The following is a 57,671-nucleotide window of genomic DNA, read 5'->3' as shown; positions in this document are numbered from 1 at the left end:
GACGTGGGGAACCAAAGCCGCTGCTGGGTGAATGACAGCGGCAGCCGCGACGGATGCGTCAAAGCGTCAATTGGCGCGACGCACAGCGCGGCGTCTGTCGTATGGATGTGGATTGTTCGAGTAAGTTTCATGCAGACCTTCCTCGGCTGGGGACTGCGAGACCGCTATGGTCGTAACAGTTGCTTCGCCGTGTTCCATGCAAACGGCGTGCCACGAGAGGTTGTGCGAGCAAGAGGCGCGAAACCATGTGTTTCGCGCCGTTACGGCGGAATACTTGCGCTCAGTGTGTCGGGTTCCGAACATGGACGTCTTCAACGGAACAGTGTCAATCGGCGCCGAACTTTGATCCCACGTTGGAGTGCGCCCCTGAGGGTGGACAGATTCAGGCTGCTGATTTGCCAGTCTGCCGGATGTGTTGATCCTCGAACTGCTGCGGGCTCAGATATCCGAGCTTCGAATGGAGCCTGCGTTTATTGTAGACCTCCTCGATAAGCGGGGAAGGTGCTCGGCGATGTCGTCGAAGGTCTCGAAAGCCATCGGGTAGACTGCCTCGAGCTTCAGCGTTTTCATGAAGCTCTCCGCCTTTGCGTTGTCGTATGGGTTCCCTCTGCGGCCCATCGAGCCGATCAGGCAGCGCATCCCGTAGACCTGTGCTGCGTATTGAGAGCCTCGATCGGAAAGATGAACGCAGCCTGGTGTCAATGCCGCTCGAATTTTCCCCAAAAGTGCCGAAGTAAAATTCCCCAGTTTCGCCGCTCAGGCTGTTGCGGAAGGGTGTCCATTTTTCGGCGGCCGGCCGCGCGGTCGTGATGGTGCGTTGAGCGTCGGCGGCGTGATGGAGGCTTTTGATCGCAGGTGTCGGGCATGAGCTCGGCGTGTTGTCGGAGCCGATAGCTCGATCCTTCGATCTGGACGACGACCGCATATGATGAAGCAGGCGATCGAGAAGTGCGGTTGCGATGACAGGATCGCCGAAGACCTCGCCCCATTCGGCGAAGCCGCGGTTTGAGGTGAGAATCATGGCGCCCTTCTCATAGCGGGCGTTGACGAGTTGGAAGAACAGATTGCCGCCACCGTGGATGACGGGCAAGTAGCCGATCTCGTCGACAACGAGCAGAGCAGGCCGGCAGAAGAAGCGGATGCGTTCCTGCAGGCGGCCTTCGCGTTCGGCCCTTGCCAGTGCGGCGATGAGTTCGGCGAGCGTGCAGAAATAGACGCTCTTTCCAGCCTTCACAGCCTCGACGGCAAGTGCGATGGCCAGAAGGCTCTTGCCTGTGCCGGGTGGGCCGAGGAAGTGGACGACCTCGCAGCGGGCGACGAAGCCGAGTTGGGCGAGCGTGAAGATTCGATCTCGGTCGAGCGAGGGCTGGAAGAGAAGTCGAAGCCGGCGAGCGTCTTGGTCGTGGCCAGACGCCCCATGCGCAGTGCCGTCTTGATCCGGCTGTTCTCGCGGAGGGTCAACTCTTCCGAAAGGAGGATGTCCATGGCTTCGAGGACGGCGATCTCGCCTTGCTCGAGCCGGCGCACGATATGATCGAGCGCTTCGAGCGCTCGTGGCATCTTCAGGCCGACGAGATCGTGGCGGATCCGGTCGATTGTGGATGGCGTGGTATCGAGCGCATTCGTCATGGACGCTGCTCCTTCGCCATCACCCGGGCGACGGCATCGTAGAAGGCCAACGGGCGCTGAGCGACCCTGTCGCCTGAGCCATGAAGGATGACCTCGTCGTTCCTCAGTATTTGTCGGCGCTTGTGGACGTGGATGTTGCGATGCCCGGGCTCGACATGACGCTGGTGCCGACCTTCTAGAATGGGATGGATGGCAATCAGTGCGCCGTCCTCGAAGATGCGTACCTCTTCGGCCAGAGTGTGCACCTCGACGACACGGCGCCTGGTGGCGTCGGGCACGCTATAGAAATTGCCGCCAACGCTAACCATGCCCTCCCGGCTGATGCGTCGCTCGAGCTTCAGGACCGATCGGAACGGAGCCAACGACAGCGGCCGGAGCGCTGCCCGCTCCTCGGCAAAAGCTTCGTTGACGACACGCCGTGTGGTTGCGTGAACTCTCGGGTTTGCGACCGTGTCCAGCCAGTGACGCAACTGCGCATTCAAGTCTTCGAGGTTGCGAAAGGACCGGGCCAGGAAGAAGTCCTCGCGAATGTAGCGGAACGGTCGCTCGACCTTGCCTTTTGTTTTGGCGCGGTAACTGGCGGGCAAGATCGACGAGGGCACGGTTGTAGACGATGCCGCCGGTATCGCCTTCGCCGATCACAGCCGTCTTCATACGGTCGTAAAGCACTTCGCGAGGAGCGCCGCCCAGCGCCTCGAAAGCCCCAGCATGGCAGCGCAAGACAGTCGGCAGATCCTGGTGGACGACGAAGCGTGCCCAGATAAGGCGACTGAAGCCAAGCACCATGGAGAATAGCCAGACGATTCTCGGCGTGGTCTGCGCCTGCTCGCCGGGCGGGGTCTCGAAGCGAACCTCGTATCCACGCTCCGCCGCGGCAGGACGGACGTCGCGCAGGAAGTCGGTAACGGCCGTGTAGCCGCCGCCATAGCCGAGGTTCTTCAGTTCGCGGAAAAGCCGGCTGCCGGTGAGCCCGGGATATCGCGTGACCCGTTCGCGAAGATAGGCCGTGAAGGGATCGATTACCGCCTGACGCGGCTTGCGTGGTCCGTAGGCCGGAGCCTCGAGCCCGCGCGCTATGTATTTGCGCACCGTCTTGCGGTCGATCCCGCTCTCCCTGGCGATCGCCGACACCGACAGGCCCTGCCGATGCAAATCCAGTATCATCATCATCTCCCCGATCTTGATCACCGAAATCCCTCTCCCGACCATCAGGAGAAGCATCAACGATTACGCGCCGCCGGTCTCCCGGAGCGCGCTCCGGAAGACCGGCGGCAGCGCTATACTGGGAAGATTCAAACGGCACTTCTGGGGAGTATTGAGCCGGCATCGAGACCTGGAGGCGGACTTCTCCGTTCGATAGCCGCTTTCAAGGCTGCTATCGTCAGGCGGGCATCGATGGACCGGCCGATGGCGTAGCCGACGATCAGGCGCGACCACGCGTCCAGAATGACCGCGATATAAATGAAGCGACTGGGCAGGGCGACATAGGTGATGTCGGAGACCCAGAGCTGGTTTGGGGCGATCGGATCGATACCCATGGCCAAGTTCGGGAAGATCGGACCCTCATGATTGCTGTCGGTCGTGGCAATGAAGCGCCGCCTGACCCTTGGCTGCAGATCGTGCTGCCGCATCAGGCGTCGGAGCTTTTTGTGGTTCACCACATGCCCCGCTGTCGCAGGGCGGCGCCGACGCGGCGGTAGCCATAGGATGCGAACTCGTCGCAGATCGCGAACATGGCTTCGACGATCGCGGTGTTGACCGCTGCCATTTCCGGGCGGTTGTAGTAGGTCGATCGAGCGATGCGCATCAGCCGGCATCCTTCAGCGACGGAGATGCCCGGGGGCCGGTGATGACGGACGTAGTCCCGCTTCTCGGCCGCGGTGCGTTTCTCAGAGCCCCATTTAGAAACTCCAGTTCCAGAGCCTGCTTGCCGACGAGGCGTTCCAGCGCTGCGATCCGGGCTTCGTATTCCTGAAGCAGGTCGGCGGCGTGCGCCTCGTCGTCGAATGCGCCTTCCTCGTATTTGCGGACCCAGATGCGGATCAGGTTGCGCGAGACGCCGTGACGTTTCGCCAGACCGTGCAAGGTCTCGCCGGAGACGAACTCCTGCGCGACCTGGCGTTCGAACTCGATGCTATGACTGCGATGCTTTGCCATGGGTTCTCTTTCCGAAAACCCGGAAGGCCGGTCAATTCGCCAATCCCGATCTGTCCACCCTCAGGGGCGCACTCCACATTGGGGGTAAAAATTGGGGTCTGACTCACATTTGATGATTTTGCATGGCGGCGTGGTGCTGTTTTCTGACGCGAATCAGCACCATGGTGAGAAATTTGCGTTTGTCGTCCTTGATCCCGGCGGGATTGTTGTCGAGGCCATCGCTGAGAACGAAGGAGTGATCGTCATTACCGCGCGGTCAGGGACGCTGGCGCGGCCTTGCCTCTTTGCCGCAGAGTGTCGAGCCGCGTCCACAGCCGCTATGTTCGACGCGTGTCCGATCTTCCCTGTAGTGGGACGAAGGTAGAGCTCCGCCTCGTCGCGCGGCGCTTCGTCTGCGATGCAACATTGTGCCGTCGAAGAATCTTCGCCGAGCGCTTTGACGACAGTGTTGTCACCGAGCGATCGCGCCGGACCTCGCGATTGGAGTGTATCGTTCATCACCTTGGACTGGCGCTTGGCCGCAGGCCGGCGGCTAGTTTCGCAAAGCGGCTGATGGTTCCGGTCAGCAACGACACATTTGGCGGGTGGCGACGGGCCTGTTTACGAACAGACCCTATCAAGATTGTCGGCATCGACGACTGGGCCTATCGCCGTAACCATCGCTGTACGGCACGATCGTCTGCGATCTGGAGCGACGGCGGGTCGTGACGTTGTTGCTGAAGTTGCCGGGGTCGAGGCTTGGCTGGCCGATCACCCTGAGATCGAAACCGTCTTGCGCGACCGCGGGGGCGGTTACGGCGAAGCCACCGCCAGTCATCACCGAATGCGGTTCAGGTCGCCGACGCTCATGAAGAATGCGAGCGCGGCTTTCCTCGACGCCGTTCGCAAGTCGATGCGGATAATCCGAACTGCGATCGGCCCTACGACGATCAATCCCGACTTGCTCACCCACGTGGAGAAGCCATACGAAGGATACCTGCGGCGTGATGAGACAAACGCGGCGCTCCACAGGTGCCGTCAGCCAGAACGATCGCGCGGCTGATGACGACGGCCCGTGATTATCTGAGCAAAGCCGACACGGTCATGATCGCCGCCATCGAGGCGGGCGTGCCCCTGCTGGTGGAAGCACGCAACCTGATCGCCGGTTTCCATTCCATGATCAGCAAGAAGCTTGCCGATGATTTCGAGCCGTGGATCGCCGACGCCGGCAAAAGCCTCATCGCGTCTTTCGTCAATGGCACAATTCGCGACATGCCGCCGTCCGCGCCGCGATCACCGAACCATGATCCAACGGTCAAACAGAGGGACAGATCGCCAAGCTCAAGCTTGTGAAACGGCAGATGTATGGACGCGGAACGCTCGACCTCCTGGAAGCCAGGCTGATCGATGCCGTATGATCCCGAAGTTCATCGAGAGTGCGTCAGACCCAAAATTGCACGCCGAAACATACGGACAGGCTGACCTAGTAAGTGCGTCTGTTGCATCGACAGCACTGTGGTCATCGTTCTTTCCGGCAGGGTCTGTGGTTGCGGTTAGCTCATAGCGTATCCGGGCTGAAGTTCTACGGCATGAGCTGATCGATGCGGGAGATTGTCCAGCCCTTGGCGATACGCTGAGGGTTTCCTGGAGCCAGACGAGTGGAGTGACGCCTTTCATTTTTGCGTCTGCAGCGTGGTGCCTCAAGGCCGGGCCGTATGTGGGCAATGCGGCAAGCATTGCCGGGTTCGTTACGCTGCCCGGCGTGGGCGGCAGGAAGCACATCTATGATCGCGCCCATCCATACCTGTCGTGGGGACCCTTGTGCCAGTCGATCGCCGGGCCTCCTGTCGATGAAGCGATGGCGCAGCCACGATTATACGCGGCACGGCACCCTTTCGCTGTTTGCCGCACTCGATGCCGCTATCGGCACGATCATCGGCCGCTGCTTCAAACGCCACCGCGCGCAGGAACTTCTGAAGTTCCTGCGCGAGATCGAGGCCAATGTGCCGGCTGACCTCGATATCCACATCGTCATGGACAACTACGCCACCCACAGACCAGCACAGTGCCAGGCTTCTTTCTCAAGCGGCCTCGTTGGCACATCCACTTCACGCCGACGGCCGCGTCGTGGCTCAACCAGGTCGAACGCTTCTTCGCCAACCTCACCGAAAAGCAGATCGGGCGCGGCTTCCACAGGTCGACACAGGAGCTGGAGACGGCAATCACAGCCTATATCGAAACCGTCAATGCCGATCCCAGACCCTTCAGATGGACAAAGTCGGCCGACGATATCCTCAACGGCATCAAACGCTTCTGCCTCGCAACGATCCAGACCGCCGGAAATCAAACCAGAATGGCAGAAACTTCAGAATCAGGACACTAGACGTCGTGATCGCCACGAGCGAAGCCTGGGCCGTGCCGGTAAATCAAATGGTGGCCTGGTATTCTGCCGGCGATCGCCTAAGTCGTAAGGCTTTCGCAAAGTCAAGATTTAGCATTCAGTAAGAGGGTGCATAGCCGGAAACACTTGCGCGCGATTGAATCGGGAGAGCGAATAAGGCGATATATCGATTGAAGGCCTTTCGTCCATCATCAAGGCTGTTGCGAGACGCGCCATCATTGGTGCTTCCGTCAAACCATAGTGTCCATTGCCGAATGCGAAGATCACGTTGCGGTCACCAGTCGCACGATCCAGCACAGGTAAGCCATCCGGGAGTGAGGGCCGCATGCCTACCCATTGTTTTGCTCCAGAGCGCTCCAACCCCGGAAACGTCATCATCCCTAATTTGAGCATGCGGTCGGCGAAATGCCAGTTGGGTTTCGCCTCCAATCCGGAGAACTCGGCACCTCCGGTAATGCGTAACCCCATCTCCATCGACGTAGCAGATATACTCAAGTCACAGTTCGTCACAGGCAAGTTCAGGTGGACGCCCGACTGAGGCAGAGTAATATGATAGCCCCGTTCTGCCTCTAGAGGCACGCGAGCCCCAAACATACTAGCAAGCCGACGAGACCATACGCCGGCTGCAATTACCAGAGCATCATACCGCTGCCGCGCTCCGCCTTCCAGGATGGCAGTTCCACCACCTTCGGGACTGCGCTCGACAGCCACCAAGGCGGCACGCCGAACCGTCCCCCCACGCGCCACAAAAGCATGGGCAAGGACCTGAACCAGCCGGTACGGGTTGGCGCAAAAGCCATTGTCAGGAAAGAATATCCCGCTACCATAAGCTGCGGACAAAGCTGGCACAAGGTCTTGGACTTGCCCCCCCGAAAGGGCTTCAACGCGGACCCCGGCCTCAGCGCGCAAGACACGACTAAGTGTAGTGCCATCCGCGCCGTGGGAATGACGCGAAACATAAAGTTGACCTGCCTTCGTAATCAGATCTGTCTCTCCAAGCTCTTGCAACAGTGGAAGGTAAAGATTGAACGTCTCCTTATGTAACGCATGCATCGCCCTTGAAATATGCCTCACGTTTGCGGGATGGCTCGCCCTAAGCCACCGCAATAAAAACGGCGCGAGTCGTGGGAGGTGGCGCAAACTTATGGATAGAGGTCCGTAAGGCGAAAACACCCAAGAGGGAATCTTTAGGAGATTTCCTGGCATGGAAAAGGGCACCACCGCCCCTGCTACAACGTTGCCCGCGTTGCCGAAAGAGCAACCGTCGCCGGGTGATCGAGGGTCGATAAGTGTCACGCTGCAGCCACGACGCTGCAATTCGACGGCGCAGTTAATGCCAACGATACCGCCGCCTGCTACTAAGACCTCTTTGGGAAGGCTCATATGGCAACTACTCTTTGTTTGTGGGCCTGTTCTCTGCAGAGCGCCCGTACTTCATAGGCGCGGCAGAATGGCACATGACGATGCACAGTTTATTCCAAATCGAGTCACGCCGTGAAATAGAGAACTCATAAGATCGAGAGCTTTGGCTCGATAATAGTAATCGATGCCGAGGCGAAGGGGCGCCCTTCCCTCGTTAGACGCGGGACTAATCGACTACCGTGAGAAACGTCAGATCGTTGCGCCCAATCAACGCTGCGCAGTCGTCACCTTGTCGTCGTTGCCAGCGCCTGGCCGGACGCCAGCTTGAGAAGCAGGAAGTTGGATATCCCGACTACCCACGACAGTCGAAACCATCCTCCTGCGCAGAACGTTTGATGACACATACGTGGGGCCCTCAGTCATTGCCGGTGGTAGCGATCACCCTGCGAGGTCAAGATCTCATAGGATATGGTGCCTGCGGCGTCATGTCGAGCGGGAGTATGATGCTCCTCGTCAAACGAAGGGGGTTCAGGCCCGGTCTGCCTGGGGCCTCGCCAGCTGGATCACATGCACGCGCCATGGACCCGAACGTCGAGGCAAACGACAACATCGCAACACGCCCGCGAGGCGTCTCCAGGAAGCGGGCGGCCCCCGCCTGTGCGAGGTTCTCGCCAGCGCCTGCATGGATGATCCTGTGGCTATCAAGCGCGCGGCTTGTCTCGCGCATCCCTTCGACGCCCCAGTCGAGCGTGTGGTTGTTCGCGCGACTGACCATATTGAAGCCCATCGCTTTCAAATCAACTCCCAGTTCCGGGTCGCTGATGCAATACGCTCCGCCGTACTCAGCCTGCGGGCATCCTTTGGCAGAACATCCAAGATATTGGTTTCCAAGTTGCCAAAAGTAACGTCGGCCCCATTAAAGATCTTGAGGACATCGTCCAAGCCGGGATAATGACTTTTTGTTACTGGCCGCGCATAGAGAAGGTCGCCAACTGCCGCCATTCTGAAACCTTTTTCAACATTTGTGGCAATGGAACCCACAGTGTCAAAGCCATCGTCATCATGGGCTGGATGACGACCACTTTCGTGTGAATCTCTTTCCATGATTCCTGCTTTTCACGAGTGCTGTTTTGAGTGCCTTGATGTTCCGGTGGACCAAACCGTGCGGCTATGCGACGGGAGCAAGTCGAGCGCTGCCCTCCCATCCGACTGTCCTGTAATGCCTTCAGCCGGAGCGCGCACATGACAGGCGACGACGCGCCCGTCAGCCATCGGTACTAAAGGCGGCACCTCGATTCGGCAGCGCTCGACCGCGAGCGGGCAGCGCGGATGGAACGCGCAGCCCTTGGGCGGATTGACAGGGCTCGGCACCTCCCCCTCGACGGGCGCCTCCAGCCGAACTCGCGTCGGATCGGGGATCGGGGCTGCCGCGATCAGCGCCTCGGTGTAAGGGTGGACGGGCTTGGCGAAGAGTGCCTCACATGGGGCGAGCTCCACGATCCGCCCCAGATACATGACCGCGACACGATGGCCGATATGCTCGATGACGCCAAGGTCATGGGAGATGAAGACGAAAGCGATGCCCATCTGCTGCTGGAGATCCAGAAGCAGGTTCAGGATCTGAGCCTGTACGGAAACGTCGAGGGCCGAAACTGCCTCATCGGCGATGATGAGCGAGGGCTGGAGAGCCAGAGCCCGTGCGATGCCGAGCCGCTGCCGCTGACCACCCGACAGTTCGGACGGGAGCCTGTCCATCATCTGAGCCGACATGCCAACTTTTCGCAGAAGCTCCGCGGCAAGCTCTTTGCGTTGCTTGCGGCTGAGGTGCTCAAAATTCTCGACGGGTTCAGTAATGATCTTTTCGGCGGTGATGCGCGGGTTTAGCGACGAATAGGGATCCTGGAAGACCATCTGCATCCGCCGCCGCCAGGCACGCAAAGCACCCTTTTTGAGACCGGCGATGTCGGTGCCCTCGATCAGCACGCGTCCGCTCGTCGGTTCCGCAAGCCGCATCAGCAGACGCGCGATAGTGGACTTGCCGCAGCCGGATTCGCCGACGATACAGAGCGTCTCGCCAGCCTCGACGGAAAAGGATACATCCTGGACCGCGCGCACCACCGGGATGGTCTTGTTCAGGAACCCCGCACCGAGCGGATAATGCTTGGTTAGGTTCTCGACTTTCAGCAGAGGTCCGCTCATGCGCTAACCACCTCTTCGGCGCGCCAGCAAGCAGCGGCGTGGCCCGGCCCGACGTTAATCACAACCGGCGTCTTTTCACGGCAAATGTCTATCGCGAACGGACAGCGAGGCGCGAAACTGCATCCGATAATCGGCTCGCGCAGGCTGGGTACGATACCAGGGATTTCTGGCAGACGATGCTGTCGGCCGCGCCGCCGATCAGGCACCGAGCGCATCAGTCCCTGAGTGTAGGGGTGCGCAGGGCGCGCGAACAGATCAATGACGCTCGCCTGCTCCACGATGCGGCCGGCATACATGACAATCACGCGTTGGCACGTCTCGGCGACGACGCCCAGATCGTGCGTGATGAACATCACCGCCGTTCCCATGCGCTCTTTCAATTCAACCACCAGCCGCAGGATTTGGGCCTGGATGGTGACGTCGAGCGCAGTTGTCGGTTCATCGGCAATCAGAAGTTCCGGTGAGCAGGCAAGCGCCATGGCGATCATGGCGCGCTGGCGCATGCCGCCCGACATTTCGTGGGGATAGTTGTCAACCCGACGGTCGGGATCCGCGATGCGGACCAGACGAAGCAGCTCTTGCGCCTTGGCCATCGCTTCTGGCCGGGAGGCCTTGGTGTGAATCTGCACCGCTTCGGCGATTTGGTGACCGATGGTATATACCGGGTTCAGGCTTGTCATCGGCTCCTGGAAAATCATGGCGATCTGGTTACCACGAATTCCTCGCATATCTCGTTCAGAGAGTTTTAGAAGGTCGCGCCCGCGAAATCGGATCTCGCCGCCAACGGTCCTGGCGCTCAGCTTCGGCAGCAGGCGGAGAATTGAAAGAGCGGTGACGCTCTTGCCGCATCCGGATTCGCCGACGATGCCGAGTGTTTCGCCACTCTTGACCTGGAAGCTGATGCCGCCCAGCGCGCGGGTGACGCTGTCTTCGCCGTAAAAGTGTGTCTCAAGGTCTCGGACATCGAGAAGCACGTCATCGCCTATCGTCGTATGCATTTGGCCTATTGTCGTATGCATTTGCATGTCAGCGCCTCCGCTTCGCACGGGGATCGAAAAAGTCGCGCAAGCCGTCCCCAAGAAGGTTAACGGCAAGGACCATGACCGCGAGGCAGATGCCGGGAGCAAAGACGGTCAACGGAGCGATAGCGAGATACAAGCGAGAGCTAGAGATCATGTTTCCCCAGCTGGGGATGTCGGGCGGGACTCCCACGCCGAGAAAGCTTAGCCCGGCCTCTGTCAGAATCGCATCTGCGCAGACAATGGCGCTTTGCACCATAAGCGCAGGAATGGTGCTCGGCAGGATATGCCGCCACAGCACCTTCGGCAGGCGCGCACCGCCGCAAATCGCGGCTTCGACATAGGGACGCTGCCGAACGCTCATAACCACCGAACGAACGATCCGGGTGACGCTTGGCAGCTGGACGATCGTGATGGCGAAGATGAGGATACCGACTCCGGGGCCGGTCAGGGAAATCAGCGCGATGGCTAGGAGAACCGTGGGGATCGACATCAGTCCGTCCATGACCCGCATCGCGATGCTGTCGAAGCCGCGGCTATAGCCGGCGAGGACACCGATGAGAAGGCCGCCGAGAGCTGCACCCGCCGCCGATATCAATCCCACCATGAGGGAGATCCGGGCGCCGAACATTGTTCGTGCAAACACGTCCCGCCCCAGATTGTCGCTTCCGAACCACATCTCAGCCGAAGCTGGCTGAAGACGTTTGAATGGATCCATGTTGAGAGGATCGCCGACGTAAAGCGGGGCAGCGAGTGCTAGAACGATCATTAGCGCCAGGAGGCCGCCGCCAAGCACGACCAGTGGCTGCCGCCTTGCGAGACGCGGCAGGTCAGATATTTGCAGGGGGCCCGTCGCGACGGCTTCAACTGGTGGGGAGAGGAGTGCCATATCAGTACCGGATGCGAGGATCGACCAGTGTGTAGGAAAGATCGACCGCCAGATTGATCAAGACGTAAAGGCCCGAAACAAGGATGAGCACGCCTTGAATGATCGGGTAATCGCGATTGTTGATCGCATCGACCACCAAGCGACCCACGCCAGGTACGTTGAAAACCGTTTCCGTGATGACGACACCCCCGATCAGACCAGCGAAACTCAAGCCGATCACTGTGAGGATCGGAGCACCTGCATTCTTAAGCGCATGGTGGAAAAGCATGGCATAGGACGACGCGCCCTTGGCGGCGGCCGTTCGCATATAGTCTTCCGACAGGACCTCCAGCATGCTCGCTCGCGCTATGCGCGCGATGAAAGCAATATAAGCGATACTCAAAGTGAGCGTCGGCAGGATGAGGTGCTCTAGCCAGGGCCAGAGGCCTTGGCCAATAGGCTGGTATCCCTGCACCGGCAGCGAATGCATGCTGATCGCGAACAAGTATATCAGAAAGAAGCCGATGACGAACACCGGGACCGAAAAACCAAGTGTCGCGAATGCCGTCAGGATGCGATCAACCAGGCCGCCAGCTCGCCATGCGGCAAGGATACCGAACGAAACCCCGACCGTCACCGAAAGGATCATCGTCAGGATCGACAGGCAAATGGTCGGTTCAAGGCGCTGTGAGATGAGTTCGAGAACCGGTCGCCCGGCAAAGATTGATGTGCCGAAATCACCGCTGAGCATGTCGCGCACCCAATGAAAGAACTGAACTGGCATGGGATCGTTCAGGCCAAGCTTTTCACGGATGCCGGCGATCATCTCCGCCGTGGCCGACTTGCCGGCGATAATCGCGGCCGGGTCACCGGGCGCCAGCCTCAAGAGCAGGAAGACGAAGACCCCGACCATTGCCATGACGGCAATGGTCGAAACTAGTCTGCGAATGATGTAGGCAACCATCAGGCTGAGGCCTTTTGCATGTTCCACATCGCGAAAAGGTGCGGCATCTCGATGAGTCCAGTGAGTGCCTTGCTACGTGCCAACGGCGAGATAGTTTGGCCGAGTCTAACGTCGCCGACGAACTCCCACCAAATCCGTTGCATTTTACGGGCCAGTTCCTTGCGTTCGTCGAGTGTTTCGACATCCGCCCATTTGGCCCGCAGGGCCTCATATTCATCGTTCTTCGGCCAGCCGTACCAGGCCTTGTCGCCGTTTGCGCCTAGGAAGGGCGCGGAGATTGGATCGCCTTGGACGTAGTCAGGGTCGTCCGTGATGAAGATGCTCCAGCCGCCGCTCTCGACGGGCTCCTTGTTGGCGCGCCGCGCAACAACCCCCCCCCAGTCGCTCGGTGCAAGCTCGGCATTGACCCCGATCTTCTGCAGCGTGGCCGCCAGAAGCTGCGAGGCGGCGTGGGCCGCCGCCCAGCTCGTTGGGTCGAGAATGACGACCTTTTCGCCCGCGTATCCCGCCTCTTTGAAGAGTTGCTTAGCCTTTTCGGGGTCGCCGCCCTTCTTGTACCACCCCGTATTTTCGTCATTCGAGTAAGGGGTGGTGTTTCCAAATATCGAAGTGACGGGTTGGCCATATTTTGGATCGGGGGCCGTGACGCTCAGAAACGCCTCTTGATCGATCAGGTGAAGCATCGCTTGGCGCGCCTTCACGTTGTCGAACGGCTTCTGCAGATGATTCATGCGCAGACACATGTCTGTGCCCGACTTGTTCAGAAGTTGTAGTACAAGGTTAGGATCGCTCTCGATCATGGGGTAAAGATCGGCGGAGGGCCACATCACCAGATCGACCTCACCCGCCTGTAAGGCTGCCAAAGCGGTCTGCTGATCGGCGATATTATCCCAGATGACGCGATCGATCTTGACGACTTTCCCGCCGGCGTATCCACTCGACGGCTCACTGCGGGGTAAGTATTTTTCGTTGCGATCGTAGGTGAAGCTCGAACCTGGCTTTGCAAGAGCTTCATTGAACTTGAACGGCCCCGATCCGATATTCGCAGTCACCTGCTCGGTTGCGGGGCGGCTAGCGTCCTTCTCGCGCATGATGAATGGGACCGGCTGCGATACCTTCGCCAGTAGGTCGATCAATAGCCCTAGCGGCTCTTTAAGCGCGATCGTGAATGTCTTATCATCCTTCTTCGAGATATCCTTGGCCCGCTCCATGAGAATTTGCCCTCCGGAATCCACTTGACCCCAGCGGCGGATCGAAGCGACACAGTCGGCCGCAGTGACGGGAGTGCCATCGTGCCAGCCTAAGCCATCCCGGAGCTCGAACGTATAGGTTTTCTTGTCCTCGGAAACGCCCCACTTCCCTACCATTTGCGGCTGCGGCTTCAACTCGGAGTCGAGTGCGAACAGCGTTTCGTATATGCCCAGGCCATGAATGGAGGTGCGATCATCCGTGTTGAAGATCGGATCGAAAACGGTAAGGTTACCCATCATCATCCGCACCGTTCGCGCGGCGGTTGGCTCCGTTTGCGCCCGCAGTACCGACGGCATCGATAAAGCAGTTCCAGCGGCCATGCCCATTTTGATGAGGTTGCGGCGAGAGATTCTCATATTTCCTTCCCCTTTCGAGTAGACGGCGCGATTAATTCGACGCTTCTAAAGTCTTGTCTTCACCTCGGTTATCGCTAATAAGCGACATGATCGGGCGACAGGTACGAACTGTAGCCCCTGGACCAGGAACGTTTGCGTCGAAATGAGTGCGCCGCTGAAATAGAGGCCCCACAAAGGGGCGTTGTTTGAAATGCGGGCGCCTCCGCAGGCCGGATCCGATAGCTCGCTCTAGGTCCGCAAACGCACCAGCCCCGCCGCTGGACCAGTTCCGAAAAAGTCAAGGCGTACGGGCGGGCTAGACTCTCCGATCCGCGCAACTCGGGCCAAGGCGTGAGGCGCCTTAATGAGGAGAGGTTGACGGACGTCGCAAGTGCAAATCCGGCGAGATCTGTAGATGTGAACGATGACGCGGCGTTCATGATGAAGTCGATCCTACCGCACTGGGCGCGCTTGACGTAGAGTTTTCTACGTAGCGTATCGCCTTGTAGTGCGACGGGCCGCGCTGCCGATCTTGGGCATCCGGACCTGGTCATTGCCAAGGGTTCGAAACAGCGTCGCATGTGGCTGGCGGCGGCTGGCCTCAGCTTTTTATCGGTTTGCCGTAATGATGTTGCTTCCGAATGGCATGGCGAAGGATTGTGAGGTGAGATGCCGTAGAAACCGGTAAGCTGTTTCGGCGCTAGACGTCATGTTCCTGGGCCGAGATCGGTGGCCCGCCCTTTCGTGGGATTGAAAGACGAGGGTTGCTTCTCTATTCGACAGGTTGAAGTCAAGCGCTTGTCGAGCTTTCCGCTTCGCCGCGCATGACGTCCTTGCGGGGTCTTGCTTCCCTACGGGATCGGCGCTCGGGCCGCCGCCCTTTATGGGGGATCGGGGTCATATCCGGCTGCTGCGAAGTAGTTTGCGCATTCGTGCGGCTCGAACAGTTTGACGATTTGGCCAACGGTGTTCCAGAACGGAACGCTCTCGTCCAGCCACGGTTGCGCAACCAGGCTCGGAGAGCACTGCGACCGATGGGAACGGATTTGTCCTCGCGCAGGCGCAGGACCATTTCATCGACCGTGATGTCTTTCTCCGCCTCGATCCTGCCGACGATAAAGGCTTCATGCGCAACTCCACGCATGCAACCGCCGCTCGCAGTGCGGATAGCTGAGGCAACCCTGACCATTGCTTCCTTCCGTCGTCGTTACGTCACCCATGCCGGCCTGATCCCGCTCATGCTCGCGCAATGCGCCGATGATCTGCTCTTGCGTGAACCACGGTCTCTTAATGGCCTGCCAGGTAGGAGCTAGGTTGCCATTCGGAGGGAGTCGAAAATGGTGTGATCGACCAATCGACTAAGTCTACAGCATCCTGGAGTATCGTCTCGGTCTGGGCAAAGCTGGGTGAAACGGCGATGATATGTCCGATCGCGTCGCGGTAATCGCCTTTCCTGTGGATCGGTGTCTTGGGCTCAACATAGAACTTGACTTCGACTATACCTGGTATAGCAGCTGCCCTATTGCTATTGATTAAGTCGAGGATGCCATCGCCATCAGGAATTAGAAACCGAGCGGCCGCAGGGTGCGAATGCCTTCTGCGCAAATCCCACTCCTGACCGATGACAAGCTTGATGTGCTCAGTGACGAGATCGATACCGTAAGCCAGCTGAACCAACTGAGGAGTAGGCGTGCCAGGGAGACGCGGATTGACTTCGATAACGACTGGGCCGCGCTTCGTCCACCGGATTTCAACGTTCGATGGTCCCCAGCCAAGGTCCAGAACTCGCAAACAGCTCAGCGAAACATCGACGATACGTTTCTGCTCCACATCGGCTAGCGGAGCCGGAAAGCTCACACCATGAAAGACGAAATGCGGGTGGGGGCCGAAGTCGGCGGGCGCTATCCCAACGACTTCATTTCCCATTATCTCGGCCCCGTATTGTGGGCCTTGTGCGAATTCCTCGACCAGTAAGCTCGGCGAAGACCGCCATATGTGATCGCCGCCCAAGAGATAGGCCGTATGTTCAGCCAACTCGTCGGCGTTGCGGCACAATTGGACACCGCTGCTGCCGCTGCCCACGACTGGCTTAAGAACTACTGGCAAGCCGATCTCCTCGGCGGCGCGTTCTACATCCGTCGCATTCCTCGCCAAGCGATAAGCAGGTACTGGAACCCCGGCCTTGGCGAGAAGCTGACGTTGAGTGAATTTGTTGCAGCATCGTTCAATCGATGCGGGGTTCGGTCCCGGTAGATCGAAACGCCGGCAGAGTTCGGAAGCCATCACACAGGCCGACTCGTCGGCGCCCGAAAAGCCGGTAATGCCCGAAATATCAAAGGTCGCACGTACCCGGGCACATTCGTGGATTAGCGCATCGAGATTGTCTGTATCGACACGGATTGCCTCAATTCCTTCCGCCATAAGATAGTCGTACTGAGTTGGATTAGCCGACAGAGTAATTGGATGCAGACCAAGACGCCGGGCCGCTTTCACGTATAGCAAACCAATACCACTGTGGCCTTCAACCAGGATGAGCGCCCTTTTTGTCATTGGCGTTGACCTCCGTTGCGTGCTGTGCGGCGGGCCGAGGTAAATAGGCATCACTGACCTCCGACTAGATTCTCGGTCCGTGATACGGCGTTGCTTGCATGCGCCGTGCCAAAGGAGAAGACGTGTTGAAACAACCTGATGGCGCTCATACCACTATGTCGCATGTCCGACATCGTCAGACATTGCCCGGATAAATGTCTGCGGTCCACAATTGCAGGCGGACGGCTGCGATGGCGTCGCTGAATGTGAAGCGGTTTGGTGTACCCTATGCCGCGGCATTGGGTACAGCGTCATAGCTGAGCAGGTTGTCGGCCCAAGTCGTGACGAGGGAATTGAGGCTGAGCGATGCAGGGGTGGCTCGATGCCAAGTCGGACCATTGAGGCTGGTCTTCACCCCGCGATGGCGCGCACTTCGGCAAAGGTGACCTCGACCTGCTAGCGTCGGACAAAGAAGGCAAGCATGCCCTCGCCGAAGGTGGCGACGCTGCACGCAACGCACTACCACAAGGTCGATGTGCATGCTGTGCAGGCAGCGCTGAAGAACCGGCCCAAGGCGAAGCTCGACGACATCCTGTCGGTGCCGGTGGCCAGGCGGCCGAACTGGACGCCGGACGAGATCCAGCGCGAACTCGACAACAACGCGCAAGGCATTCTCGGCTATGTCGTGCGCCGGATCGACCAGGGTGTCGGCTGCTCGAAAGTGCCCGATCAACGATGTCGGCCTGATGGAGGACCGCGCCACCTTGCGCATCTCCTCGCAGCACATCGCCAACTGGCTGCGCCACAAGGTGTGCTCGGAAATCCAGGTCAGGGAGTCGCTACAGCGCATGGCGGCGATCGGCGACCGCCAGAACGTCGGCGATCCGCTCTACCGGCCGATGGCCGGATTTCGACAAGTCGATCGCCATTCAGGCCGCCTGCGACCTGGTGTTCAAGGGCACAGTCCTGCCCAACGGCTACAGCGAGCCGGTGCTGCATGCCAGGCGGCTGCAGCTGAAGAAGGACCGTTTGCGAACGTGCTGCGGGGCTACATGAGTGCATTCAATCTCGCGGCTGCAACATGATCATCGCGAGTGCGCTTTACGCAGCGCAGGAGAGGTGCCTCAAGCCATTAAGCCTTGCGGTCCTCCACGGCAGTTCTTGCTTTCAAGCCGACCACCTCCCATTGCCTCACTTGCGGAGCTAACTGAAAAGCTGGCGTTCATTTCAAAACGTAACGCTTTCTGGCGTATTGTTTCGGCAATCGGTGCAGTTTGGCACCAAACCGACGCGCTTTTGCTCCAATCTTCTCGGGCACATTCTCATCCTATTGAGCGGGATTGCCATACCGCGCTCAAGAAGGACAAATATCGGCCATCCATTTCCCGACAGGACGTTGCTGGCAAGTGGGTCGGCAGAATTCATTCAAAAGGCTAATGCGGCATGACAAGCATTGAAACTTTCCGGGAACTACAGCGCGAGGCGACCGAGTGGCGCCGCTATCTACATGAAAATCCGGAGTTGGATTATCGGTTGGAGTACACAGCGAAGTTTGTGGCGGAAAAACTGGCTTCGTTCGGCATCAATCACATCGAGATGGGTATTGCTGAAACTGGCATCGTCGCGTTGATTCAAGGCGAGGGTGGAGACGGGCCGACGATCGGACTGAGGGCGGATATGGATGCTCTTCCGATCATTGAAACTTCAAACAAACCCTGGTCGTCGAAAATACCGGGCATTATGCATGCGTGCGGCCACGACGGTCACACGGCCATGCTTTTGGGTGCAGCGAAACACCTGGCCAAAAGCCGCAACTTCAAAGGCACTGTCGCCTTAATCTTTCAACCGGCCGAAGAAGTGGAACTCCCGTCGGGCGCCCTGCGGATGGTTGAAGAAGGGATCATGGATCGCTTTGGCATATCTCAGGTTTATGGCATGCACATTATGCCGGGCATTGACATCGGCAAGTTCGGCATCCGCCCTGGTCCAATCATGGGCTCGCAGGATGACTTCGATATCCTCGTTAAGGGCACTGGCGGCCATGCGGCCAACCCACATCGAACCGTGGATCCCGTTGTTATCGCAGCTCAGATCATTCTGGGTCTGCAAGTTTTGGTTTCGCGCAGGACCGACCCTTTGGAGTCGCTGGTGATATCCGTCACCAAGCTGAGTGCCGCCCAGGCCTACAATGTCATTCCCGACCAAGTTGCCATCTCCGGAACGGTCAGGGCTCTGGCGTCCACCCTGCGAGACTTCGCCGAGCGAGAGATTCCGGCCGTCGCCCGGGGCATCGCTCAGGCGTTCGGCGGGGATATAGAATTCAAGTACATGCGTTCTGTGCCGGCTACATCCAACAACTCGGAGGAGACCACGCTGGCCATCAAGGCGGCACGAGATCTCGTCGGCGCGTCCTCCGTAGACGCTGCAACAAGAATAAACATGGGCGCGGAGGACTTCGCGTATATGCTCCAGGAGCGGCCAGGAGCCTACATCTTTGTTGGCAACGGACCGACCGCTGTATGTCACAACCCAGCTTTTGATTTTGACGACGAGGCATTGCCTTACGGCATCGGTTGGTGGGTGAAACTCGTCGAAACCATCTTGGCGCCGTGAGTGCTCCGGTTTGGTAATCTGCCCCTCGGTTTGGCTATTGGACCGGGGAGATATAATCGCTGCGCTCACGGCCGCTCGGTCTTTGACGAGGCCGTTGACGAAGAAACGACGAGGCTGGATCGACCTAGCTGTTTGGTCCCGGCATTCGAGTCGACAGTTGATCGTGCTGGTCATAGTGGAAACGTGACGGTGACGTCCCTGATGGTTCGTTTGATCCGCTCGACCTGGCTGTTGGTCCATGGATGGTTGATCTTGGTGAGCCGGTGCTCGATGCCATAGTCGGCGCAGACGTCGTCGAAGACATGCCTCGGGGTTTGGCGCTCGCAGCTGCGATTGGTGAACTGGATGCCGTTGTCGGTCAGAATGGTGTGGATCAGATCCCGAAGGAACTGCGCCATCGTCATCTTGTCCGCGGTCGCGTGCAGTTACGCAGCTTGTCGGCGCCCGCCTGCGGCAACCGCGAAATGCGTGGTGCTGAAGGCAGCGATGCAATGACGAACGCGGCTCTCTGGGACCGGTCGGAAGATCGGCGGTCGAGTTTGGTGCCGCCACTTCGCAACCGTCTTCTGATCGATGCATAGCGCTTGACGAGGTTCTTCAGGCTCTCTTGAGAGTGGACGGCGCCCGCAACGGCATCATCCTCGTGAGAGGCGTGCCAAGATGGCTGCTGTCGCAGCACTCATCTCAAAAGAAGCACCGTCTATGGACAAGAATATCACCGATCTCGGCGCAGTCGTCGCAGTTGGCCGGCCAAGCACGTCTCAGGTCCACGGGTCGACATCTTCTGGAGGCCGGCGCCGACGTGCGCACCTGCAGCTGCTGCTCGGTCGCCGCAGCCATGCGACCACCGCTCATTACCGCCGCATTGCCACCAACAAGGTCCGCGCCACGTCGTGCCTCGAACATTGTTCGTGCAAACACGTCGCGCCCAAGATTGTGGGTCCCAAACCACATTTCCGCTGAAGGCGGCTGAAGGCGTTTTGAAGGGGTCCATGTTCAGGGGATCACCGGCATAAAGCCAGGGCCAAAGGCCTTGGCCAATAGGCTGGTATCCCTGCACCGGCAGCGAATGCATGCTGATCGCGAACAAGCATATCAGAAAGAAGCCGATGACGAACACCGGGACGGAAAAACCAAGTGTCGCAGTGTCGCGAATGCCGTCAGGATGCGATCAACCAGGCCGCCAGCTCGCCATGCGGCAAGGATACCGAACGAAACCCCGACCGTCACCGAAAGGATCATCGTCAGGATCGACAGGCAAATGGTCGGTTCAAGGCGCTGTGAGATGAGTTCGAGAACCGGTCGCCCGGCAAAGATTGATGTGCCGAAATCACCGCTGAGCATGTCGCGCACCCAATGAAAGAACTGAACTGGCATGGGATCGTTCAGGCCAAGCTTTTCACGGATGCCGGCGATCATCTCCGCCGTGGCCGACGGCGATAATCGCGGCCGGGTCACCGGGCGCCAGCCTCAAGAGCAGGAAGACGAAGACCCCGACCATTGCCATGACGGCAATGGTCGAAACTAGTCTGCGAATGATGTAGGCAACCATCAGGCTGAGGCCTTTTGCATGTTCCACATCGCGAAAAGGTGCGGCATCTCGATGAGTCCAGTGAGTGCCTTGCTACGTGCCAACGGCGAGATAGTTTGGCCGAGTCTAACGTCGCCGACGAACTCCCACCAAATCCGTTGCATTTTACGGGCCAGTTCCTTGCGTTCGTCGAGTGTTTCGACATCCGCCCATTTGGCCCGCAGGGCCTCATATTCATCGTTCTTCGGCCAGCCGTACCAGGCCTTGTCGCCGTTTGCGCCTAGGAAGGGCGCGGAGATTGGATCGCCTTGGACGTAGTCAGGGTCGTCCGTGATGAAGATGCTCCAGCCGCCGCTCTCGACGGGCTCCTTGTTGGCGCGCCGCGCAACAACCCCCCCCCAGTCGCTCGGTGCAAGCTCGGCATTGACCCCGATCTTCTGCAGCGTGGCCGCCAGAAGCTGCGAGGCGGCGTGGGCCGCCGCCCAGCTCGTTGGGTCGAGAATGACGACCTTTTCGCCCGCGTATCCCGCCTCTTTGAAGAGTTGCTTAGCCTTTTCGGGGTCGCCGCCCTTCTTGTACCACCCCGTATTTTCGTCATTCGAGTAAGGGGTGGTGTTTCCAAATATCGAAGTGACGGGTTGGCCATATTTTGGATCGGGGGCCGTGACGCTCAGAAACGCCTCTTGATCGATCAGGTGAAGCATCGCTTGGCGCGCCTTCACGTTGTCGAATGGCTTCTGCAGATGATTCATGCGCAGACACATGTCTGTGCCCGACTTGTTCAGAAGTTGTAGTACAAGGTTAGGATCGCTCTCGATCATGGGGTAAAGATCGGCGGAGGGCAATATCACCAGATCGACCTCACCCGCTTGTAAAGCTGCCAAAGCGGTCTGCTGATCGGCGATATTATCCCAGATGACGCGATCGATCTTGACGACTTTCCCGCCGGCGTATCCACTCGATGGCTCACTGCGGGGTACGTATTTTTCGTTCCGATCGTAGGCGAAGCTCGCGCCCGGTTTAGCAAGAGCATGATTGACTTTGAACGGCCCCGATCCGATATTCGCAGTCACCTGCTCGGTTGCGGGGCGGCTAGCGTCCTTCTCGCGCATGATGAATGGGACCGGCTGCGATACCTTCGCCAGTAGGTCGATCAATAGCCCTAGCGGCTCTTTAAGCGCGATCGTGAATGTCTTATCATCCTTCTTCGAGATATCCTTGGCCCGCTCCATGAGAATTTGCCCTCCGGAATCCACTTGACCCCAGCGGCGGATCGAAGCGACACAGTCGGCCGCGGTGACGGGAGTGCCATCGTGCCAGCCTAAGCCATCCCGGAGCTCGAACGTATAGGTCTTCTTGTCCTCGGAAACGCCCCACTTTCCCACCATTTGCGGCTGCGGCTTCAACTCTGAGTCGAGTGCGAACAGCGTTTCGTATATGGCCAGGCCATGGATGGAGGTGAGGTCACCAGTCGTGAAGATCGGATCGAAAACGGTAAGGTCACCCATCATCATCCGCACCGTCCGCGCGGCGGTCGGCTCCGTTTGCGCCCGCAGTACCGACGGCATCGATAAAGCAGTTCCAGCGGCCATGCCCATTTTAATGAGCTTGCGGCGAGAGATTGTCATGTTCCAATTCCCCTTTCGAGTTGACGGCGCGATTATCGGCGCTTCTAGGGTCCTGTCGACTCACGGCCCCTCGGGTTTCTGAACAAAGGCCTAATCGGAGCGACAGGTACGAACTGTAGTCCCTGGCCCAGGAACGTTTGCGCCAAAATGAGTGAACCGCTGAAATAGAGGCCCCACAAACGCGCGTTGCTTGAAATACGTGTGCCTTCGCGCGCCGCATCCGATAGCTCGTCTTGGGTCTGCAAGCGCACGAGCCCCGTTTTGGTCCGGCAAAGTATCTGGCAGGCAGTGGAATTGAGAGGCACTGTAGCTCTCATCTTCCAGCCTGCCGAAGAGGTCAACTTCCTTCTGGAGGGTTCAAGATGGTTGAGGAACGCTTACTAGATCCCTTGGAATCTCGAATGTTTTTGGCATGCATAACTGGCTGGGGCATCGACATTGGAAAGTTTGGCATATGCGTTTGGTCCGATGATGGCGTCCCAGGACGGTTTCGACATCACAGTGAATGGACGCGGCGGCCACGCTGCCGTTCCGCACTTGGCAATCGACCTCGTGGTCATCGCCGCCCAGTTCCCACTGTGGTCTGCGCCATGCGCCAGCAATCGCACAACGTCAAAGCGTATGCCTGAGTTGACCAATATCCTTTGGACATCAGATGACGCTCAGTTCCCTGCCCACCTCGACGAAGGCCTCAACGGCCTGATCGATATTCGTAGTCGAATGCGCCGCGGACATTTGCGTGCGGAGGCGGGCCTGACCCCTCGGCACCACTGGAAAGAAGAAACCGACCACATAGATGCCGCGCTGAAGCATTATCTCGGCCATCTCCTGTGCGAGGCTGGCGTCGCCCAAAATCACAGGCACGATTGGGTGGTCGGTGCCGGCCAGCGTAAACCCTGCCTTTGTCATCTTCGAGCGAAAGCGGTCCGCATTGGCATAGAGCTTCTTGCGCAGCACATCGCCTTGGTCGATCAGGTCGAAAACCTTCAGCGAAGCCCCTGCAATGGCAGGCATTAGCGTATTGGAGAAGAGGTACGGCCGCGAGCGTTGGCGAAGCCAGTCGACGACCTCGCGCCTGCCTGACGTGTATCCGCCCGACGCGCCTCCAAGCGCCTTGCCGAGCGTACCGGTGATCATGTCTATGCGTCCCTCGACACCACAATGTTCTGCCGAGCCGCGCCCGTGCCTGCCGACGAAGCCCACCGCATGGCTGTCATCGACCATAACCATCGCTCCGTATTTTTCGGCGAGATCGCAGACGCCGCCAAGATTGGCGATGATGCCATCCATGGAGAACACACCATCGGTCGCGATGAGCTTGAAGCGGCTGCCTTCCGCCTTCTTCAGCTCCTCTTCCAGCGCGGCCATGTCGTTGTTGGCATAGCGGAAGCGGTTCGCCTTGGAGAGCCGCACGCCGTCAATGATCGAGGCGTGGTTTAGCGCGTCGGAAATGATGGCGTCTTCCTCGCCGAGCAGAGCCTCGAACAGCCCCCCGTTGGCATCGAAGCAGGACGAGTAGAGAATCGTGTCTTCCATCTTGAGGAATGACGAGATGCGCGACTCGAGTTGCTTGTGCTCTTCCTGAGTGCCGCAGATGAAGCGCACCGAGGCCATGCCGTAACCGTAGCGGTCGAGCGCAGCCTTAGCCGCGTTCCGCAGATCTTCATTGTCTGCGAGGCCAAGATAATTATTGGCACAGAGATTCAGGACCTTGCCGCCATCGGCGAGTTCGATCTCGGATGACTGCGACGAGGCAATGACGCGCTCGGATTTGTAGAGCCCCGCGGATTTTAGCCCCGCCAGTTCGGCCGACAAATGGGCAATCAAAGTCTTCTTCATCGGCAACTCCACTGGATGATTTGTGTACGCGGCAAAACCCCCAACAAGAACAGCCCCCCATATTCAGCGGGGGTTATGACACGGGCGGTATTACCGTCTCGGTAAAAGCGACGAGTCGCCGATCGTCGTGGTAGCCGCCGCGGTGTAAGGTTCCCGCTTGGCGGCGAGGAACGTCTGCCGTACCATCAAGAAGTGCGCTCAACTTACAGCAGTTTGGTGATGAGCCCATCGAGACCGTCACCAAGCCGCTCGCCAACTCGCGGTCAGTTGGGTCATTCCGATCACGGATAGGCGACTACAGTCGACCATGCCGGATCATCGTGCTTTTGCCAGTAGAGATCCATTAGCTGACGTGTGATGGGTCCGACCTGCCCGTTACCAATTACGGCGTCGTCGATGCGCGTCACTGGCATGATGCCGCCTGCAGTCGAGGTGATGAACACCTCGTCGGCTCCTTTGATCTCAGCACGGCTAATATCGGTGGCCGAAGCGGACAACCCACTTTCGGCGCAAAGATCAAAGACAGTCCGGCGAGTAATGCCAGGCAACACCCCAAGAGCGGGCGTCTTCAGGGATCCGTTTTTTACAAGGAACACATTGAAGCCGGGCCCCTCCGCAATGTGCCCGTTCATATTAAGAACCAACGCTGTCTCGGCTCCCATATCGTAAGCATTGAAAAGGCCCCGCACGAGATCGAGCCAATGATAGTTCTTGATCGAAGGATCGACCGATTGGGGGGGGATACGGACTATGTCGCTGATCGCGACGTGCAAGCCTCTTTCCAGCTGTTCCTTGTCGGCGACCGACCCAAATGGTACAGCAAATGCGATGAAGCGATTTTCCGCTTGCCGGGGATCGCGGCTAAATGTCGGAGACGAACCGCGCGTGCAGATCATCTCTACGTACGCCGATTTGTGGCCCGACAATGCGACGCAATTTTTTAGGATCGATGTTATTTCCTCGCGATTGTAGGGCAAATTCATGTGCAGACGTTCAACGCCGCGTAAAAACCGGTCGAGGTGCAAGTTCAAGCGAAAAAACCTGCCGTTCCAGACGTGCACGGTATCGTAAGTCGCGTCGGAGTGCAGAAAACCCCAATCGAGCACAGAAATCTTGGCCTCGGAGATCGGCAGGTATTGCCCATCCATGAAAGCAACCCCGTGAGGATAGGGCCGTCTATCAACGTGGTGATCAGCGACAGTTCGAGGTCTAGGTAAGAGCTGTGTCATCGTATGCGCCATTCTTTTCACTAATCGGGTCAGTTGCTTTGTCTGCGCGGAACAATTTGGCAAACCGTACCGTCCCGACGCAGAATCGACTGCGCGCTATAAATCGCACGCTTCCCTAGAGGAAAAAGATCAATCCCCCGGTGGTCACGCAATGGATGCGTCAAAAAACGGCCCAGGGTGGCGGCTTCAGCGAAACCCGCCCGGCATTATAGTGTTACCCGCGGCTCGAACTTGACACGATCAAGCGCAATCATGCTGCGGAATTTTCGGACATTCGGGTTTGTGTAGAGCTTCGTTTTGACGAAGACATCAAACGCCTCGACGTCTTCAACCGTCACGATCAGGACGAAATCAGCGTCGCCGGTCACCATATAACACTGGCTGACTTCCTTGGTCGCCCGCATTGCGCGCTTGAAATCGTCGACGAGGTCGAGACGCTCACGGTCCAACTCCACCGTGACAACAATGGTGAGCGATTTGCCGACCGCTTTGGGATCTACGAGCGAGATATCCGCTACAATCACGCCATCAAACCGCAACTTATTCACCCGACGCATGCATGAGGCTGCGGAAGACCCGACAAGCTCCGCGAGCTCGGCAAAGGAAAGCCGGTTGTTCTTTTGTAGAACCGTGAGGATTCTTCGGTCTAAATCATCCATCGCACGTTGCCTCAATGGCCTTCATGATCGTCCAATCTAGCGAGGCATTTATTGCAATCAAATCCGAAGAGTGAAACAAAAAAGGCATTTTCGGCTCTTCTGGGTGGCTCAACAAGCCATGCGCGGGCTGGCTTCTCAGACTAATGGTATTGCCAACCGCACTGCCTCGTGCGGATCGCCATCAGATGCATCATTTTGGCCCAGGCGACGCACGGGCGCGTCATCAGTCGTTCTTGCGGCAAGCTCTGTATGAACAAGCTATTGGAGATGCCGGCGATGATGGCGCCTGTGCCCGTCGCTCAAACCGCCCACAGGGCAACATTGACCGCCGGAGCGAACTCAGGATGGGTAAAACTTGGGGGCAACGTCATCTCTCATTGATGCTTGGAGCGGGCCTGTCCCGACTCCGTTAACACCATCAGTGTGAGGGACGACCACCTCATCGCCAAGCAAGCCGCGAGCGGAGCGCGCCACTCAAGCGCCGTAGCGAAGTGAGCGGCCGGCTTGGCGGCCCATTACATGGCGTGATCGCGGAGCATCCAGCACTCAGCTAAACTGCTGACGTTTGATCTCGCCATGTGGAGAAATTGGAATGATGAAGCACTTTGTTGGTCTGGATGTTTCCCTCGACCTGACATCGGTGTGCGTTTTTGACGAAGAGGGCGCCGTGGTGTGGCGTGGCAAGGTTGCCTCAACACCTGAAGCCTTGACTGAACTCATTCGCAAGCATGCACCATGAGTTGTGAAGATTGGCCTGGAAACAGGGACCGTTGTGCACGTGGCATTGGCACGCCCTCCGGGAGAACGGCCTTCCTGTCGTCTGCCTTGATGCCAGGCATGCGAAGGCGGCATTGTCGGTTCAACTGAACAAGACTGATGACAATGCGCCTATGGCTTAGCTCAGATTATTCGGAGCGGCTGGTATAAAGAAGTGGCGGTCAAGAGCCTCGACAGCCATCGCGTGCGGACCTTGCTTTCCTCCCGTGCCCAGATGGTCAACATGCGCCGCGATCTCGGTACAAAGATACGTGGGCTTTTGAAGACATTCGGCAGGATTGTAGGGAAAGTCAGTGGAAGGAAATATGAGGAGTTCTGCGCGGGTGCCTGGACTTGAAGAGGCTTCTCTGATTGGGGTGGTCGAGGTCAAGGTGCTCCTGTACTTTTTTCCTGGGCCGTTCCGCAGGTCACTCGCTTCTCTTCGCGGTCGGCGCCTTGGCCGCCGCATGATGGGGTCAGGAGAGCGAGGTGTCTCAATCTGTTTCACGACCTTGCCGGGTTTAGCGGCAGGTTCGGGTCTCTCAACGAGATCGCCTCGCCCATCGTCTCCACGGAACGATCTGGACATCGCCCGTTCGGGCGAAAGCTCCTTTCCTTACTCCTTCAATGTTTGCGGCGGGTTCACGCCGCAGGGGTGGCAATTTCCTTTCCAAAGCGGAATTCGGTCGCGTCGGCCCAAATCCGGTGCAGGATGACCGCCAGCTTACGGGCCACCGCCACACGCGCCCGCGCCATGCCACGGCGCTTGGCGACATTCATGCCCCATGCCCTCAGGCTCGACCATTTCTTCGAGCGTACGAGCGGCGAATGCGCTGCCTCGTAGAGGGCCGTGCGGGCGAGTTCGTCGCCGCAGCGACTGATCCTGCCCTGGATGTCGCGTCTCACCCGATTGGTAGCGCGCGGGCGTCAGCCCCAGATGCGCCCCAACCGCTTGGTTGGAGCCGAACCGCTCCGGCCGGTCGATGGTGGCGCGGAAGGTGAGCGACGTGATCGGGCCGACGCCGGGCGCCGACATCAGCCGCCGGCAGACCTCCTCCTTGCGCACGATGTCGAGAACCTGCCTGGTCAGCCGGGCGAACTCCTTGAGCATGGCGCCGAGGATCGCAAGCAGCGGCTCGACCATCGCCATCACTTCGGCGTCGGCGCCGACCAGCTCGCGCACCCGCCCGGCAAAGGCGGACCGCGACGGCAGGCCCAGCTTGACGCCGGCTTCGCGCAGCATGGCACGCCCCACGTTCTCGATCGTGCGCATTTCGTTGAGAACCGTCCGGCGGGCGACCAGCAACGAGCGCCACAGCCGGCATTGTCTGCTCTTCACATGCACCTGCCGGTACCAGCCGGTGCGCATGATCTGCGCCAGCGCGCGGGCATCGTTCCTGTCGGTCTTGTTCGGCATCGTCTTCATGGCCGCATTGGCAGCCCGCGTCTCGATGCAGATCGCCGGCAGCCCTTCGGCGCGCAATCCGTCGTGAAGCCACGCCGTCAGCGAGCACGCTTCCAGCCCGACGCGCTCCAGCACTAGGTCGACTTTGCGCAATGCCTCGGCCAAAGCCTGCGGCTCGCTCGCCGCTCGAGCCTCCTTCATGATGCGACCGCTCTCATCGACGACGCAGATCGCGGTCTCTTCCAAAGACACGTCTAGTCCGGCAAAGTACTTCATGGCTGCTCCTTCCCGATGTTTGTGGCGATTCCACATCGACCACGTTCTCACATCACGACAGGAGCAGCCGCCCTCTTCCGGCGTCGGCCGAGACCCCAATCACCCCATCTGTTTCAGCGTTGCTGCTGTCCGCGTACGCATTGAGCAAGAAATCAGAACGTTGGAGGAGCACCTTCTCGGGTTCGCCAAACATAGCGCTCCTTGCCGCCGGTTGATGACGTGCCCGGCATTGGTGCAACAACTTCATAATGCCCGCTATCAGTCGGGTGAGGCTATTGTCCGCTATCGATTTCATCCGCGTTACGGGGAAGCGGTTATTGTTGCCGGTGCAATCGCCATGGTGATGAGGTCGCTCTGATCATCCGCCAGCCTGACGGCACCCTGGTGCAGTTGCCGATCTGGATGACGGAGGATCGTGCGGAGGCGATGATGGTGACGTAGAGTCCCCGTCTGCCACTCACGAATCTGCGCGAACTTCGTCTGAAGCTCGATGCCTGTCCAAGCTTGCTACACGACAATTCCCGTTGCCTTGACCTCGTAGAGCGCTCTTTTTCCCAACTACGGACCCTCGTCGCCCAGGCGCACCTCTGCTTCCATGATGCGGCTCAAAAGAATGTTGCCGACCCGGTCGTAGACGGCATCCTCATGGGGTACCCAGCCCTCCTAAACCAGGAGACATTTCATGCCGATCTTGGCGGCGACCGCGGCGACCATCCCTTGTGGTTGGACTGCACGCCGCCGATGGAGACAAGCGTATCGGCATTTGACGCGATCGCGTCGGGGATATGTATTCGAGTTTGCGGAGCTTGTTTCCGCCAAACGCGAGACCGGAGTTGCAGTCCTGGCGTTTGGCGTAGATTTCCACCTTTCCCCTTAGATGCTTGGCGAGGCGGTCGAGCTTCTCGATGGGCGTTGGTCCAAAGGTGAGCGGATAGCGTTCGAACTTTTCCAGCATGTTTTCTCCAGCAACACGTGATCGAGCTGAACCAGCCACGCACCAGTCATTCCAAGGGCTTGTTTGATTTGAAACCAGCTGCGTCCCGGACGTTCCAGAAAGCCCCCTCGTTAATTCCAGCGCCTCGCTCGTCACGGAGATCAAGCAACGCGCATGCCGGCGTGCTGGATAGGCTACCAATGCCTATCAAACGAAAACCGCATCTCCCGGGATTAGAACAACCGGATTGCAGTCGCCTGCGATCATATCAAGCATAGTATTCCTTGACCGATACGCTCAATGTTCATGGTTGGTCCAAAGTGGCGCGAAGCTGAGCTCTGATCTTGTCCCCGCGTCTCAACGGAGCAGCGATACGCCGTTCATCGGAAGGAGCTGTGGCACATCTGAAGATTCATTCCTCACCTCACCATCGTCTGGCGGCTGGGATCCACCTTCCTTGCAACTGCCGAAATGCTCAGCCATTTCGCCAGATCTGTTAGCCCAGCCAGACCGCCAGATCAGAAAGAGCACGCTTGCGAAATACGCCAGCTGAAGGAGCAGCGAACAAGCCAGCGTGGTGACGACTACTGTGCCGATGGAATGAGTAGCGAAGTAGACAGTCAATGCGGTGCTGCACAGCACCAGCCCCAGGACGCGACAAAAGATTCTAAAGGGCAACGCCGTTCTCCTGGTTTTGTCTCCTCAAATCATGCTGCGACCTGGTCGGCGGCAACATGGGTCTGGCAGTTCTTCGGGCAGACGCGGGCGCAGGCTCCACAGCCAATGCAGCGGCCGGCATGATCGACGACCATGATCATGCGATTGAGCTCGCCATCGAAATCGTCATCCTCGTCGTCGCAGGCGCCGAGGATTTCACCCGCGTCATCGACGCCGTACAGATGCATGACCTCGCGCGAGCAGACTTTGAAACAGCGGCCGCAGCCGATGCACTTCGTGCCGCCTATAGCGGTGAGATATTCCGGCACCCATCCGGAGCCGTCCCGAGTGGTGAATGTGCTCGTCATCGTAACTTCTTCATTGCAGCGAGCTCTCTCCTGGCACCATCCAACTCGGCAAAAACGGCCGACGCTTCCTCGGCAACTTCCACTATCTCCGTCCATTTTCCGGGGAGCTTCTCTGCAAGGTCGCTCAATTTCATCTTGGCAATTGCCGCGCGCAGCTGAAGCTTTCGGACTTTCTTCCTCATCTCATCTAGCTTTGACATAGATCCTTCTCGAAATCGGTTTCTCCACGCCCGCGCCACGCCGGGATAGACTTCAATGGCAGCAGTCGCATCGTCGACCAGTTTCGTACCGGCCTCCGCGAGCTTCCTGAACGTCGCGAAGCCGAACCGGTGGATGTCTCGACAGAGCGACCAACCGCCCGGCCGTGAAACGCAATCGTCCGAAGGCCCCATGGGTTTCATCTTTGTCATTGGCGATATCATCAGGCCGGAGCGCTCCGCAATCGCAAGCCCGACGGCGGTGTAAAACATATCGAGCCTCCACAGCACGTCCGGATCGGGATAGCCCATGCCACGGATCGCATGGCGCTCTTTTCTGGTGACGATGAAGTCGGCCAGCAGCGTGGCGTCCGATTTGCCTTCCCATAAGCAGTAGGACTCCTGAGCACGGATCAGCCGCACTTTCGGCAAAACCTGAGCAAGGTGCATCGGAGGACCGATAAAGGCGATGTGGCCGTCGACCACGAAACTGGTCGGAATCCAGAAAGAAAAGCTGGGCTCCATCCAGAGCTTCTTCATTTCGCCTGTGGAGTCGAACGCCATCCGAAAGTTCAGATTCGAGAACTTTTCGGTCAACCACGCGTCCAACATGGTTTGGGCCTCGGCGGGAGCCTTTTCACTGGCCGCGACACCGACGACCTCAAGTCCACTGTCCGTGTATCTCCTGGAGCTGCACCAGATGGGGCATTGCCGCCACGCATGGTCCGCACCAAGTTGCCCAAAATTCGAGGAGATACACTGTGCCGGGCTGGAGGTTCGTGAGGGGCTCGCCACGCAGCCAGTTTTCCACTTTGATCGAAGGAGCCGGTGACCCCATCTGCAATGTCATGTTATTCTCCAAAGCTATTGCCAAAGGCTGCGCGACTTTATGCGCGAGCTTGTTTCCCCTTTAGGGAGGAGCACGGGTTCAAGCGAAGGAGAGTCACGCGCGTCTGCGTGCAGCCAGCCCTCACTCAGTGTTGCCGCATCACAGTTTGCAAACGCCGTGCCAGCGCTCAGCGGGCAGTAAGCGCATTAATTGCTTAGAAAAGCTCCCAGCCAAGCTGGCCGTTTGTATTGAAGTCGACATGTTTTCCTGCCACTGTCCCGTTTTGGACATGCCTCTGGGGCTCCGGGCCGGCACAACCTGGCCACGGACGACTCCACATGTATTCGGGCCGAGGGACCGAGTTGATGGACATCATGACTGCGTTAGCTGCCGCCAGGCCCGTCATCATCGTCCGCTTCACGCCACCGGCTTGAGCGTCTTGCCGTTCCGGCCCTTAGGCGGTAGCGGATCTCGCCATTTGTGCAAAGGGCTGCTCCATCCGAGCGCGGCCCGGGCCCCCTCGCCAGCCTTGCGATTGAAGTCCTGGCTGGCTGGGAAATTTTTTACGAGGCTCGCCAATACCGCCACGTCAGCTCGACGATTTTGATCGTGGCGAAAAGGCCAGAATGAGTGCCGGCATGTGCCGGCCCTCCCGGATTCCTGCTTTGTCGTTCTGTGTCCCTGTGCACAGGCCCTACAGGGACCGCCTGGTGCGAATGTGAGCGTTGTCGGAATTGACCGGCCAAAGACCACTCGGTCGCCATGCGGTTTGGGCCGGACCGACTGAAAACGCTGAAGATGCGGCCGTCCTCACCCCTAACCCGCCTGCCATTGCACACATGGCAACGTGATTTATGCGATCGATTCCGCCGACCGCGGCAGGAGCCCGACCGTTCCGACTCGAAGTTGAGGGCGTCGGCCACGGCAGGTCGTTGCGTTGTTGAGCTCCCGGCCAGTAATGAGGAGATCGTGACAGCGCGCATACGATGCCGCTACCGGTCCGAACTCGGCCTGCCGCGCTGAACGACTCTCTTTGACCTGACGCCGACCTGTGCCGTGATCTTGGCTGCAGCGAGGACTGCCCATACCTCTGCACGGCCGTTGGTCTCAGCATCACGGACCAACTCGGGCGAGCAGAACCACCCCCGCGCGCGCGTTAGAGGCGTGCGCGGACGTTCTCGGGCGGCGCGTGCAGATTGGCTCCGAGAAGCTTCGCGAAGCTTGAACGTTTGCCGCGATGTTCTGCGACTTGGCATCAGGATAGTGACCCGGTGAGTAGAGTTTCCGAACAGCGTCGGTGCCGCTTCGGAACTTGTCAGCGAGCCAAAAACAGCGGCAATGGTGGCTTGCCAACCATCCATCTTGTCACGCCACCGAAGAGCCGCTCGCGCAGCCCACGGCTGCCATAGGCACCCATGACAATCATGTCGGCGGACGTGTCGATTGCATGCTGCGCGAGCACCGTGGACGCCGGTTTGCCGGCGCTCGGCAGCCGGTCGACCAACACTCGAGCACCATGCCGAGTGAGATAGTCAGCGATGTCGAATCCCGGCTCGGCGCCGCTTCCGGTGCAGGTCGCCTCGGGATCGACGAGCGCAATACGAACTTCCTCGGCACCGGATAGCAGATCCCGCGCTTCCCGAACCGCACGGGATGCCTCGACCCGCGAATCCCAGCCGACCAGCACGCGCTTTGGAGGCAGAGACGCCTCAGCGGCTTCCGGCACGACAAGCAACGGCTTTCCCGTCTCGAACAAGCTGCCGTTGATAACAAGAGGCCCGAGACTAGTGTCGTTGAGAAGTCCGGGGCCGATGATTGTCAGGTCGGTGCAAAGCGCCCGCTGTCGTACCGCGTCACCGACGCTAGCGTTATCGCAGTGTTCGCGATCGACTTCATAGCGGCGCCACCTGCCTCTCAGCTGTTTGTGAATTTCCCTGGATGTCTTTTCCAGGTTCGCCATGTCCTATGAAAAACTTTCGATCTGCCTAAACCGTTTGTCCAGTCTGGCGATGGCCTGTGCGCGTTGTCCACGCCACTCGGGGAATGCCATCGCCGAGCAGCGGAGAAGGCATAATGAGCGGCGGAGGCGACATCACCAGTACGGAAAGATACGCGCCGACTTCGGCACACAGCCGGCAGCTGTCCTGACGTCCTGATCGGAGTGGTCAACTCCCGTCACACTGAGTACGCTTTTGAAGGCCATCTGACTGCTTCTTTCTAGTGTGTCGTATCTGTAGGCGCGTTTCGAAGCCGCTAGACTTGCCCTCAGCACGACGGAGATGGGGGTGGCACTACATCAGTTCGCTGTTCAGCCGTCCGGCCACTCGAGCGAGTGGCAGCGCACCGATGCCTATTCACCGTCAGCTTCAGGCTCAACGTCCGCCTCCTCCAGCGAGTAGCCGTCGGACCTGATGGTTCGAATGACGCTCCCGGCCGACGTCCTCTCCAGCTCCTTTCTGATCCGGCTGATATGGACATCGACGGTGCGTTCACCGACATGGATCTTTTCCCCCCAAGCTGCGTTCTTTAACTCGACTCGGCTGAACACCATGCCGGGAGTCTCGAGCAAATGCCGCAGCAGCTTGAACTGGATCGGTCCAAGGTGGATGTCGCGGCCGTTACCATGGACTCGGCGGGCATCGACGTTCATCTCTAGCCTGCCACAGCGGAGCCAGCTGCCGTTTTCAATCCCGTTTGAACCCGGCTTTGGCAGCGCCAGCTTCGTGCGTAGACAGTCGAGCAGCATCGCCGGCGCGAAGGGCCGCACAAAGCTCTCGTCAATACCTGCCTTCAAGAGATCGAGGTGCTGGTTTTCGGCGCCGGGCGCGATCAGCGCAAGAACCAGCAGGCCTCTGTTCCGGAACTCCGCCTTGAGCTGGGCACAGATGGTGGACCCTGTCGAGCTTGCCGGCTGGCAGTCCAGTACCACGGCCTGCGGCTCCCGTTTACTGGCTAATGCCAGCGCTTCCTCCACGCTTCTGGCCAGTTCAATCCTGAAGCCATCCACCCCCAGAATGTGGCTGTAGTATAGATACAACTCCGCACCTTGCGAACAGATCAGGACCAGTGGCTTCATCAGCGCTACCCCAAGAACCACATCGGCCTCCACCGCCTCGATTGAGAGGGCTGGCCATCGCATGTCCTCAAGACCTGACATGATCCCCTCGATCGAAAGTCGGTTCCATCACGCCCGCGCCACCTCGGGATAAGCCTCAATGGCTGCGGTGGCATCCCCGGCCAGTTGGGTACCGGCCGCGGCGAGTTTCCAGAACGTCTCGAAGCCGAACCGATGGACGTCGCGCAGGGTTTTCGACAGAACGACCAACCGCCCGGCCGTGAAGAGCACGCGCCCGAAGCCCTCATGGCTTATCTCAATCATCGGCGATGCCATCAGGCCGGAGCGTTCCTCAATCGCAAGCCCGACGGCGGTGTAGAACTTGTCGAGCCTCCACAGCACGTCCGGATCGGGATCGCCGATGATTGGAATTGCACGGCGCTGTTCCCTGGTGATGATGAAGTCGCCCAGCAGCTCGGCGTCCGATTTGCCTTCCCATGACCCGTGGGAATCATTGGCACGGATCAGCCGCACGAGGCATTTGACGAACGGGGCAGCAAGAGCCGCCTCGTCCTCGGTGGCGGCAGGGCTAACAGCGCCTTCAAACATTTCGCCCACTCCTCATTTCAGCTTTCCTCCTCGAAGGAGGGTTTCTGTTCAGCGACACCTGCCTGCGCCAGCACCTTGCGCAGCCAAGGGGGAGGACACGTCCTGAGCATCATCTGCGTGCGCAACAGCACCTCTTGGATGGTCTGGGGCTGCGGCACTTTGATCGGATGGATCTTTGCGGAAACAAGTTTGGCTGCCGAAGGTCCGCCGATCGCCAGACAAAACAGCAAATGGCAGCCCTTTAGCGCCTCCACCTTCGGGGTGATACGGTCATCGCCCTCGGTTCGGTGCTTCCCGCTCTCGTCGGAAACGTCGTCAAAGGCCACGGCTTCCACGAGATTCCACTCCTCGCGCATCACGTCGTAGACAGCAAAGCGCCTGGCCGACCCGAAATGGGCGTTGAGGTTCTTCATGTCCTGCGTGGCGATGGCCACGCGCAATGCGCCGGCTTGGCGTTCCGGCTTCGGTGAGTGAACCTCGTCAGTGACGAGCGAGAGGCGACGAACGGAGCTCATCTGGCATTTCCCGCTTACGGAGTGGATCAAGCGCCTCAGGCGTCGGCGCGTGCCCCTTGGCTTCGAAAATGTTGGCGACCTCGAAGATCAGGTCGCGGGTCCCTTGGTAGAGGATTGTGAGCTTGTGCTGGGCCCCGAGCCGGTCGAAGATCGGGAAGCCGACCCGCATGAGCGGAATGCCGAGGCGCTGGGCCGCCTGGCGGCCGTGGGAATTAGTAACGAGAAGATCAGCGCCGGCGCCAAGCGCTTCCAAATCGCCGAGATCGCCGATTTGAACCGACTGCGCCGGCACTTCCTCCAGAATTTTCGACATAGCGGCCGTTGTGACCGCCGCCGCGATTTCGGAGCCCATGCCGATGAAGAAGCTCGCGAGTTGGTAGAGTTGGTCTGGTTCAGCAGCGATCGCAATTTTCTTGCCTCCAAAGTGGAAATGTCCGTCGAGCAACGCGTCCTGCAACTGCGCCCGCCGACGGCGCACCCCAGCCGGCGCCGCCTCGCCCGAAACTGCGGACAGCAGCGATACGAACCGATCGGCGTCCCTCAATCCAGTCAACGACCGGAACAGCACGTAAGGCACCCCGGTCAACCTATGCAGCACGTCGGCCGGGCGGCGCATATGCTCACCGATGACGATGCATTGCCCTGCCGTGCCAAGCTCGCGAATATCCTCCACGCTGGTGCCGCCATAGGTGGTCGTGACCCAACGGTCGGGCACCGTACCGTCGAGCGAGCCGGAGACGTCCGGCAAAATCACCGGTTTCAGTCCAAAGCTCTCAACCATCTCACGCAAATGCTCGATGTCAGCCACAGTGAGGTTCCAGCCAGGCAGGATCACGATCTTCTTCGATTGCCGCGCCTGCTCGCCGGGCCGTGTAATCCCTTCGATCATCGCGGTGACAGCTTTGGCCCAGCCCTCTTCGATCGCACCATCGAAATCTGGCGTGTTGGCCAGCACCACCTCCGTACCCGCGAGCTCTTTGGTGCGCTTCAGCCCGATATTGGCGATATCTCCTGCGCAGTCTTCGCCCCGGGTTTCCACCAGCGCGGTCGTGCAAACCCCGATCAGCGTTGGCTTTGTGCGGGCCTTGAGGTTGAGGATCGCCTCTTCCAGATGGTCTGCCCCGCCGAGGATCGTTGCCACCTCGTCCATCGCGGTTGTCTGCAAGGGAATGGCTTCCTTGAAATGTCGCACGAAGAGCACGAGCGCGAAGCTGGTGCACCCCTGGCTGCCGTGGAACAATGGCATCGCGCCGTCGACGCCAAGAAAGGCCAAGGCGGCACCTAGCGGCTGCGATGACTTCAGCGGATTGACCGCCGCCGCTTTGGTCTGGGGAAGGATGCGGCCCATTGGCTTCTCAACACTCGCCGAAATCAGCGGCCGTCGTGCCGGAGAATTCCTGGACAGCATGCAAGGTCACGTTCTCGCTTTTCGTGCGCGGCAGTTCCTCCCCCACCGCAGGCTGGCAATCCCATGGTGCCGGCTCCCGTACCTGGCACCAGATGGGGTTTTGAATGGCCAGGTCGATCTGGCGTACGAGTTCCACCATGCCGTCATAGCCGGCGTAAGGGTGTTGGCGCTCCTGGTTGATGTCGAGCCAGGGTGTCTTGGCCTTCAGAGCGACGAATTGCGTGCGCCCGCCTGATAGCAGGATATCGGCCTTGTGTTCGGAGAGCATGGCGTAAAGCTCGCGCGCTGCCATCTGCTCGAATATATGGTTGTCGTCCTTGAGGATCTGCTTGATCCGCTCCTTGTCTTCGACGGTCGACTTCTTGACAGAGGTGCCGACGATCTCGATCCCGATCTCCATCAGCGCATGGACGACCGACCAGGACTTCACGCCGCCGGTGTTGAGCAGCACGCGCTTGCCTGCGAGCCTCGGCCGGTAGGCCGCTAGCTTCTTCCAGGCGATCGCCTCTTCCTCTGCAATCAATACCTCGGTGCGGCCGAGGATCTCCGGATCAGCACCCTGCTTCACGAGCAGCTCAGCTATGTTCCGGAGTGCATCCGAGGTATCGGTGATGCCGTAGAAGGAGCCCTCGAAAAACGGGATGCCCCAGCGCTCGTCCATCTTGCGGGCGAGATTGATGAGCGCGGTCGAGCACACCACCATAGCCGCCCGGGCGCGGTGCGCGCAGGCAATGTCGAAGTAACGCGCGTCACCCGGAATGCAGGCGCGCACCCGGATCCCGAGCCGATCCAGCAGCGGCTTCACCAGCCAGAATTCGCCTGAGAGGTTGAATTCGCCAAGGATGTTGATGTCGTAAGGGCCGGGATCGTCGGGCTCGGCCGTGCCGATGACATGATCGAGCAATGCCTCGCCGGCAAGCTTGTTGCCAAGATTCTTGGAGCCGGCGAAGCCCGGCGCATTGACCGGTACAACGGCCAAGCCGAACTTTTCCGCCGCGCGCTGGCAGACGGCCTCTATGTCGTCGCCGATTAGGGCCGTCACGCAGGTTGGATAGACGAAGATCGCCGGCGGCCCATACGCTTCCTTGATCTCGCGGATCCCTTTGAAGAGCTTCCGCTCGCCCTGCCCCATGACAACATCGAGTTCGGTGAGGTCGGTCGTGAAGCTCGTGCGCCACAGCGTTGGCCCGGACGAAGCCGCACCGCGGTTGTCCCAGGAATTGCCCTCGCAGGCGAGCGGCCCATGGACCAGGTGTGCGACGTCGGTGATCGGCTGCAGCACGATCTTGGCGCCATCGAAGGCACAGCCGCCGGCCGCCGCCCCGGGGGTCAGTGGCCTCGAACAGCCCACCTTGCGCGCCTTGGCATCCTTGCCGCGGTTCTTTTCGCAGCCAGGCTCGTTGAAGACATCCTGGATTTTGGCTCTGAGCAAGGACATTGCGTCGGTCTCCAAAGTCCCTCGGGAAGACGACCGGCCAAAGCCGACCGTCAAGCTTAGCGGGTGAGGTCATACGAATAGTCCGTCACGCCCGTCTCGCTTGTCTCGCGATCGAGCTTGTCGAAGATCTTGTCGAGGATCGTCGTCAGCACGCGCAACCCGCCTTGGTAGCCCATCAGCGCGAACCGATGGTGATGGTGGCGATCGAAGATCGGAAACGTCAGCCGGATCAGCGGCGTGCCGGTGTCGCGCTCCAGATACTTGCCATAGGAGTTGCCGATCAGCAGGTCCACCGGCTCGGTGAAGAGCAGGGAGCGCATCGCCCAGAGGTCCTTGCCCGCCCAGACTTGAGCATCCTTGCCGAAGGGCGATGATGCAAGCAGTTCCTTCAACTCCGCTTCCCATGCCGACGTGCCGTTGGTGGCGAGGCAATGGGTCGGCTCGCCGCCCGTCTCCATGATGAAGCGGGCCATGGCGTAGACAAAGTCCGGATCGCCGTAAATGGCGTATTTCTTACCGTGCAGCCAGGATTGGCTGTCGGCCATGGCGTCAACAAGTCGGCCGCGCTCCAGGCGGATTGACTCGGGGATTTGCTTGCCGGAAATCGCGGAGACCTCCATCAGGAAGTCGTCGGTCGCCTGGACGCCGAGCGGGTAATGGAAAGAGGCCGTCGCCTGCCCTACCCCCTCGCAATACTCGAGTGTTTTTCGGGTGTTGTAATGCTGCAGCGATAGCGTCGCCTCGGCGTTGAGTGCCTTCCTCACGTCTTCAATCTTCGTGCCGCCGTCATACATGCGGTATTCGCCGTCGGACGGCGTGTCGAACTGGTCAGAGGCGTCTTGGATCATGGTATAGGACACGCCTATCAGGTCGAGCAGGCGCTTGAGTTCCCGGTTGTTGCCAACACAGAATCCGTCGAAGCCCGGAATGACGTTGATGGTCCCCTCGGCTTCCGTTCGCTCCTCGCCTTTCCAGAAATGCTCCAAAATCCCCTTGAGCGTGACGTCGTAGCCATCGACATGACTGCCGACGAAGGCCGGGGTATGTGCGAAGGGGACGTCGAAGTCGCGCGGGACCGAGCCTTCGTCCTTGGCGTTCTCGATGAAGCTGTGCAGGTCATCGCCAATGACCTCCGCCATACAAGTGGTCGAGACCGCGATCATCTTCGGGTCGTAGAGTTGGTACGTGTTGGCGAGCCCATCGACCAGGTTCTTCAAGCCGCCGAACACTGCCGCGTCCTCCGTCATCGAGGAGGAAACCGCCGAAGCAGGCTCCTTGAAATGGCGCGACAGGTGCGAGCGGTAATAGGCCACGCAGCCCTGGCTGCCGTGGACGAAGGACATGGTTCGCTCGAAGCCTGCGGCCGCGAACACCGCGCCGAGCGGCTGGCAGGCCTTGGCGGGGTTCACGACAAGCGCTTCGCGAGCAAGGTTCTTTTCGCGGTATTCCCACGTCTTGGTGAATTCGCGTTGTTCGGTAACGATCTGGTCCGGGTGAGGACATTCGAAATTCAGCCTCTTCTCGGCGAGCATCTGCCTGTATTCCGGCTCGCGGAACAGGGGCGCGTGGTCGAGAACTTTTTCAGCCGACTGCGGCATGGGTGGTTACCTCTTTCCATCTGGCCCGCCATACGGCGGCACAGGGACGTCGAAACGTTTTCAGGTCTCCCGCGGACAAGCGGCCACAGGCGTTCGCGGCCTCCCGGCTTCCGGGAGGCCAGGGTTTCATTCGGCTGCGATCGCCGCCGACGGCTCGGCTTTTTTCTTCCAGGGGGCGTCGTAGAGGTTCCAGACCGGGTTGTTGATGGCCAGGTCCATATCGCGCGCGAAGATGGCGAACCCGTCGTAGCCATGATACGGGCCGGAATAATCCCAGGAATGCATTTGACGGAACGGTATGCCCATCTTCTGGACCGGGTACTTTTCTTTGATGCCGGAGCCCACGAGATCAGGACGGATCCCCTCGATGAACTTCTCCAGCTCGTAACCAGTCACGTCGTCATAGATCAGCGTGCCCTTTTTCACGTAGTGGCCGGTGCGCTGATAGTCGTCGTTATGGCCAAATTCATAGCCAGTGCCGACGATCACCATGCCCAGGTCCTCATATGCGGTGACGACGTGACGGGGGCGCAGCCCGCCGACATAGAGCATCACCGTCCTGCCTTCGAGGCGCGGCCGGTACTTGGCTATGACCGCCTCGACCAGCGGCCGGTATTTGGCGATGACCGCCTCGGCCTTTGCCTCGATTTCCGGCCCGAAGTGCTTGGCTATCTTGCGCAGAGAGGCTTCGGTCTGGGAGGGCCCGAAGAAATTGTACTCCATCCAGGCGATGCCATACTTTTCCTCCATGTGCCGGCAGATGTAGTTCATCGACCTGTAGCAATGGATGAGATTGAGTTTCGCCTTTGGCGCTCGCTCTATTTCGGCCAGCGTAGCGTCGCCCGACCAGTTGCCGACCACGCGCAGACCCATCTCCTCGAGCAGGATGCGCGAAGCCCAGGCGTCGCCGCCGATATTGTAGTCGCCGACCACATTGACATCGTACGGGCCGGCCTCGAACTCGAGGTCCTTCTTCTCGAACACCCAGTCGCGGATCGCGTCGTTGGCGATGTGGTGGCCGAGGGATTGCGAGACGCCGCGGAAGCCCTCGCAGCGCACCGGCACGATTGTCTTTTCGTGCTCGTTGGCCTTGTTGCGGGACACAGCTTCGGTGTCGTCGCCAATCAGGCCAATCGGGCATTCGGATTGCACGGTCATGCCCTTGTTCAGCGGAAACAGTTCCTCGATCTCGTCGATGATCCGTTCGAGCTTCTTGTCGCCGCCGAAAACAATGTCCTTCTCCTGGAAATCGGAGGTGAACTGCATCGTGACGAACGTGTCGATGCCGGTCGTGCCGACGTAGTAGTTGCGGCGTTGAGACCAGGAATATTGCCCGCAGCCGACCGGCCCGTGCGAGATATGGACCATATCCTTGACTGGACCCCACACCACGCCTTTCGAGCCGGCATAGGCGCAGCCGCGAATTGTCATCACGCCGGGGATGGACTTGATGTTCGATTTGACCTCGCATTCGGAAAGGACCTCGCTTTCCTCGCCAGCCTCGTCGCCGCTTTTTGCGACGCTGAGGTGCTTTTTGCGGCGCTTCGCCGACTTGTCAGGATATTGCGACAGCACTTCCTCGATAAGCCTCGCATGGAGGCCACCGTCATTCTCGTATTCCAGGCTCATGGGACCCCTTTCAAGGTTCAGGGTGACGCCTCACCGACGAGGCGCCGTTCTTTGAAAGACGCACCACGTCGGGCGGCGCCTCGTGTCGGCAGCGGTCGCTACTGTGCGGCCGCCTTGGCCGCTTCCTTGACCTGAAGCTCGGCAAGCATCTGCTCGTCCGTCTTCATGATGCCGAAGTCGAGCAGCATGTCCTCGAGCTCCTCCATGGTGATCGGGGTCGGGATGGTGCCCTGGCCCGAATTCCCGTGGATCTTCTCGGCCAGCGCCCTGTATTCCCCCGCCTGCTTGGAGTCCGGCGCATACTGGATCACAGACATCTTCCTGAGCTCGGCGTGCTGGACGATGTTGTCGCGCGGCACGAAGTGGATAAGCTTGGAATTGAGCCTGGAAGCCAGCGCCTCGGCGAGGTCGAGCTCGCGGTCGGTTTGACGCTCGTTGCAGATCAGGCCGCCGAGCCGCACGCCGCCCGAATGGGCGTATTTCAGGATACCCTTGGCGATGTTGTTGGCGGCATAGAGCGCCATCATCTCGCCGGACATGACGATATAGATTTCCTGGGCCTTGTTCTCGCGGATCGGCATCGCGAAACCGCCACACACCACATCCCCGAGCACGTCGTAGGAGACATAGTCGACGTCGTCGTAGGCGCCGTTCTCCTCGAGGAAGTTGATTGAGGTGATCACGCCGCGGCCGGCGCAGCCGACACCCGGCTCGGGCCCGCCCGACTCCACGCATTTGATGCCTTTGTACCCGACCTTGAGCACGTCCGCGAGTTCCAGGTCTTCCACCGAACCTTCCTCTGCCGCGAGGTGCAGCACCGTATCCTGCGCCTTCGCGTTCAGGATCAGGCGGGTGGAGTCGGCTTTGGGGTCGCAGCCGACGATGAGGATTCTCTGCCCGAGGTCGACAAGGGCGGCGAGCGTATTTTGGGAGGTGGTGGACTTGCCGATGCCGCCCTTGCCGTAAAAGGCGATCTGACGCAAACCTGACATGTAGCTTTCCTTCCTTCGTTCCATTCATCGCGGCTGCCGCGACATGAATGCCGGTCGGGCAGCTGTAGCCGCCTCGCACCTAAGGATCTCAAGACTCGTGCCAATTTGGCTGATCGAACCGAAGAATAATTTGATGGTTGCTTTTCAGGGGTTTAGCCTGAGGGCCAAAGAAAGGATCGTCGCAACAGACCGTGTAGCGGACCCGACAATGGCGACACAAAGCGTCGGATCGCGATCCTCAGTCACCGAATTCGTTTGAACCGCGTCGTTATGTTGAAGTGGACGAACAGCAGCTCGATCCTGTTGGGTGAATTGCGGGATGCTGTCTGTTCCGGCGAGCTGACGTGCTTGCTCACGCGTGTCATCGTGGACACTCCGCGGAATCTTGCGCCACGCTGGCATGCCTTCGATCCAGCCATCCATAGGGCCGCGGATCGAAAGTTCCGCTATATCAGCAACCCGAGGGGACTCGGCTCACTTATCGGCGCAGGAGTTCAGTATCGGCGTCATCGCCTTCACATGTTCGTCCATCCGCTTGAGCACTTTCGCTGCGACAACGTCGCGCTCAGGCAGATGCCACCAGTACTCGTTGACGAGTTTGACCGTCTCGACCACTGCCTTTAGGACTGCCGGCTCCGGAAGCCTTGCGCGGTTCGCAAATGCTTTCCATCGCGGTGCTGCTAGCGCCTTGAACGAGCGCTCTCCTCCAAGCGACAGCGCCATGGCGTCGGCGGGAATATATGGCACAGTGGACAGGACGTCGTAGATTGGTGCAAGCGCCGGCTTGTCGCCGTTTCCGGGATACATCAAAGACCAATTCTTCAGGTGCATGTCGCCATTGCCGGTGATGACGCTCAGTGCCAGGCGGCGGACGAAATCGAGAGCCGCCGTAGGCGAGACGGCCACGCCAAGAGCCAAGGCTATGTCGTGATAAGCGGCCCCCTCATATTTGCGCGAGGGGTAGACACCGAAGACCTGAGCGAAATCCTCGATGTGTATCCTCTCGCCACCGGCGCCGCGATCGAAGCGTTTGACGAGAAGGACCTTGCCCTCCGACAGCGTATTGAATTCTTCGGGAACGCCCTCAAAATCGGACTTCTCGACCAGTTCGCATTCAGGAACCTCCATGCCGATTGCTGCTGCCAGCGCCAGGTTGGCGAATTCGTTCTCGGAAACGCCCGGAAACGCCGTCGAAGGGAACTTGGCAATGTACCGGCCCTGCTCGTCGTCCATCGGCAAGGTAAGGCCGCCGCCTTTTCCAATGTTCTTCATGACCGACAGCTTCATCTGCACGCCGGCAAGCGAGAACCGTGCCTTGGGGTGATCCTTTGAGCCATCCTTCGAAACCGTTATCGCGCCGTCACTGGGCAACGCCCGTACGGCTCCCGGCAGATCGGCGCCCAGTGCCGCTAAAAGATCGAAATCATTGCCTGGCCGCACATTGCCTTCGTGATGCCTTTCCATCGCCTCCCGCAATTTCTCCTCCGGCAGGAGGTTCGCGAAGAAAGCGGGCAAGGCGCTTGCCAGAGGCTTTGGATCTTTCCGCAATCCTCCCGTCGCTGCCCGGAACGACAGGCTGAGAACCGGAAAGCCGCCCGTCGCGCGGTAGGCGTCATCGAAGTTGAACGCATTGAAATCGCCCGGCGTCCTGACGATTGTGCCGATCTTCACTGCATTCAAGAGCACGTCCAGTGACGGGATCGTCTTAGGTGCGCGAAAGACTGGAGCCATGATCGTCATCGTCAGGTTGAGAAACAAAGGCGGGTCGATCGTCATCATCATGCGGACGCAATAGAGCCTGGACAGCCGGCACCATGGCTTGCGGAACCAGCATCATTTCCAGACCGAGCGCGCGAGCGATATTCATGAGCGTCGTCGCACGCGCGGCTGCGGCTCCCTTTTCGATGTCGCGATATCGGGGACGGGATATACCCGCCAAATCGGCGACCTGCTCCTGCGTCATCGCAGCGGCCAACCTCGCCTGCCTGAAAAACCCACCGATTTCCCGTAGAATTTCCGATTGAGAGTCCATAACGCAACCTATACGATCTATTCCAATGCGCGATGGTACGCAAAGGTATCTCATCCAGCGAGTAGTTTCAATGCTTTACGATCTGTTTACGTATCATATGTGAAGAAAATGATATGGAAAGAGATCAATCTTCCTCTCTCTTTAGCGCCGCGCGGCAACGTCGTTCCTCCGAGAACTGAACCGCACCGGGTTTTCCGGAGGCCGTTTCGTTGAGTCACGCGGCCATGGCTGGGTCATACAGAATGGCGTAGTAGCGTTCCTCAGCTTCGGCCGGCGGAATGTTGCCGATGGCCTCCAGCAGCCGGCGATTGTTGAACCAATCGACCCAATCGAGCTACCGAACTCGACGGCTTCGAAGTCGCGCCATGGTCCGCGTCGATGGATCACCTCGGCCTTGTAAAGGCCGTTGATCGTTTCGGCGAGAGCATTGTCGTAGCTGTCGCCGACGCTGCCTACCGAAGGCTCAACGCCGGCCTCCGCCAGGCGCTCGGTGTATCTGATAGAGTCGTATTGGGCGGCCTCTATCGCTGTGATGGATCAGCCTGCCCCCCTGCACGGGCCGCCGATCATGGAGAGCCTGTTCCAGAGCGTCCAGAACGAAGCTGGCATGCGCCGTCCGGCTCACCCGCCAGCCGACGATCCTTCGCGCATAGGTGTCGATGACAAAGGCGACATAGACGAAGCCCGTCCAGGTCGCGACGTAGGTGAAGTCGGAGGCCCACAGCATGTTCGGCGCCGGGGCATGGAACTGGCGATTGACGTGATCGAGAGGGCATGGTGCCGCCTTGTCGCTCACCGTGGTGCGGATTGGCTTGCCGCGGATGATGCCTTCGAGGCCCATGGCCTTCATCAGGCGGGCAACCGTGCAGCGGGCGACATCGAAGCCCTCGCGTTGCAACTGCCGCCAGACCTTGCGAACGCCGTAGACGCGGAAGTTGGCCTCGAACACGCGTCGGACCTCATCCTTCAAGGCCATGGCCTCATCCCGCTTCGCCCGAGCCGACAGCCGGGAAGGATCGATGCGCTTGGCGACATGGTCGTGGTAGCTCGACGGGGCGATCGGCAGCACCTTCCAGATCGGCTCGACCCGATGCGGTTGCCACGTCCGAAGGCACGCCGGCGAGCACGGTTCATACAGCTGCTGTGGCCACCGTCCACCGGCTTTTCTTCGTAATAGGCCTAGTGCATGCGTCGCTGCAGACGGCCAACTGAAAGAACATTCAGCCAACGGCTATTTGACCTCGGCGCCGATGCACTCGACGGTGGTCCTATGAAAGAGACGGGCTGCTTCAGATGCCGCACAGCCTTCATTTAGCTGAGTCGAGTGATTTCGGAGCGCTGATTGGGTTTGTTTCGGACGGCGTCCACCCTTTCGCCCGCGTTCGCGGGCTGCCTGTAACCGGGGCACCGTGGGCATTTTTAGAATAATACCCGCTAAGGTAATTCGAAGTTGTTTGGATTGACCGGTTAGCTCGGATCGGCCTGGAGCGTTCCCGGGTCGGTCAATCTCGTTCCAGAGATAGTCTTTGGTGAATGCGATATGAGCCAAGGAGCGGTGCGACCTGGGAGAGCAATTCGACGGAATATCGATGCCCTGGCCGCGGACATAACCGACAGGGGCTGAGATGACGGTAAGCGCGTAAGCTAGGCCCCGTGTCAGCATCACCAGAGCTGACAACCCTTGGACGGCTCGCAGCGTCGGGGACGACTATAGGGTGGCGACAAGGCGCAGCTTGAGGTGCCCAGACCGGCGCTTGAGAAGGCTCTAACTCAGGCTGGCTAGACCTCCGACCCGACAAGCTAACACAAAGACGCAACGCACCGTTCGAGTTTATTGCTGGCAACAAGCCGGCTCCCCAATTAGAGGATTTCCCGGCTTAATTTCCAGCGTTGACTTGACTGCAAAAGACTTTCGCTGGAAGTGTCGACCTAGATTCGGGGGGCTCCATAAAATGGCAAGCAAGGCAAAATCGCGGAAGCGCGTTGGAACTCTAGAAGACCGGTTTATGGACGCCGTTAGAGAATTGTCGGGGGGCGGAAAAGTGAGCGTTAAGAACGCAGCCCTTTTCAATAAACTGGGTTGGATAGAAGAACGTTACACGACAACTAAGGACCGCCTGAGGAAGAATGGACTGATAAGAGGAGGTCCCGGTGGGACTATGTCCCTCCCCCAAAATGCGGCTAGCCCCAGTCCCAAGCCTCTCAAGGCGTTTATCTCCTACTCGCATGCAGATGCGGCTATCAAGGTTGACCTTCTAAAGCACCTTACGCCGCTGAGCCGACTTGGTCTTGTCGAGGCTTGGCACGATGGCGAAATCGAGACTGGCGACAAATGGGCGGACGCCATCAAGGGCAATCTAGAGAGCGCCGACATTATCATCCTCCTGATAAGCGTTGACTTTATCAACTCGCGTTATTGCAACCAGATTGAGCTAACTCACGCGATGGAGAGAGAGGCCAACAACACGACGGTTGTTATTCCAGTGATCGCGAGAAATTGCCTGTGGCAGGAAGAGCTCTTCGGCTCTTTTCAGGCGACCCTCAAGGGTACATCGATCGCAAGTTTCAAGGATCGCGACGAAGCTCTGACTTTGGTCGCGGCAGATATCAAGGAAAAAGCCCTTTCCATGCTTGCCAAAAAGAACGGGGTTGCTCCTTCCTAGATGTGCAATCTGCACAACATCACCACGTCGCAAGAAGCCATACGCCAGTGCACCAGGGCTCTGCGCGACCATCTCAGGCAACCTGAACCGTCCATCGACATCTACCCCAACCAGCCCCCAACCAGCCCGGTCCGGTGGTCCGCAATGCGGCAGACGGGCAACGTGAAGTCGCCAACCTGCTTTGGGGAATGCCGACACCGCTCGAACGGGTCAAGGGCAAGGCCGACTACGGCACGACCAATATCCGCAACCCACAATACGGCCATTGGCAGCAGTATGTTGGGGTTGAGCATCGCTGTGTGGTGCCTGTGACGAGTTTCTCGGAGCCCAGCCCAACACCCGGCATAAGGACCCTGAGACAGGTATTCAGCGGATTGGTTCGCGCTCAATGAGGACCGGCCGCTTTTCTTCTTCGCTGGCCTCTGGACGCCATGGCATGGGGTGCGGAAGGTCAAGGACGGCGCCGGCGATTTCGAGCTTTACGGCTTCATGACGACCGCGCCCAACGCCCTGATCAAGCCGATCCATGCGCCTCTAATGGGCGTTGGGCACCTTGCCGGGAAGTGCTGTGGATAGCCGGAGGCACCTCACGACCGACCGCGCATGACTCGGGGGCAATGGTTGTGTGCGTCAAGTTCTGCAAAATGGGGCAGCCATGATGCTGGTCATGCGGCTTGGCGCAGAGCGAGCTTCTTGTGCTCGCGCAGGTCGTCCATGTTGATGTATCGGTTGGCCTCCATCCAGTTTTCATTGGTCTCGACGGCCAACGCCCTGACCAGGCGCAGGCAGCTTTCGGTGTTGGGGAAGATGCGCACGACATAGGTGCGCCGGCGGATTTCCTCGTTGAGCCGCTCCAGCATGTTGGTGGATTTGAGATGCTTGTGGTGCTGTCTCGGCAGCCTGAAGAAGGTCAGGGTTTGTTCGATGGCATCCTCGGCCCAGCCTGTCAGGCGCGGATAGCGTGCCGACCATTTGGCAAGCCATGCGGCAAGATCAGCCCTGGCCTCTGCGAGATCGCGCCGGTCGTAGAGCCAGCGCAATTCCTGCAGGCAGTCGTCGCCGTGCTTCCTCGGCAGATGATCGAGCGCGTTCCTGAGGAAGTGCACGTAGCAGCGTTGCCAGGCGGCTTCGGGGATCACCTCGCCGATCGCTGCCACCAGGCCGGCGTGATCGTCGGACACAACCAACTCGACGCCCTTGAGGCCGCGCGCCTTGAGGCCGACGAGGAAGTCCCTCCAGGCCGAGCGGCTCTCGCGATTGGCCATCTCCACGGCCAGGATCTGGCGCCTTCCGTCCCAGTCGATACCGACCGCGATCAGCACCGCCTGGCTCATGACAACACCGGCTTCACGCACCTTCTCGTAGCGCGCATCGAGGATGAGGTAAGGAAACGGCTCTTGAAGGGGGCGCCTGGCAAAGGCAGCGAGGCTCTCGTCCAGCCGCTTGTTGATGGCCGAGATCGACGAGGCCGAGAAGGCATGGCCGCACAGTTCTTCCGTGATCGCCTTCACCTTGCGGGTCGACACGCCCTGGACATACATCTCCGCCAGTGTCGCCACCAAGGCCCGCTCGGAACGCTGGTAGCGCTCGAACAGCTCGGTGGAGAAGCGCCCGGCCCGGTCCTGCGGAACCCGCAGCTCGAGCTTGCCGACCCGCGTCACAAGGGTACGGCCCTAATAGCCCGAGCGATAGCCAAGCCGTTCGGGCGTGCGCTCGCTCTTCGAGGCACCCAGCACCTCGTCCATCTCGGCTTCGAGCACCTCCTGCATCACCGCACGGAGCACTTCGTGCAATCCATCCGGGTTCGAAAGCAAAATGTCTTTGACGGCAGCGCTGGCGGTCTTAACTTCAGTCTTGGTCATGGTGGCGTTCCTTCGCGGGAATCGGTGACGTGAACAATCACCAGCCTGCCATGACCGCCCCCTCTCAGCGAATTTGCAGAACTCTCAGCACACTACCGGGGCAATGTGGATCGGTGCCTAATTTGCATAACACCAAGCAAAAACAAGGGATTGAGGCTGGCTTACCTTCTCCGTTGCTTGCAGGAATACCCCTTCATTGCGATGGATTTGCACCATCTACTCCCTGCCGGTCTCCCGGCGCACCATGTTCCGACCCCTTCAGGGGCTCGGCTAGGTCGGCATGACCGATCACCCTGATCAAAGCATCGACATAGCCGTCGAATACAGCTTGATCACGAAGCAGCACCCGAACACAGCGCAAATCCCCCGCTTCCGAGACTTTCTGACCCAGTAAGACTAGCGTCCGCCGCACGTACGGGCGGCGCCGCCGTCAACCGGCGGTCAGATGCGCCGAGGGCAACAAGCGGGCATGACGCAACGCCGCCAGATCAGCCGAGCCGGTGCAGAAGCAGGCGACGGCCAACTGGCGGATGACGATCTCGAAATGCGCGACAACCGCCTCGGTGGATACCGTAGCCGCGCGCAGCACGCCGGCTGCCTGCCCGGCGATGTCCGCGCCCAGGCGGATAGCCTTGGCCGCGTCGACGCCGTCGCTGATCCCGCCCGACGCGATCAGCTTCACCGCTGGCAGCGCCCGACGTACCGCCTGCACGCTGGCCGGGGTCGCAATCCCCCAATCCGCGAATGCCATTGCCACTGCGCGGTCGGCGGCATCGGGGGCGCGCTCGCCCTCCACCGCGGCCCAGTTGGTGCCGCCGGCGCCGGCGACATCGATCACCGCCACGCCCGCCTCGACGAGCGCACAGGCTACCGAGGCGGACAGGCCCGACCCCACTTCCTTGGCCACGATCGGCACGCCGACGCTGCGCGCGGCGCGAGCGATCTGCGCCAGGACGCCGCGCCAGTCGCGGTCGCCCTCCGGCTGTACTGCTTCCTGCAGCGGATTGAGATGGACGATGAGTCCATCGGCCTCCAGTGCATCCACCGCCCCGCGCGCGAGGTCCAGGCCGTCGGCCTCGCGCAGTTGCGCGGCGCCGATATTGGCCAGCAAGGGAACGTCTGGGGCGAGGCGGCGTAGCGCGCGCGTCAGCCCCTGGGAGTTGCGGGATTGCAGGCTCACGCGCTGCGAACCGACGCACATGGCGATCCCCAAGGCTTGCGCTGCCTCGCTCAGATGCCGGTTAATGGCCTCAGCGCGTGGCATGCCGCCGGTCATGGAGCTGATCAGCAGAGGCGCGCGCATGGTCTTGCCCAGCAGCGAGGCGCTGAGGTCGATCTGCGTCAGGTCCAACTCGGGCAATGCGCAGTGTTCGAAACGAATGTACTCCCAGCCGGCGGCCTTGGCCCGTGCCGTTCGACGATCCAGCACGATGTCCAGGTGGTCGTCCTTGCGCCGGCTCAGGTTGGTGTCGCTGGTGCTCGGTCTATCCGCCGCATCGGGCGACAGCGTTGCGTCGGATCGGACCGGCGGCAGCGCGCGCAAGCCGCCGATTCCCGCGCGTTCAGGCCCGCGCACGTTGGCCTCCCGCCGCAGCGTCGCTGCGGTAGCGGCTGGTCGAGGTCTCGTAGTACTGTGCGCGGACTGCCGCCATGGCCTCGATCAACGGCCCCCACGGCGCGGGAAAACGTTCTTCCGCCATCACCCGGTGCAGCATGCGCGTATGGCCGGCCAGCTCATCCTTGAGGAACTCCACCACAGGCATAGCCGGATAGCGGTGCAGCAGCAGGATCGCCGCGTTGTCTCCCTCGCCGGCCGACCTGTCCTTTTCGCGTCCATGCAGATCGTTCTGCAAGCGCCCTATTGCGGATATGAGCCGCAGGGCTTGGCGAAACGCCGGATGCGCGCGCAAGGTCGCCATGTCCAGCCCCCACAGCAAGGACAGGCAACAGAACACGTTCGTGTACGCGATCGAATCCACGCCGTTCTGCAAGTACTCGGCGTAGGACCAGCGCTCCGCCCCTGCCGCCTGCGCGTGTCCGGCGCGCAGCGCCGCGCAGTAGCACCGGGTATCGTGGAGAAGCTGAGCATAGTCGCGACGATCGTAGGCGAGCGCGGCGAGCGAAGCGCGCAGCACAGCACAGCCCTCGAATCCGGGAAGCGCGCACGGCACACCTTGCCCCAGCGCCTGCTCCACCGCGGCGAGCTGCTCCGGCGCGATCAGGCCAAGGTCGTTGCAATCGTCGAGCCAGAAGAGCAGCGCCAGTTCGCGATAGAACGCCACGATCAGCGTTTCGTCGAGCGGATCGCGGCCGGTGCGGGCGCTGGCGTCGCGCAGGCTCGGATGGATGCGCTGCAGGATGTACTGGCCGCCCCGGACTGCTTCCACGCCATGCTCGTCGGCGAACCCGGTCAGGGAACGCCCCCACTCCAGCACGTGCTGCAGGGCGCGATCGGTCGGGATCATGGCCCCGCTCCTGCTCCCTCGGCCGAGACGCGCCGCCCCCAACGAAGCGCCAGCCACAACCCGGCGAGTTCGGCCACGCGCACCACCCGAGTGGGGCAATACAGTTCCTTTCCGATCCACAGCGGCGTCTGGGGCAATTCATGCGCCGCGTGGCGGGCGAGCATCCACTTCAGCGCACGCCCTACCGCCTGCGCGATGCGCCGGCGCCCTGCCGGCTCTTCGCTCCCGTCCATCACGTGCAACGCGAACAGCGCATAGGCGGTTTCCTCGAATGTGGACGGGCAGCCGGCGCCCCAGCCGCCGTCGTCGCGCTGCGTCCGCAGCAGCCCCGCCAGCGCGCGCTCGTCGCGCCACTGAGGCTTGCCTTGCGCGAGCGCAGCGACCGCATGCGCGGTGGGATAAAGCCACGAAACGTGCCATTTTTCGTTGTCCCATAGACCGTGCGGGTTGCGATTGGCCTCGACGTAGGCGCTGGTGCCGGCGGCGGGTTTTCCCAACATTCGCAACGCATGCAGGGCATGGATGTTGGTCGACACCGAGGCATTGCGCTCGCCGGGGAAGGTGACGAACAGCTCGCCGGTTTCGAAATGGCGCAATGCATCGACCGCCGGATCGCGGCCTGCAAGGCGAAGGACGCACAACGCAACGGCGGTGTCGTCCGCATCGGCCGCGAAGTGCAAGGCAGGGCCCAGACCGCGGACTCCGAGGCGGGCGTCGAGCTGCGCGATGATCACTTGCACCGCCTCGGCGAGCGCGGGATGCGCGAACAGACCGGCCAGATGCAGGGTGTACAGCGACCAGCATGGCTCGAACACATTGATCGGCCAGACGTTGGGAACGACACCTTCGATGCCGGTGCGCGTTGCCCGCGATGCCGCCTGCAGATACCCGTCGGTGCGCCCGACCTGCGACGTTCTTCCCTGTGTCACGGCGTGCGCACGCCACGCGGCGGTGGCCGCCGGACTGATGCCGATGCTGCCGTCGTCGTCCGGGCATGCGGTGGCCGGCGACGCCCCCCAGGCTTCCCAGGAGTGCAGCAACGGATGGCCGCTCGGCAAGGTCGCCACAGCCCCCAGCTTGACCAGGCGTGCTTGCCGCAACGGCAACAGCGCCGGGTGGCGCGGAAACGCCAAGGCGCCCAGCAAGGATGCGGCCTCGTCGCACAACTGCGGCAGGATCAGCTCCGCGCCGATGGGCGCGTCTTCCGGCACCGCATGCGCGTAGGGATCGGGCTGGCGCTCGAGGAACCGGATTGCAGCCTGGACTGCGTCGGCGGCGCCGGGAAGAGGATCGGCACGCTGCAATGCCAGCAGCGCCGCCCAGGTGGGCGCATGGCGAAACAGCGGGAAGTCCGCACCTCCCCATCCGCCATCGGCCTGTTGCTGCGCGATGAGCCACGCATATGCCTCGTGCCGACCGGTGACTTTGCCGTCGAACTGCAGAGCTCGCGCCGTGTCGTATACGGACGGACCGACGCTGCCGCCGTCGCTCATCTCGCTCAGCAGGTGGCGCAATTCGGAAAGGATCTGTTCGGACAGCGCGTTCACGCGGGATTTTCCTTCTGCAGAGGGCTATGAGAACAGAAACGGGCAGACGCCGCGCACGTCGCCGCCGACACGGACACAGTGCAGCATGCAGCGCCCGCCGGCCGATCGCAGCAGCACAGCGGCAAGTCCTTATGGATGGGCGCGCTCATGCGTATGCGCGGACAGATAGACGTTGGCCCGCTGCAGCATCTGCGCCAACCCTTCCGCACGCGCCCCCAGAGGGGCGATGGCCTCCCCGGCGTCGTGCAACAAAAACAGCGCGAACTGGCGCGCTGCCTGCAACCCCATGATCGACGCGCAGGTCGGCTTCTGCGCGGCCGCGTCCTTGCCGGGGGTCTTGCCAAGAGTCGCGGTATTCGCCGTCGCGTCGAGAATGTCGTCGGCCACCTGCAACGCCAGGCCATAACAGGCGGTGTAGCGATCGAGTGCACTGTACAGCGTAGTGTGCGCGGCATCCTCCGCGATGGAGTATAGCGCGCCCATGCGAACCGACGCGCGCACTAGCGCTCCGGTTTTCATCCGGTGCATCGCCAGGATCCTGTCCAGCCCGGCGTGCTTTCCGACCAGCGACAAATCCATGGCCTGCCCGCCTGCGGCACCCTCGGCGGACACCGCCTGCGCCAGTTCACGCACGAGCGCGATACGATTGTCGCCCGGCGCATCCAGGCTCGCCAGGGTCAGGAAGGCGTGGGCCTGCAGCGCATCGCCGACCAGGATCGCAGTGGCTTCGCCGAACTTTACGTGCACGGTCGGAAGGCCGCGGCGAAGCACGTCGTCGTCCATCGCGGGCAGGTCGTCGTGGACCAGGGTACAGGCGTGCATCATCTCGATGGCGGCACCGACGTCGTCGAGCATGTGCGCCGGCGTGCCCGCCAGTGCGCCGGCAGCCAGACAGAGCAAGGCTCTGGTGCGCTTCCCGCCATGCAAGGTGGCGTAGCGCATGGCTGCCATCAGCTCTGTCTTACCGTCGTCTTCGGCGCAGAGCAGACGCGCCAGCGCCTGTTCGACCCGCTTTGCGCCGTCCTGCATCCAGATCTCCGGGAGCAGCCCGCCAGATGCGCCGCGCGCCTGCGCGCCCAACCCGCCGAATGCGGAAACGCCAGTTCGGTCGTCGTGTATTGTGGAACCGGTTTGCATGTTGTTCATGTCCTTGTAGCTGAGACGGCCACGGCGAGCGCAAGTCGTCACACGAGTGCGTGTGCTGAGTGCAGCAATGCCGCGCCCCGCCGGCGCCGCTGCCTTGCCACACAGGGCGTGCGACGCCAGCTCATGAGAAGCCTATGCGGATTGCCATGGACGGATGTGCGGTCGGGTAATAGCGCCGGCCTTTTTCGACGTCGCTCAGCAACTGCGGCCGCACCCCGGCCTTGTGCATGGTCAGCGCCAAGGCGATGCAGAACTGCACCATTTCCAGCCATACCAGGTGGTAGCCGATGCAGACGTGTGGGCCGGTACCGAACTGCAGCATGTCCACGGGCCGGACCGGTTCTGTGCGTAGCAGCCACCGCGCCAGGCGGAACTGATCAGGCGCCTCGTGCAGCAGCGCCGAGGTCGAGAAATGCAGCAGCGGGATGCATAGGTGGGTGCCCGCGGGAATACGCCGTTGGCCGAGTTGCAATTCCTGCAGCGCGCGACGCGGCAGGAGCGTGGTCGCCGGATGCAGGCGCAGTGTCTCGCGGAACAGGGCCTCGGCGACCGGACACTGCGCCAGGTCCGCGTGCCGGGTCGGCACCGCGCCCACGCGTTGCGCCTCCTCGACCAGGGCGTCCCACAGCACAGGCTGCCTCGCCAGCTCGATCACGATCCAGGCCATCGTCGAGGCAGTGGTGTCGTGACCGGCAAGCAGCAGCAAGCGAATGTTCGCGACCAGGACGTCATCGGAGAGCGGACCGTCGCTGCTGTCAAAAGCGCTCACCATGTCGTTGATGAACCCGGTGCGCGCGGCATGCGCGCGCGCATCGCGGACGAACCGGCGCAACTGCGCGTCGATCCAGTCGCGGGCGGAGCGGCCGCGCCGCAAAGGCAATCCGGGCAGGTCGACGGGTGGCGCGATGATCAACTGCAGCAATTGCCGGTACTTGCGATGCCATCCCGGCAGGTCCTGCGCGGGGATTCCCATGAGGCTGAAGATGAGCTTCAGCATCAGGTCGCCGGTCTCGCGCAGGATAGTTACCTCGCCGCGGGCGCGCCACGCCTGCACCCGCGCCTGGATGACCGGCGCGAACAGGTCGCCGATCCCGGCCTGGGTCAGCCCCTTGGGCAAGAACGCTGCCTTGATGGCATCGCGCGCCTGCCGGTGCGCGCCGCCGTCCAGGGCAACCAACGTTCCGCCAAGCAATTCGGGCGCGATCTCTTCGATCAGCGCCGAGGACACGTCCTTGTGCTTGAGCAGAGAGAATGCGTCCGGATCCACACAGGTCATCAGATGTCCGGCAGGGCCGAAATCCAGCCAGAAGTGGCTGCCCAGCGTCCGTTCTGCGCGTTGCAGCAGGCGCGGCAGGTCGCAGACAATGGCGGGAAGATGCCCGACCAAGGGGAAAGCGCCGGGCATGACCGGGATGTCGGATCGAAGCCGGTGCCGACGGTTGAGTGGGTTGAGCAGTATGTCCATCAGCAGCGCGCCGCCGTCGCCGATTCGGTGTCGCCGGCAGGGCGCGCGGCGCAGCTGTTGCCACCGTCGGCGTATGTCGGCACATGCGCCAGCATGCCGCCATCGATGCACACGACCTGGCCGGTGATGAACGCAGCATCGGCGGAGAGCAGGAACGCCACGAGCGCGGCCACGTCCTCGGGGCGGCCGACGCGCTGCAGGAGCTGGTGCCGGCGCAGATGCCGTTGCATGCACTCGTCCAGCTTGGCGAGGAGACGCTCGGTCATGATAAGACCCGGCGCAACCGCGTTGCAGCGAATCTGCGCATGACCGTACTGGGTGGCGAGCGAAGCCGAGAGCATGTTCATCGCCGCCTTCGACGCGCCGTAGGACGTCTGCGCCGTGTCACCGCTGAGCCCTTGGCACGACGACATGTTGACGATCGCGCCACCGCCGCGGCCGATCATCCGTGGGATGGCCTGCCGGCAGCAGAGCAGCGTGCCGCGCAGATTGGTCGCCATGGTCTGGTCCCAGACTGCCAGGTCCAGGTCGAGGATCGCGCAGTCGCGCGGGGTCAGATGCATGGCGCTCGCATTGTTCACCAGCAGGTCGACCCCCCCGAAGTGCCGCTCCGCCGTCTCGAACAGCGCTGCCACCGCCTGCTCATCGGCGATATCCATGGCTATGGGCAGCGCGTGGCCTGCTTCGGCCGCGATCTGCGCGGTGCAGGCGATGGCCGCCGAGCCATCAATGTCGGCCACCACCACTCTGCCGCCCCCGCGCGCGATGGCGAGAGCGCATGCCTTGCCGATGCCGGCGCCGGCGCCGGTCACCACGGCCACCTTGCCTTCAAACCTTGCCATCGTGTCTCCTGAATTGCATTGGTCTTTCGCAGCATGCCGCTCGGCCTGCGCCGGAGAAGGCGCAGGGTCCGCGCTGGCGCGCTCGTCATGGCCAGCATCGCTTTCGATGACCCGAATGGCGGCGACCGGGCACTGGTTGGCCGCAAGCCGCACGGCGGCGTGCAGCGCCTGCGGGACCGTCGCCACGCACACTTCGGCCACCCCGTCCGGTTCGCGCTGGCGAAAGGCGCCCGGCAGCGTCAGCACGCACTGCCCGGTAGTTCCGCACAGATCCTGATCGACCACGACGCGCATCTCAGCCCTCCTGCCGATGCAGCCGCACCGGCAGCGCGCGGAACGTCCTAAGGAACGCGGAGGGCTCCCGGGTCGGCTGCTCGGCCAATGCCAGCGTGGGGAAGCGCGCCTGGATCCGCGGCAGGCTCTCGGCCAACTGCACCCGGGCCAGTTGCGCACCAAGGCAGAAGTGGATGCCGTGGCCGAAGGCCAGCATGATCTTCCCGTCGATCGATATGCCAGGACTGGTGCCGTAGAACCGCACGGGATCGAAGCGGTCCGGATCGGCGAAGGCGTCCGGGTCACGATTGCCGGCCGCGATCAGAACGCGCACGTCCGCGTTCTTCGGGATCACCACGCCGCCCAGTTCGATGTCGCGCTGGGCGATACGCGGAATGGAGCTGAACATGGCGGGCGCGTCGTAGCGCAGGGCTTCTTCGACGAATGCCTTTACCCCCATGGCATCTCCTTTCAGCCAGTGCCGCTGTTCGGGATACGCCAGCATCGCCAGGACAGCA

39 protein-coding genes and 16 pseudogenes (1 of these 55 cut by a window edge) are annotated in these 57,671 nt (G+C 60.5%); 7 read left to right on the top strand and 48 right to left on the bottom strand.

Going from position 1 to position 57,671, the window contains the following annotated elements:
- Positions 1 to 756: 756 nt before the first annotated feature.
- The 5 genes and pseudogenes from istB to ACYHH6_RS09475 all read right to left on the bottom strand — a co-directional run bounded on the left by istB (position 757) and on the right by ACYHH6_RS09475 (position 3,786).
- Positions 757 to 1,629, bottom strand: a pseudogene (gene istB, locus ACYHH6_RS09495) (IS21-like element helper ATPase IstB).
- Positions 1,626 to 2,817, bottom strand: a pseudogene (gene istA, locus ACYHH6_RS09490) (IS21 family transposase). Before istA ends, istB begins: the two co-directional pseudogenes overlap by 4 nt.
- A 104-nt stretch (positions 2,818 to 2,921) precedes the next feature.
- Complete coding sequence (locus ACYHH6_RS09485) at positions 2,922 to 3,287, bottom strand: DDE-type integrase/transposase/recombinase (protein ID WP_352593268.1); 366 nt, start codon at positions 3,285 to 3,287, stop codon at positions 2,922 to 2,924.
- Entirely contained in the window at positions 3,284 to 3,436 is a 153-nt protein-coding gene (locus ACYHH6_RS09480) for a hypothetical protein (protein WP_352593271.1), read from the bottom strand. Before ACYHH6_RS09480 ends, ACYHH6_RS09485 begins: the two co-directional genes overlap by 4 nt.
- On the bottom strand, positions 3,436 to 3,786 hold the full coding sequence (locus ACYHH6_RS09475; protein WP_352593274.1) for a transposase: 351 nt from the start codon (positions 3,784 to 3,786) through the stop codon (positions 3,436 to 3,438). Before ACYHH6_RS09475 ends, ACYHH6_RS09480 begins: the two co-directional genes overlap by 1 nt.
- A 161-nt stretch (positions 3,787 to 3,947) precedes the next feature.
- On the opposite strand from ACYHH6_RS09475, the pseudogene ACYHH6_RS09470 reads away from it, so the two are divergent.
- Positions 3,948 to 5,183 (top strand): annotated as a pseudogene (locus tag ACYHH6_RS09470) (transposase family protein).
- A gap of 647 nt (positions 5,184 to 5,830) precedes the next feature.
- A complete protein-coding gene (locus tag ACYHH6_RS09465; RefSeq protein ID WP_435053491.1) occupies positions 5,831 to 6,148 on the top strand; it encodes a hypothetical protein in 318 nt (105 codons plus the stop codon).
- Between the two features lie 108 nt (positions 6,149 to 6,256).
- Here ACYHH6_RS09465 and ACYHH6_RS09460 read toward each other — a convergent pair whose 3' ends face one another.
- From ACYHH6_RS09460 to ACYHH6_RS09420, 9 genes and pseudogenes are all read right to left on the bottom strand, one after another.
- Positions 6,257 to 7,549, bottom strand: coding sequence for an NAD(P)/FAD-dependent oxidoreductase (locus ACYHH6_RS09460; protein ID WP_352522245.1), 1,293 nt, complete (start codon positions 7,547 to 7,549; stop codon positions 6,257 to 6,259).
- A 463-nt stretch (positions 7,550 to 8,012) separates the two neighbouring features.
- Positions 8,013 to 8,632: pseudogene (locus ACYHH6_RS09455) on the bottom strand (CapA family protein); the annotation flags it as partial.
- Between the two features lie 12 nt (positions 8,633 to 8,644).
- Positions 8,645 to 9,727, bottom strand: a complete 1,083-nt coding sequence (locus ACYHH6_RS09450) for an ABC transporter ATP-binding protein (RefSeq protein ID WP_352522246.1) — start codon at positions 9,725 to 9,727, stop codon at positions 8,645 to 8,647.
- Positions 9,724 to 10,752, bottom strand: coding sequence for an ABC transporter ATP-binding protein (locus ACYHH6_RS09445; protein WP_352522247.1), 1,029 nt, complete (start codon positions 10,750 to 10,752; stop codon positions 9,724 to 9,726). Before ACYHH6_RS09445 ends, ACYHH6_RS09450 begins: the two co-directional genes overlap by 4 nt.
- A gap of 1 nt (position 10,753) precedes the next feature.
- Positions 10,754 to 11,635 carry an ABC transporter permease gene (locus ACYHH6_RS09440; RefSeq protein WP_352522248.1) on the bottom strand — a complete coding sequence of 294 codons (882 nt, stop codon included), beginning with the start codon at positions 11,633 to 11,635 and terminating at the stop codon, positions 10,754 to 10,756.
- A gap of 1 nt (position 11,636) precedes the next feature.
- A complete protein-coding gene (locus ACYHH6_RS09435) occupies positions 11,637 to 12,578 on the bottom strand; it encodes an ABC transporter permease (protein WP_488473648.1) in 942 nt (313 codons plus the stop codon).
- Entirely contained in the window at positions 12,578 to 14,185 is a 1,608-nt protein-coding gene (locus ACYHH6_RS09430) for an ABC transporter substrate-binding protein (RefSeq protein ID WP_488481985.1), read from the bottom strand. Before ACYHH6_RS09430 ends, ACYHH6_RS09435 begins: the two co-directional genes overlap by 1 nt.
- 967 nt (positions 14,186 to 15,152) lie before the next feature.
- Positions 15,153 to 15,296: pseudogene (locus ACYHH6_RS09425) on the bottom strand (IS630 family transposase); the annotation flags it as partial.
- Positions 15,297 to 15,451: 155 nt separating this feature from the next.
- The gene (locus ACYHH6_RS09420) at positions 15,452 to 16,714 is read right to left on the bottom strand and encodes an ATP-grasp domain-containing protein (RefSeq protein WP_352593658.1); all 1,263 of its coding nucleotides are present in this window, start codon (positions 16,712 to 16,714) and stop codon (positions 15,452 to 15,454) included.
- 454 nt (positions 16,715 to 17,168) lie between these two features.
- Here ACYHH6_RS09420 and ACYHH6_RS09415 point away from each other — a divergent pair.
- A pseudogene (locus ACYHH6_RS09415) lies at positions 17,169 to 17,749 on the top strand (malate synthase G); the annotation flags it as partial.
- Positions 17,750 to 18,136: 387 nt separating this feature from the next.
- Positions 18,137 to 19,306: a M20 aminoacylase family protein gene (locus ACYHH6_RS09410; RefSeq protein ID WP_352593668.1), complete on the top strand. Its 1,170-nt coding sequence runs from the start codon at positions 18,137 to 18,139 to the stop codon at positions 19,304 to 19,306.
- Positions 19,307 to 19,460: 154 nt separating this feature from the next.
- Here the strand turns inward: ACYHH6_RS09410 and ACYHH6_RS09405 are convergent.
- Positions 19,461 to 19,713: pseudogene (locus ACYHH6_RS09405) on the bottom strand (IS481 family transposase); the annotation flags it as partial.
- Positions 19,714 to 20,084: 371 nt separating this feature from the next.
- Here ACYHH6_RS09405 and ACYHH6_RS09400 point away from each other — a divergent pair.
- A pseudogene (locus ACYHH6_RS09400) lies at positions 20,085 to 20,269 on the top strand (integrase); the annotation flags it as partial.
- On the opposite strand, the pseudogene ACYHH6_RS09395 reads toward ACYHH6_RS09400, so the two are convergent.
- The 6 genes and pseudogenes from ACYHH6_RS09395 to ACYHH6_RS09370 all read right to left on the bottom strand — a co-directional run.
- A pseudogene (locus ACYHH6_RS09395) lies at positions 20,198 to 20,348 on the bottom strand (ABC transporter permease); the annotation flags it as partial. The pseudogenes ACYHH6_RS09400 and ACYHH6_RS09395 sit on opposite strands and share 72 nt — an antisense overlap.
- A pseudogene (locus tag ACYHH6_RS09390) lies at positions 20,325 to 20,858 on the bottom strand (ABC transporter permease); the annotation flags it as partial. The pseudogenes ACYHH6_RS09395 and ACYHH6_RS09390, both read right to left, overlap by 24 nt.
- Positions 20,858 to 22,465, bottom strand: a complete 1,608-nt coding sequence (locus ACYHH6_RS09385) for an ABC transporter substrate-binding protein (RefSeq protein ID WP_488473645.1) — start codon at positions 22,463 to 22,465, stop codon at positions 20,858 to 20,860. The gene ACYHH6_RS09385 and the pseudogene ACYHH6_RS09390, both read right to left, overlap by 1 nt.
- Positions 22,466 to 23,116: 651 nt before the next feature.
- The gene (locus tag ACYHH6_RS09380) at positions 23,117 to 24,304 is read right to left on the bottom strand and encodes a glycine C-acetyltransferase (RefSeq protein ID WP_352522330.1); all 1,188 of its coding nucleotides are present in this window, start codon (positions 24,302 to 24,304) and stop codon (positions 23,117 to 23,119) included.
- A 281-nt stretch (positions 24,305 to 24,585) separates the two neighbouring features.
- On the bottom strand, positions 24,586 to 25,452 hold the full coding sequence (locus ACYHH6_RS09375; RefSeq protein WP_435053501.1) for an aminotransferase class IV: 867 nt from the start codon (positions 25,450 to 25,452) through the stop codon (positions 24,586 to 24,588).
- 287 nt (positions 25,453 to 25,739) lie between these two features.
- On the bottom strand, positions 25,740 to 26,192 hold the full coding sequence (locus ACYHH6_RS09370; protein WP_352522332.1) for an Lrp/AsnC family transcriptional regulator: 453 nt from the start codon (positions 26,190 to 26,192) through the stop codon (positions 25,740 to 25,742).
- Between the two features lie 592 nt (positions 26,193 to 26,784).
- On the opposite strand from ACYHH6_RS09370, the gene ACYHH6_RS09365 reads away from it, so the two are divergent.
- Positions 26,785 to 26,931, top strand: coding sequence for a hypothetical protein (locus ACYHH6_RS09365; protein WP_352593690.1), 147 nt, complete (start codon positions 26,785 to 26,787; stop codon positions 26,929 to 26,931).
- A gap of 659 nt (positions 26,932 to 27,590) precedes the next feature.
- Here ACYHH6_RS09365 and ACYHH6_RS09360 read toward each other — a convergent pair.
- The 18 genes and pseudogenes from ACYHH6_RS09360 to ACYHH6_RS09275 all read right to left on the bottom strand — a co-directional run.
- Positions 27,591 to 28,629, bottom strand: a pseudogene (locus tag ACYHH6_RS09360) (IS110 family RNA-guided transposase).
- 564 nt (positions 28,630 to 29,193) lie between these two features.
- Positions 29,194 to 29,584 (bottom strand): annotated as a pseudogene (locus tag ACYHH6_RS09355) (pyridoxal-phosphate dependent enzyme); the annotation flags it as partial.
- 336 nt (positions 29,585 to 29,920) lie between these two features.
- Positions 29,921 to 30,241 carry an exopolysaccharide production repressor protein gene (locus tag ACYHH6_RS09350; RefSeq protein WP_352522271.1) on the bottom strand — a complete coding sequence of 107 codons (321 nt, stop codon included), beginning with the start codon at positions 30,239 to 30,241 and terminating at the stop codon, positions 29,921 to 29,923.
- Positions 30,242 to 30,270: 29 nt separating this feature from the next.
- Positions 30,271 to 30,588, bottom strand: coding sequence for a ferredoxin III, nif-specific (gene fdxB, locus ACYHH6_RS09345; RefSeq protein WP_352522272.1), 318 nt, complete (start codon positions 30,586 to 30,588; stop codon positions 30,271 to 30,273).
- A complete protein-coding gene (locus tag ACYHH6_RS09340; protein ID WP_488473747.1) occupies positions 30,585 to 30,722 on the bottom strand; it encodes a CCE_0567 family metalloprotein in 138 nt (45 codons plus the stop codon). The genes fdxB and ACYHH6_RS09340 overlap by 4 nt, the downstream gene beginning before the upstream one ends.
- 156 nt (positions 30,723 to 30,878) lie before the next feature.
- Positions 30,879 to 31,635 (bottom strand): annotated as a pseudogene (locus ACYHH6_RS09335) (DUF269 domain-containing protein); the annotation flags it as partial.
- A 1,294-nt stretch (positions 31,636 to 32,929) separates the two neighbouring features.
- The gene (locus ACYHH6_RS09330; protein ID WP_352522274.1) at positions 32,930 to 33,574 is read right to left on the bottom strand and encodes a universal stress protein; all 645 of its coding nucleotides are present in this window, start codon (positions 33,572 to 33,574) and stop codon (positions 32,930 to 32,932) included.
- Positions 33,575 to 33,964: 390 nt separating this feature from the next.
- On the bottom strand, positions 33,965 to 34,771 hold the full coding sequence (locus ACYHH6_RS09325; protein ID WP_352593292.1) for a response regulator transcription factor: 807 nt from the start codon (positions 34,769 to 34,771) through the stop codon (positions 33,965 to 33,967).
- Positions 34,772 to 34,798: 27 nt separating this feature from the next.
- Entirely contained in the window at positions 34,799 to 35,278 is a 480-nt protein-coding gene (locus ACYHH6_RS09320) for a NifX-associated nitrogen fixation protein (RefSeq protein WP_352522276.1), read from the bottom strand.
- Positions 35,279 to 35,295: 17 nt separating this feature from the next.
- The gene (nifX, locus tag ACYHH6_RS09315) at positions 35,296 to 35,793 is read right to left on the bottom strand and encodes a nitrogen fixation protein NifX (RefSeq protein WP_352593295.1); all 498 of its coding nucleotides are present in this window, start codon (positions 35,791 to 35,793) and stop codon (positions 35,296 to 35,298) included.
- Complete coding sequence (nifN, locus tag ACYHH6_RS09310) at positions 35,759 to 37,141, bottom strand: nitrogenase iron-molybdenum cofactor biosynthesis protein NifN (protein WP_352593298.1); 1,383 nt, start codon at positions 37,139 to 37,141, stop codon at positions 35,759 to 35,761. The genes nifX and nifN overlap by 35 nt, the downstream gene beginning before the upstream one ends.
- 7 nt (positions 37,142 to 37,148) lie before the next feature.
- A complete protein-coding gene (nifE, locus tag ACYHH6_RS09305; protein ID WP_023690553.1) occupies positions 37,149 to 38,639 on the bottom strand; it encodes a nitrogenase iron-molybdenum cofactor biosynthesis protein NifE in 1,491 nt (496 codons plus the stop codon).
- A gap of 56 nt (positions 38,640 to 38,695) precedes the next feature.
- On the bottom strand, positions 38,696 to 40,237 hold the full coding sequence (gene nifK, locus ACYHH6_RS09300; protein WP_352593302.1) for a nitrogenase molybdenum-iron protein subunit beta: 1,542 nt from the start codon (positions 40,235 to 40,237) through the stop codon (positions 38,696 to 38,698).
- A gap of 126 nt (positions 40,238 to 40,363) precedes the next feature.
- On the bottom strand, positions 40,364 to 41,866 hold the full coding sequence (gene nifD / locus ACYHH6_RS09295; protein ID WP_352593305.1) for a nitrogenase molybdenum-iron protein alpha chain: 1,503 nt from the start codon (positions 41,864 to 41,866) through the stop codon (positions 40,364 to 40,366).
- Between the two features lie 98 nt (positions 41,867 to 41,964).
- Entirely contained in the window at positions 41,965 to 42,858 is an 894-nt protein-coding gene (gene nifH / locus ACYHH6_RS09290; RefSeq protein ID WP_023706403.1) for a nitrogenase iron protein, read from the bottom strand.
- A gap of 474 nt (positions 42,859 to 43,332) precedes the next feature.
- A complete protein-coding gene (locus tag ACYHH6_RS09285; RefSeq protein ID WP_352498736.1) occupies positions 43,333 to 44,589 on the bottom strand; it encodes a type II toxin-antitoxin system HipA family toxin in 1,257 nt (418 codons plus the stop codon).
- Positions 44,564 to 44,890, bottom strand: coding sequence for a helix-turn-helix domain-containing protein (locus tag ACYHH6_RS09280; protein ID WP_023690557.1), 327 nt, complete (start codon positions 44,888 to 44,890; stop codon positions 44,564 to 44,566). Before ACYHH6_RS09280 ends, ACYHH6_RS09285 begins: the two co-directional genes overlap by 26 nt.
- Positions 44,891 to 45,104: 214 nt before the next feature.
- Positions 45,105 to 45,977, bottom strand: a pseudogene (locus ACYHH6_RS09275) (IS3 family transposase); the annotation flags it as partial.
- A gap of 865 nt (positions 45,978 to 46,842) precedes the next feature.
- Between ACYHH6_RS09275 and ACYHH6_RS09270 the strand changes: the two are divergent.
- Entirely contained in the window at positions 46,843 to 47,553 is a 711-nt protein-coding gene (locus ACYHH6_RS09270; RefSeq protein ID WP_023727169.1) for a toll/interleukin-1 receptor domain-containing protein, read from the top strand.
- 665 nt (positions 47,554 to 48,218) lie between these two features.
- Here the strand turns inward: ACYHH6_RS09270 and ACYHH6_RS09265 are convergent.
- The 9 genes and pseudogenes from ACYHH6_RS09265 to ACYHH6_RS09225 all read right to left on the bottom strand — a co-directional run.
- Positions 48,219 to 49,415 (bottom strand): annotated as a pseudogene (locus ACYHH6_RS09265) (IS256 family transposase).
- A gap of 430 nt (positions 49,416 to 49,845) precedes the next feature.
- Positions 49,846 to 50,949, bottom strand: coding sequence for a type 2 isopentenyl-diphosphate Delta-isomerase (fni, locus tag ACYHH6_RS09260; RefSeq protein ID WP_435053457.1), 1,104 nt, complete (start codon positions 50,947 to 50,949; stop codon positions 49,846 to 49,848).
- A gap of 28 nt (positions 50,950 to 50,977) precedes the next feature.
- Positions 50,978 to 51,880, bottom strand: a complete 903-nt coding sequence (locus tag ACYHH6_RS09255; RefSeq protein ID WP_352592271.1) for a terpene synthase family protein — start codon at positions 51,878 to 51,880, stop codon at positions 50,978 to 50,980.
- Positions 51,877 to 53,427, bottom strand: coding sequence for a prenyltransferase/squalene oxidase repeat-containing protein (locus tag ACYHH6_RS09250; protein ID WP_352592274.1), 1,551 nt, complete (start codon positions 53,425 to 53,427; stop codon positions 51,877 to 51,879). The genes ACYHH6_RS09255 and ACYHH6_RS09250 overlap by 4 nt, the downstream gene beginning before the upstream one ends.
- A 129-nt stretch (positions 53,428 to 53,556) precedes the next feature.
- Complete coding sequence (locus tag ACYHH6_RS09245; RefSeq protein ID WP_352592277.1) at positions 53,557 to 54,573, bottom strand: polyprenyl synthetase family protein; 1,017 nt, start codon at positions 54,571 to 54,573, stop codon at positions 53,557 to 53,559.
- A 121-nt stretch (positions 54,574 to 54,694) separates the two neighbouring features.
- Positions 54,695 to 56,038: a cytochrome P450 gene (locus tag ACYHH6_RS09240; protein WP_023687321.1), complete on the bottom strand. Its 1,344-nt coding sequence runs from the start codon at positions 56,036 to 56,038 to the stop codon at positions 54,695 to 54,697.
- Positions 56,038 to 56,880 (bottom strand): SDR family oxidoreductase, encoded by an 843-nt coding sequence (locus ACYHH6_RS09235; RefSeq protein WP_352592357.1) that lies wholly within the window; start codon positions 56,878 to 56,880, stop codon positions 56,038 to 56,040. The genes ACYHH6_RS09240 and ACYHH6_RS09235 overlap by 1 nt, the downstream gene beginning before the upstream one ends.
- 168 nt (positions 56,881 to 57,048) lie before the next feature.
- A pseudogene (locus ACYHH6_RS09230) lies at positions 57,049 to 57,174 on the bottom strand (ferredoxin); the annotation flags it as partial.
- Between the two features lies 1 nt (position 57,175).
- A protein-coding gene (locus ACYHH6_RS09225; RefSeq protein WP_352592281.1) for a cytochrome P450 crosses the window boundary here: on the bottom strand, positions 57,176 to 57,671 show its 3' end. The gene runs 794 nt beyond the window's last position; the window shows 496 of its 1,290 coding nt (coding positions 795-1,290); the start codon falls outside the window, past its right edge — the gene reads right to left on this strand; the stop codon is at positions 57,176 to 57,178.

It is taken from the genome of Mesorhizobium sp. P171375, from assembly GCF_057786075.1.
This window is presented reverse-complemented; position numbering and strand designations above follow the sequence as displayed.

Excerpts from the sequence above, each read along its gene's own strand:
- ACYHH6_RS09365 (WP_352593690.1), top strand. The coding sequence starts at position 26,785 with ATGATGAAGCACTTTGTTGGTCTGGATGTTTCCCTCGACCTGACATCG.
- ACYHH6_RS09285 (WP_352498736.1), bottom strand. The coding sequence starts at position 44,589 with ATGGCTCCAGTCTTTCGCGCACCTAAGACGATCCCGTCACTGGACGTG.
- ACYHH6_RS09385 (WP_488473645.1), bottom strand. The coding sequence starts at position 22,465 with ATGACAATCTCTCGCCGCAAGCTCATTAAAATGGGCATGGCCGCTGGA.
- nifE (WP_023690553.1), bottom strand. The coding sequence starts at position 38,639 with ATGTCCTTGCTCAGAGCCAAAATCCAGGATGTCTTCAACGAGCCTGGC.
- nifN (WP_352593298.1), bottom strand. The coding sequence starts at position 37,141 with ATGGGCCGCATCCTTCCCCAGACCAAAGCGGCGGCGGTCAATCCGCTG.
- ACYHH6_RS09480 (WP_352593271.1), bottom strand. The coding sequence starts at position 3,436 with ATGCGCATCGCTCGATCGACCTACTACAACCGCCCGGAAATGGCAGCG.
- ACYHH6_RS09320 (WP_352522276.1), bottom strand. The coding sequence starts at position 35,278 with ATGTTTGAAGGCGCTGTTAGCCCTGCCGCCACCGAGGACGAGGCGGCT.
- ACYHH6_RS09450 (WP_352522246.1), bottom strand. The coding sequence starts at position 9,727 with ATGAGCGGACCTCTGCTGAAAGTCGAGAACCTAACCAAGCATTATCCG.
- ACYHH6_RS09330 (WP_352522274.1), bottom strand. The coding sequence starts at position 33,574 with ATGGCGAACCTGGAAAAGACATCCAGGGAAATTCACAAACAGCTGAGA.
- ACYHH6_RS09475 (WP_352593274.1), bottom strand. The coding sequence starts at position 3,786 with ATGGCAAAGCATCGCAGTCATAGCATCGAGTTCGAACGCCAGGTCGCG.
- ACYHH6_RS09240 (WP_023687321.1), bottom strand. The coding sequence starts at position 56,038 with ATGGACATACTGCTCAACCCACTCAACCGTCGGCACCGGCTTCGATCC.
- fdxB (WP_352522272.1), bottom strand. The coding sequence starts at position 30,588 with ATGACGAGCACATTCACCACTCGGGACGGCTCCGGATGGGTGCCGGAA.
- ACYHH6_RS09435 (WP_488473648.1), bottom strand. The coding sequence starts at position 12,578 with ATGGTTGCCTACATCATTCGCAGACTAGTTTCGACCATTGCCGTCATG.
- ACYHH6_RS09430 (WP_488481985.1), bottom strand. The coding sequence starts at position 14,185 with ATGAGAATCTCTCGCCGCAACCTCATCAAAATGGGCATGGCCGCTGGA.
- ACYHH6_RS09255 (WP_352592271.1), bottom strand. The coding sequence starts at position 51,880 with ATGATCCCGACCGATCGCGCCCTGCAGCACGTGCTGGAGTGGGGGCGT.
- ACYHH6_RS09340 (WP_488473747.1), bottom strand. The coding sequence starts at position 30,722 with ATGAAATTGAGCGACCTTGCAGAGAAGCTCCCCGGAAAATGGACGGAG.
- nifX (WP_352593295.1), bottom strand. The coding sequence starts at position 35,793 with ATGAGCTCCGTTCGTCGCCTCTCGCTCGTCACTGACGAGGTTCACTCA.
- ACYHH6_RS09245 (WP_352592277.1), bottom strand. The coding sequence starts at position 54,573 with ATGAACAACATGCAAACCGGTTCCACAATACACGACGACCGAACTGGC.
- ACYHH6_RS09445 (WP_352522247.1), bottom strand. The coding sequence starts at position 10,752 with ATGCAAATGCATACGACAATAGGCCAAATGCATACGACGATAGGCGAT.
- ACYHH6_RS09460 (WP_352522245.1), bottom strand. The coding sequence starts at position 7,549 with ATGAGCCTTCCCAAAGAGGTCTTAGTAGCAGGCGGCGGTATCGTTGGC.
- nifK (WP_352593302.1), bottom strand. The coding sequence starts at position 40,237 with ATGCCGCAGTCGGCTGAAAAAGTTCTCGACCACGCGCCCCTGTTCCGC.
- ACYHH6_RS09380 (WP_352522330.1), bottom strand. The coding sequence starts at position 24,304 with ATGAAGAAGACTTTGATTGCCCATTTGTCGGCCGAACTGGCGGGGCTA.
- ACYHH6_RS09325 (WP_352593292.1), bottom strand. The coding sequence starts at position 34,771 with ATGTCAGGTCTTGAGGACATGCGATGGCCAGCCCTCTCAATCGAGGCG.
- ACYHH6_RS09375 (WP_435053501.1), bottom strand. The coding sequence starts at position 25,452 with ATGGATGGGCAATACCTGCCGATCTCCGAGGCCAAGATTTCTGTGCTC.
- ACYHH6_RS09410 (WP_352593668.1), top strand. The coding sequence starts at position 18,137 with ATGACAAGCATTGAAACTTTCCGGGAACTACAGCGCGAGGCGACCGAG.
- ACYHH6_RS09280 (WP_023690557.1), bottom strand. The coding sequence starts at position 44,890 with ATGGACTCTCAATCGGAAATTCTACGGGAAATCGGTGGGTTTTTCAGG.
- nifH (WP_023706403.1), bottom strand. The coding sequence starts at position 42,858 with ATGTCAGGTTTGCGTCAGATCGCCTTTTACGGCAAGGGCGGCATCGGC.
- ACYHH6_RS09420 (WP_352593658.1), bottom strand. The coding sequence starts at position 16,714 with ATGACAAAAAGGGCGCTCATCCTGGTTGAAGGCCACAGTGGTATTGGT.
- ACYHH6_RS09270 (WP_023727169.1), top strand. The coding sequence starts at position 46,843 with ATGGCAAGCAAGGCAAAATCGCGGAAGCGCGTTGGAACTCTAGAAGAC.
- ACYHH6_RS09440 (WP_352522248.1), bottom strand. The coding sequence starts at position 11,635 with ATGGCACTCCTCTCCCCACCAGTTGAAGCCGTCGCGACGGGCCCCCTG.
- ACYHH6_RS09235 (WP_352592357.1), bottom strand. The coding sequence starts at position 56,880 with ATGGCAAGGTTTGAAGGCAAGGTGGCCGTGGTGACCGGCGCCGGCGCC.
- ACYHH6_RS09370 (WP_352522332.1), bottom strand. The coding sequence starts at position 26,192 with ATGGATGATTTAGACCGAAGAATCCTCACGGTTCTACAAAAGAACAAC.
- nifD (WP_352593305.1), bottom strand. The coding sequence starts at position 41,866 with ATGAGCCTGGAATACGAGAATGACGGTGGCCTCCATGCGAGGCTTATC.